A 57671-nucleotide genomic window follows, 5' to 3' on the forward strand; every position below is an offset into this window, starting at 1 on the left:
CCTTGTATATTTTATAAATAAACATAATGAATTGGGTAACTATCAACAAGTAGATTAACCAGGACGATTTTGATTTTCCAAAATAAAAAGCCAAAGCTGCCAAACAAAATATTTTGAACCAAATAAATAAATAGGTTATTCTACCTAATATGTCATAGCGCCAAAAGAAATTAAACAAAATTGAACCTATAAAAAAAAGGTTGTAATGAATTTTCATTCGAGGTATCTTTTTTAAAATATCTCTCGAAAATAAAATTATTATAAAACCTACTATAAAAATATAAATATTCCCAAGTCCACCGGATACGGGATTCTGAAAATCTTCTAAAAATCTATCAGTGTAATGTTCGTACTTAGGAAAAAGTCCTACACCAAAGACGACAATTTCCTTTATATCCAAATTATTACCCAAGGCAAATGATAACACATAAAATATTAAATATCTATAGTGAGTAAAAGATACTTTATTAATGAAGAAATAAAATGGGTATAATAAGATGATACTTGTATGAAATGACAAAGCTAGAACACATAATAATGTATATCTTAAAATTGATTTTTCTTCTATATATTTTATAGCATACATATATATAACTAAGGCCATAGTCTGACGCATTCCATTCATAGATGCAAAGAAAAAGCCAGTGGTAAAGGCGAAAAAAAAACCCCATTTTAAAAGAAAAGGAAATACCTTAAAACTCTGTATAAAAAAATACCATATGATTATCGCTGTAAGAGTAAATAAAGCCCATACACGAAAATTAAAATATCTCAACGTCCTTATTATGAATTCAAAGCCGAATTCATATCTAGCCATTTTGGCTTCCCAGTGATGCGCATATCCTATGTTATAGTAATCATTATAATAACCGATATAATCTACTCCAACATTATACCTAAACCCCACAACCAAAACAAGAATTAAAAAGCCCAAAAACAAAGGCCATTTCCAAAGTAAACTACTTTCCTCTATAGACCCAAAATTATGATTCGTGCGCATGAGTAACTTATTATTATGAGCTGTTGCTACATATAATATTACCAATAAAAAGAGGTATATACTATAAGCTAAAAACATAATAATTCAAGTTATTTGATTGTTAGTAATTTGATTTTGACTCTAAAAAAATATTGTTGATAATACGCAGTAATTTCTCCTTTTCAACATCCCAACTGAAGATATTCTTCGCTTTTAGTGAGTTCTCTACGCATTCTTCATAAAATAACTGATCGTTTATAAGCTTATGTATAGCTTTTGATATCCCAGTTATATTTTCTGGATCAACCAAAACTCCTGATTTAGAAATGGTATGGACATGATTGATTTCGGGAAAATCACTTGCTATATATGGCACTCCCACCATGATACTTTCGTAAAGTTTATTTGGAGCAGCTAAATAATAACTTATAGAAACATTTTCGATAAGTACAATACTAACATCAGCACTTTTAGTCCAGTACAGTAATTCTCTCCAAGGTACAGCTGGTAAAATATATAATCTATTAAAATTATACTGGCTTGCTAAATCTAGTAACTTCTCTTTGTATGTATTAGAAATAAAACCCAGGAGAACTAAACAAAAGTCTTCTGATTCAATTTCAGAACATGCTTTTATGGTTACTTCTAAGCCTCTTCCAGGAGACAACATACCCTGATATAACAATATTTTTTGGTTTTGAGGGAGATCAAGTTTCTTTCTTATCAAATCACTACTGGAAATATTTTCCGGTATGGGCACATTGCGGACTACTTCTACCGTATCAAGCTTGTACCACCGTTGCATCAATTTTGCTCTTTCTATATCTGCAGCAATTACTGACTCAGCACCTATGAGCATTTTTCTTTCTAAACTTATTATAAAATTATTTAGGCTTCTATTAAGTTTTTTGTTAGCTACTCTTTTTCTATCCCCTTCTAATTCGTTTGCTGAATATATAAATTTGGCTGCTGTTAATTTTGAGATTAAATACACTATTATCAGGTCCTCTATTCCTATTGCTATATATAGATCTGCTTTTTGTTTAAGAGCTTTGAAAAACAATTTTGTCAAGCCCTCACATATACGTAATATCGAAAATATAGAGCTTTTAAAAACCCTTGATTTAATATCTACGTAGCTCATTTTATAAATATAGTCCCTCCTTTTTACATTATCTCTTGGCGTTATACTTAGAGTGGTTACATCATATTTATTACTTTCTTGAAGAGCCAAAGCTGTTCTGTGAATTCTAGAGATAAAAGTGATATCTCCTGATCTTAAAATACATACTTTCTTTTTCATAAACCAATTAGTTTTACAGTCAAAAAAATTGTCAATCAATTTACTTTTGACCTCTTAAGCTAACTTCAAGAAAACCTATAGATTTTTTTCTTTCTTTCTCAATTATTTTATCAATCTCCACATAATCAAAATCATCTCTTAGTACCTTTTCATCTATACTTTCCAAATTATAAAACAATCTGTCTTTTCTATTAATAAGTGCTAACAAATTTTCAATTCTGGTAAGCCCTCTATTAGGGTTTGAAAGTACAATAAACTTCTTGTTAAATATTATTGAAAAAACGGTGCAATGAAACGAATCAGTAACAACAAACTCACTATTTTTTATTAGATATAGCCACTTTGCAACGCTGTTAAATAGCCAAAAATCGTATTTATTGGAAATTTTTCTTCCCTTCAGCTTTCTAAATTTTAAATTATGTCTTTTAGCAAATGATTTAAAAAAAGTTTGGTTTTTGTTAGTATCGTCAAGTAGCATATAGGACAGCAAATTATTTTTACACTCTCTATTTTTGTATTTACTACCGATAATATTCTCATAACTATCTTTGTCTAGTAGCAGGGTGGAATCCAAAACTAGTTCACTTTCAACTTCAAAAATATCCTTACATATCTTTACTCCAGAAGCTTCTCTAATAGATATATTATCGAAGCGTTTAACCAATTCTTTTATTTTTCCAGTAATTTCATCCCTACCGTGCCATTTGTCCAGTCCGAAACTTGCTGCATATGATATTTTCTTATTCTCGTCATTCACAAAATCAAAAAAATATCTACATAAATTGTTATGCTCATCTCTATAGCGCCATACTTGATCACTCCCTACTATAAATGTGTCGAATCTATTATTTAAATCGTGTATATTACCCTCAATCATTTGAATATCTATAAATTCCCTTCTAAACCTTGTAAAATTATATCCTAATGCAAACCTTATAAAATCGAATAGTCGCTGTTTTACACTATTAATTGGCGTTGGTTTAAAATCAATAATCTTAACATTAAAACCAATATTTTTTATTGTATTTAAAATAGCAAAAGTTTGTAGTAATGCTCCAAAATTATTGTTAGAGTAATGAAATGTCAAAACGCCAACCTCTTTACTTTTTTTCATCTCTTAAATGTTAATAGTTTTTCCTTAATTTTTATTAGTTGTTCCCTTTCAAAAGGATCCATGCCCAGATAATAGAACATTAGCGAATAAGATAAAATTGATAATATCCCTGTGACTACTAACCTAACAAAACTATGGGGTAATATAAAAGCAGGAATTGCACATATAATAAAGGTTATCGCAAAAGGAGGAATAATTTTTAATAGTACATCTCTGTAATATTGCCTTATTGAAAGCCCTAAAATTTTTCTTGAAATAAATAACCTAAAAAAACAAGCCAAAAGTTCAATTAAAATAAATGAAATTAATCCATAATAAGCAGGATATCCGAGGTAATAAATAAAAAATGCCACTGGTAAATTTAAAAGTAATATACTACCTACTATAGATTGATACAATTTGATATTTCCCCCTGATTGAATTGCAGTTTGCAACCCTATTGTTAATTGATTTGTTAACGTTCCTCCTAAATAAAGTAAGGCAAATATAATTGTATGTTCCGGGATATCTTTTAACCAAATTTTGAAAATGAACACAATGTTCAAAGCAAAAGGAATTAGTAAAAAAGATAAAAGAAAAAAACTAAATTTTGTTGCTCTCAGAGATAGAGTTATCATTGATTTTCGTTCACCCATTCCTTCATTTTTCATTATTTGAGGATTGACAGCTTTAAGCATATTCGACGAAAAACTAAATATTTGACTTCCCACTTGTGCCGCTATACCAAAGGCTGCATTTACTATAGTGCCAAAAAATAAATTCATAATAACTGCTAAACCTTGATTTTTAGCCACCCCACATAAAGCTCCGAAAGAGTTCCATCCTGCGAAAGACGACATTTCTTTAAAAATATTTAAATCAAAAAGTCCTTTTAAAAATAATTGACATTCATTAAAATTCTTAAAACAATAAAAAGCCTTAATTACTCTAGTGATCAAAGTAATCCCCACAATACATAATGCATATGTCTCCAACTTGTTATCTAAAATTAAAGAAATACAAAAGGCCGATAACAATTTTAGAAGCACCTCAATAATACTAACAATAGATTCAAAAACTAACTTTTCATGAGAAATAATAGATGCTTCAAAGGGTACAAAACTTATTGTGATAAACGATGTTGCTACTAAACACTGGTATATAAATTTTGCTGCTGAAGTCCTATCCTCGGGAATAGTCAAGAATCCATCAAATAAGAAAAGGCCTGCAAGCTCTAAAACAAATAAAACTATAATGGCAAGACCCAAATGAAGACAAATACTTGAATAAAAAACTTTCTTTAACTTATAATGCTGTTTTGCACCAATATAAAAAGACAAATATCTTTGAGTTGAAACAGCCATTGCCGAATTTAAGAATGCCAAAAGACCAACCACTCCCATAATAAGATTATAAATACCATAATCTATAACACCTAATTCAATTAAAAGAATTCTTGTTATCAACAATGATAAAATCATTGTAATGATCATCTTTATATATAAAAATGAAGTGTTTTTTAAAATTAATTTGGAAGAATTCATATGTTAAGTTAAGATGTAGAGGAGTTTTATAATACTAAATACTGAAATATATTACATAAACGCTTTAAGTTAACAAAGAGCTAAAACTATAGTTGTTAAAAGAAGAACAAGCAAAATAATATTTAACCTTTTCGCTCGTATTACTTTTTTCATATTTAAATATTAAAATAAACCTTAAATCGAGAAATCATCTTTCTTATCGAATTTATTCCATTTAATTTATCATTAATCTTTATGTTGGATAAAAGCTCCTTCTTTAATAATTTAATATTATCAAAATTTTCAGAATAAAATGAAATTTCCCTTAATTTCATTCTGTTTTCATATATTTTTGCTCTTCTCTCATTATCTAGCTTAGCGGCAGATACCCTTTTAGTTGGTCTCCATTCCCTTTTTTCATCTGTCAAATGCAATCTATGGCTAAGACCTTCTCTTCTATGTCTAAAGCCTCCTGCTTGACTCTGGTATAATTCAGCTTCAGTTATTATTTCAAGGTGTAATTTCCCATCATCTTGGCCTTTTTTAATTAATGATGAAAGTTCTTCACTTCTAACAACTATAACGTTTGTGCCCTTAAAATCATCCAAATACTTTGGTAACCAAGCGTCGCCAAAAGAAATATCAGCCGTTTCACCAATTACGTCATCACAAAAATCGCAAGCTTTTAGTTTAAATAAATTTAACCCCCAGTTTGTGCCAAAAATTTTTTTATTTCGTTTAATTTTTTTTGAATTGGATTTTAGTTTGATCAATGTACCATAATCCGCTGCAGATCTACCTTCAAGTTTATGTCTAAAATCAAAACTTTTTACTTCCTTGGTGTTATGTCCAAACTGGTTAATTATTGATTCCTGATAATGCGTAGTTTTTAAATGTCCACAAACTATTGCAATCGTATATTTTATCCTTTCAAAAAAAATTGGATCTTGAATTTTCAATAAGTTTAACCCTTTTAAAAAACATGGTATCCCAACAACAACATATTTCCCTTCATTATCTTTTATAAAAGACAATACTTTTTCCATAGTTATGGGATAATATCTTGATTTTGCTCCTCTCTCGACCTCAGAAAAATTCGTGCTAATAGAGTACTCATAAAACTTACCTTCTTCAGATTGAATAGCTTCTTTAACGTGTACTACATAATCTACTTTATTCGTTCTTAATAATTCATTACAAACCCAAGAAACCCCTCCTCCGGAACTTCCATTATTTCTATACTCTCCTTCCTTAACATGACCCGCATAAATATCCCGAAAATAACCAAATTCACTATTTTTATTAACTTGGTTTTCTTTACCTTTAGAATATAGGTCTTCAGCTATATCATCTTCATCTATTTGATGAGACGCAAAAGGGCACACTATTGGAGCACTTTCGCTTTCTGAGTTTTTTAGAACTGGTTCATAATTGCCATGTTTGGTTAGTTCCATTTTAAAAGGACTTTTATTCGATACAGTACAGACTCCACAACCTGAACAATATCCTCCATCTATGACGGTTTGTTTTAACTCTTTAACCGTAACTTTTTTCATTTTAACAAGGTAATTTTAGGTAGGATTTCTTGATTATCAAAGAATCCATAAAATCCTAATTACTAAATAATTTATATTGTCCAGCGTTTCATTTTATAATAATCCAAAATGCTCTTTTTATATTACGATATACAAAATATTCGTACTATTATAAAAATCAATTAATCCTCAAATAACGATTCCCCCAAACTTCCTTTCCATAATCAGATTATATTTAAAGCTAATAATTTGTTTCTTTAATTAACCAAAACTTTATTCCCTTAAGGATATTTTGAGGATTTATTCATTAGTAACACCGCAAAAATCTAAAATCATTTTACTCTCTAGGATTTTGACATTATGAAACTCTTTATGTGCTACTAAAAAAACTATAATATCTGCATTATTCACTGCGTCTTGATAGTTTGTAAGTTTAAACACCTTATGTGAATCTATGTTCGGTTCAACAATATAATATTCTTCATTATTAGCGTTTTGTAATACTTTTTGAACGATATATTTAGCAGGAGATTCTCTTAAGTCGTCAATGTTTGGTTTAAAAGCCAGTCCCATCAACGCTATTGTAGGTTTTCTACCATGTTGCAACTGAAATTCTAACTTAGCGTTCTGCACTTTTTCTGCACACCAAAATGATTTATAATTATTTATCTCTCTTGCCTTACCAATAATTTGAGATTCCATTGGATAATCTGCCACTATAAAATAAGGGTCTACTGCAATACAATGTCCACCCACACCGCAACCAGGCTGAAGAATATTTACTCTAGGATGTTTATTTGCTAATTCTATTAATTCCCAAACATTAATTCCCGCCTTGTCACAAATCAACGAAAGTTCATTTGCAAATGCGATTTGTACATCTCGAGAGGAGTTTTCTACTAATTTACACATCTCGGCGGTCCGAGCATTCGTTTTATGTAATGCTCCTTTAATAAATTGACTGTAAAAAGCTGCCGCTTTTTCGGTAGACTTTTGATCTATTCCCCCAATAACTCTATCGTTATGTACCAATTCATGCATCACATTACCAGGCAAAACTCTTTCCGGGCAATAGGCTATGTTTAATTTATTTTTTAATTCAGGTCTCTCCTCGTAAATTAACTTCATCATCTTTTCGGTTGTACCCACAGGAGAAGTGGATTCTATAATATACAAATCTCCTTTTTTTAATAATGGAATTATGGCCCTTGTAGCTGACTCAACAAAGGATATGTCAGGCTCATTCTTATCCTTAAAGGGCGTAGGAACAACAATAAGGTATGTGTCAGCTGCCACAGGTTTTGTATCTGCTTTTAAATACCCTTGAGATACCGCTTCTGAAACTGCTTCATCTAGTTCTGGTTCAACAATATGAATCTTTCCTGCATTAATAGTCTCAACTACTAGTGGGTTCACGTCAACACCATGAACATAGGTTTTATTTTGAGCAATTAATGCTGCGGTTGGTAGTCCTATATACCCCAGTCCAATCATTATAACTTCTGGTTGATTCATCTTTTTACTTTTTTTCTAGTTTTATGCCTTTTTTATACTGAAAAGGACCTATGTCTATTTTTCTTTTATTTCTTAAGTTTCCATCAAAATCCATCCTGGGGGCCTTTGAAGAAGTACCCAAACCAATACAAGGAGATTCTGATTCTAAACGATAGTTTCCATTATTTACATCAACAAATAAAGGATCAAAAGAATAAATCTTTAAACCCTTTGGGTTTTCAAAACCGTTATTCCAAAAATTAGAGTATTCAAAATTAAAATTTACGGCTAAAGGATTTCTTGAAAAAAATGTACTTCTTGAATAATTCTGAACATTAGTAACTATACAGTTTACCATTTTGTTGTCTATATTCTCTCTATCGGCGTTAATCAAGTATTCTCCTCCATCAAAAACACAATTCATGAAAGTATTATTATCAATTATAGATAATGTAGCCGGATTATAGTGAAAAAACTTTATCACATTCTCCTTGGTGTTTCGAAAAATACAATTTTCAAATACATTGTATCTACCAGCATATTGTGCTCCTTCATCCTCAGTAGTGTCAAAAAAAAGAATAGCAGAGTCAGCACCATCAGCAACACAGTTCCTGATAGTATTATTACTAGCACCATCCCTAACAGTATAGCCACAATTAATAGCTTTACAATTTATAATTAGATTATTCCTAACTCCACGATGTCGTAACTCGTATCCGTTAATTTTCATGTTTTTTGCCACACAGTTACGTATAATATTATTCTCACAATCTCGCTTTAAATCTATACCGTGTCCATTATGTTTTAAATCTCCTATACGCTCTACATAACAATTCTCAATAATATTATTATTACCCCCAACATGTATGTAATAATCCATTGCACTTTTATGACCAGTTGAATTGTCATCACTATAAATCCTACAATTATTTATTCTATTATTATTTCCATATGCGGATAAGCCCTCTGCACAGGCATTAAATACAATACAGTTTTCTATGGTATTATGGCTACCCACAAACTGATTATATTTCCAACCAAAAGCAATGCCTTTTCCATGATAATCTTCATTAACGTCTCCAAAGTACATAGCAACTATATTATTTACGTTAACCTTATATGTTTTTAAAGCATATAAACCAATTTCATAATTACTAATTTGGATATTCTTTAAATTAATATACTTTCTATTATTTAAAGTAATTCCTATCCCACAAGTTCTATCTCCTCCATCCAAAAGAGGCATAACATTTGGATTTAGATTATCACCATAATTCCAATTAAGTTTTGGGCTATCTCCTGGAGATGATAAATATCCTTCAAAGGTTATTTGATTCCTCGCCGTACCATCTGTTTCAAAAACAACATTTTCGTTGCCATAATTTCCCGCCTTTATGTAAACTACATCTCCCGGTAGAACGGGGCTCTCTAGAGAGGCAGCGTACGTGATAGTTCTCCAAGAATCTTTTTGAGATAAACCACTATTACTATCATCTCCTGTTAAAGAAACATAATATGTTTTTTGAGCAGTTCCTATAAATACAGTTAATAAACTTAAATAAGTTAACGCAAAATGCCTAATCTTCGTGTATTTATACCTGACATCAGTTAATTGCATAATAATCACATGGTTGTTTTGTCAATAAACTCAACTATTCTCTGACAAGCATTTCCATCACCATAGGGATTATGAAGCTTACTCATATTGTCGTAAAATTCGTTATCGTTCAATAACTTTTCAGCTTTTGAGACTATTTTTTCCGTATCCGTACCCACCAATATAACGGTACCTGCATCGACAGCTTCCGGTCTTTCTGTTGTATTACGCATTACTAACACAGGTTTACCTAGGCTCGGAGCTTCTTCCTGAACCCCTCCGCTGTCGGTAATAATTATAAACGCTTGATTCATTAGCCATACAAACGCAGGGTACGAAAGTGGCGAAATTAAACAGACATTATCTATATCACTCAATAGTTCGTAGACGGGCTCTTGAACATTTGGGTTCAGGTGTACTGGATAGATAATCTGGACATCAGGGTTATTAATAGCAATTTGTTTTAATGCTTTACATATATTAATAAAACCTTGTCCATGATTTTCTCTTCGATGACCAGTAACAAGAATTAGCTTTTTATTTTTTTCAATATCCTTTCTTAAATCCTCAATTTCCTTATCTTCAAAATTCTCAGTATTTACCTTGTCTACACTGAACTGTAATGCGTCAATAACCGTATTTCCAGTTATTAAAATTGATTCAGGAGATTTATTTTCATTGATTAAATTTTGCCTTGAAGTTTTAGTCGGTGAAAAATGAATATTAGAAACAACACCTGTAACACATCGGTTCATTTCCTCAGGAAATGGTGACTGCATATTAAAAGTTCTCAAACCCGCTTCTACATGACACACTTTAGCACCAGAGTAAAAAGCAGCGATACTTGATGCCATCGTTGTTGTGGTATCTCCGTGTACATATACAAAATCAGGTTTAAATTCTTCTAGAATAGGTTTTAAACTCTGAATAATTTCTGCCGTAAGACTATATAAATTTTGATTGGGTTTCATTAGATCCAAATCATAATCAGGTATGATCTCAAAAAAAGATAAAACCTGATCTAACATCTCCCGATGTTGCGCGGTAATACAGACTTTAGTCTCAAATTTATCCTGATGTTTCTGAAACTCCTTTACCAAAGGAGCCATTTTTATGGCCTCTGGTCTGGTTCCAAAAACAATTAAATTGCGTTTCATGATGCTATTTTTTGTATTTTTAATAAGGATTCTTTCCAGTTTGGTGGGGTATGCTTAGTGTATGTAATTATTTTTTTCTTATTTAAAACACTATAACTCGGACGCTTTGCAAAACTAGGATAATAATTTGTCTTATCAAGCTTTATAAAATCAAGTTTTCCAGAAAATCTTAAAATTTCGTGTGCAAAATCATACCAGGTTGCTTGCCCTTCATTACTGTAATGATAAATTCCATAATTATTAAAATTCATCGTAATCAAATCTAGAATAAACCTAGCCAAATCATTTGCATTGGTAGGGGTTCCTATCTCAGAATCTACAATGGTCAGTTTCTCTTGGCTTTTAGACTTTTCTAAAATCGTTTTATAAAAATTTTTTCCAAATTGTGAATACAACCAGGATGTTCTGATAATAAAATAATGCTCCAATATTTCTTGGATATATTTTTCACCAACCAATTTTGATTTACCGTATTCATTAATAGGATTGGGTACGTCTTCTTCGGTGTAAGCCGTATTTTTAGACCCATCAAAGACATAATCTGTAGATATATGTATTAAGATTGCATTATGTTCCTTACACGCTTCTGCTAATAATCGCACACCTTCAGCATTAACCAAATAGGCTTTTTCAGGTTCTTTTTCTGCTTGTTCGACATTAGTATAGGCTGCACAATTGACCACATACTGAATTGTTTTACTATTAAATAGCTCAGCTATCTGATTTTTAGACGTAATGTCAAACTCTGAAGAATTTAAAAATTGAAAATTACAATCCTTATCGTTTTTTGCGATTAACTGTAAACATCTACCTAGTTGTCCGTTGGATCCAGTAACCACAATGTTTGTTGACATATCGTTAAACTTATATGTTCTTACGCTTTAGTATTAGAATACGTTTTTAAAAAACTATTTAATGACAATAAGCTTAAGGTTATTAATACAAGACCAATTAATAGTATGGGAAGTAATACTTTTTTCTTTCTAAAAAACTCATTGACCCTTACGCCTTTTTGCGGAAATTCAGAAATGATGTTTATTGTATTTTGGGTCTTTGCTCTTTCTTTATTTAAGGCAACAATTTCAGCCTTAAACCTAGATGCTTGATTTAACAACTGTATCTCCAAGTTCTCATCAGATTTGCCTTCGCCCATAGATATACTCGTACTGCTTTCTGCTTTATTAGCCTCCAACAATTTCAATTTTTTTACAAAACCTTGTAAAGAATCCACTTCCTTAATTTGACTTGTTAATACAGAATCCTGAACGGAAAGGTTTAGTTCATTTATTTTCTTTTGTAATTGAAAGTATTCGTTAGTTTCAATGGATCTAATAATGCTTCTTTGACTTTTCTTAGCAACCGTAGGGTTGGTAGCTTCTACGGTTATTTTATGAAATCGAGAATTGATGTCATTAAAATTCTTTAAATAATCTTCATAATCCACTTTTTGCTGAGAAATGGTATCCAACTGACTAATAAAATCACTAAATTGCTTTATTCGTTGGGTTTGATCCGAAAATGATTCTATTTTAAACTTTTTTATTGTACTCGCAAGTTCTTGTTCTACTCCCAAAGCTTCAGCTAAAGATTGAAATTCTTTCTCTTTGGCCAAATCATTGTAAAATTCAATGTTATTGTACAATTGTTGAACACTATTAAAATTAGGTTCTACCACCATATTCGATCGATAAATTGGGTCAGACACTGAATCCCAATACCAACCGATTCCGACCCCGACTAGACCAGCAATTGCAAATTTGATAAAATGAGCTCTTATATACTGCAGGAATAACACTAAAGCGTGAAAAATGCCCTTAAAAATATTACCAATTAAATTAAACAGTTTTTTAAAACCATCTCCGATCATTTTAAATAGTTGACCTAGATCGATCTCTTCAGAAGTGTTTTCTTTATTGCTCATAATGTACTAAAATTGATCTTTAAAAGTGCCGCAAAGGTAGTATGTTTTATAGATTTACAAAGTACTTTACATTAAATATTTAAGTCTTTAAAGTGTGGTAAGATCATATCTTTATCGGAAAGTTCAATTTGCGATTCATCCATTTTCCAATCAATGTTTAGTTGAGCATCATTGAATAATATGCCAGTTTCTGATGCTTTATCATAATAGTTATCGCATTTGTAGGCAAATATGGCTTCCTCGCTCAATGTAATGAAACCATGTGCAAATCCTCTCGGTACAAAAAGTTGATAATTGTTTACCTCATTTAACTTTACTGAAACATGTTTTCCAAAGGTCTTAGAATCTTTACGCAAATCGACAGCTACGTCCAATACTTCGCCCTGAATCACGCGAACTAGTTTTGCTTGCGCAAATTCTCCTTTTTGAAAATGCAAGCCTCTTATAACTCCCTTTTTAGACACCGATTGATTATCCTGAACAAAATTGATGTTTAAGCCCGTAATTTCTTCAAAAGTTTTTTGATTAAAGCTTTCAAAAAATAGTCCTCTATCATCTTTAAAAACCGAAGGTTTTAAGATAAAGCAACCTTCAATATATGTTTGTTCTATTTGCATCTTGTTGAAATAAATCTATGATTAGCAGATTGAGTCTGGAATAACAAGTAATTAGTGAATTAGTTGCATCAAATATTCCCCGTAGCCACTTTTAAGCAATGGTTTTGCCAGTTCTTGTAGTTGTCTTCTATCAATGAATCCTTTTCTAAAAGCAACTTCTTCTATTGCGCCAATCTTAAGCCCTTGCCGTTCTTCAATAACTTGAACAAATTGCGAGGCTTGCATTAAAGAATTAAACGTTCCTGTATCCAACCAAGCAGTTCCTCTATCTAATATACTTACACTAAGTTTACCACTTTCAAGATATACTTTATTAACATCTGTGATTTCTAGCTCACCTCTTTTACTGGGTTTTATATGCTTTGCAATTTTTACTACTTCATTATCATAAAAGTAAATTCCAGGAACGGCATAGTTTGACTTTGGATTATTTGGTTTCTCCTCAATAGAAATTGCTATTCCGTTTTCATCAAAATCTACAACTCCATATCGTTCAGGGTCATGCACGTGATACGCATAAATAATACCTCCTTCAGGATCATTGTTTTCTTCTAACAGTAGTTCTAAACCTGACCCATAAAAAATATTATCACCTAATATTAGGGCAACTTTATCCTTTCCTATAAAATGCTGGCCAATAATAAAGGCCTCAGCTAATCCATTAGGCTCATCTTGTACAGCAAATTCAAAACGACAACCGTACTTTTTTCCATTGCCCAATAATTTTTGGAATAAAGGTAAATCTTGGGGAGTAGAAATTATCAGTATTTCTCTAATACCAGCGGACATCAATGTGGACAAGGGATAATAGATCATAGGTTTATCATAAACCGGCATTAATTGCTTACTGATAGCCAGTGTTAATGGATGTAACCTAGTCCCTGAGCCTCCTGCTAAGATTATTCCTTTCATGTGAGTTTGTTTAATTTTTAGCTAAGTCCACTATGATATTTTTCCAAATACCAATCTACCGTCTTTTCAATACCAGACTCAAAATTTTCTTCAGCTTGCCAACCTAGTTCCTGTTCTATCTTAGTAGCATCAATTGCATATCTGTAGTCGTGTCCGGGCCTGTCCTTAACATAAGTTATTAAGTCTTTATAAGGCAAATTATTTGGTCTGGGTTGCTTACGGTCCAAAAGCTCGCAAATAGTTTCAGCAATATAAATATTTTCTCTTTCATTCTTTCCACCGATATTATAGGTTTCTCCCAATTTTCCGTTGCTTAGTACTTGATCTATACCTTTGCAATGATCCAAGACGTACAGCCAATCTCTAATATTTTTACCATCGCCATAAATAGGTATGGGCTCATCACTCAAAGCTTTTCGTATTATTGTAGGGATCAATTTTTCATTATGCTGTCTAGGTCCGTAATTGTTTGAACAGTTGGTGGTTATCACAGGGAGTCCATAGGTATGAAAATAACTTCTGACCAACATATCTGAAGCTGCCTTGGAAGCACTATAAGGACTATTCGGAGCATAAGGGGTGTCCTCGGTAAATAAACCTGTCTTGCCTAGTGTACCATACACCTCATCCGTTGAAATATGGATAAAACGAGCTTGACCATACCCTTTTTTGAACTCATTTGGATTATGCATCCAATAATTATAGGCTGTTTGTAACAGATTAAATGTTCCTACTACATTGGTGTCCACGAAGATCTTGGGACCGGCAATAGAGTTATCCACATGGGATTCAGCGGCAAAATGAATAACGGTATTGATATCATACTTTTTAAAAAGATCCTCCAGCAACTCCTGATCGCAAATGTCGCCTTCAACAAAGTGATAAGCTACCTCTTGTGGTATTTGTATATTATTTAAATCTGCAGCATAGGTCAATTTATCAAGATTAACCAGTGAACAATTCTCTTGCTTACTTTTGTAGTTAATGAAGTTTGACCCTATAAATCCAGCCCCTCCGGTAATTAAAATATTTTGTTTCACTTTGCTAATTGTTTAATCTATGCTCCATTTTTTTGTAAGAAAAGAAAAATAAATAACATAGGGAAACCACAATACATAAACCAACTGGTACAAGTACAACCCATTTTTTATAAACCTTTTTGTCCAGGGTTACAACTCCTGTATTGTCAACGACATTGAACGGTTTATTTGTTAGTCTAATTTTTTGTTGGTTTTTTGCTATCGCATTGAGCAGAGCCGTTTTCTGCTTCAATAAACCCGCAATGGTTGGGGTGTCAGAATCATCAGTAATCACTACCGTCTTTTCCTTATTTTGCGAAGATTCACTATTAATTTTGTTAAGGTAGTTGTCGATAAAGTTTAGAGATGCTTTATTACTTACCAATTCCTCTTCTGCCTGCTGTACTTCTAACTGCGTCTCTTTACTAAAGTGATTATTGTTCAATAAATGATCCAAAATCTTTTTTGTAATCAGACCGTTATATTCTTTAACCTCATTAAAGGTAATTTGTATTTGATGGTATTTGTAAAAAGGAATAAACTTATCGTCGGCCAATTCATTTACGGAATAATCCTGAATGGTATACAAAAAACCGTTATCCTGATAGTTATTATGCAATTTGTCAAATACATCTTCAATAGCTACGATTGGAGTTATTTCAACTTTTTTTATGTTTTCACTCCAGGTTGGCTGTATCCCTAACTGACGCGCATACTGTTCATCCCCTAATCTACTGGAAAGATTTTCAAAAAAATTATAAACATACAGCGCTGTTTCGTTTTGTGGTTGTATGACTACTTTTTGGGTAATCTCCACATCACCAAATTGTTTATCCAGAAAAAATCCTACTATCGCTCCTAAAATGATGAGACTACCAAATAGTATAACCCGCTTAATAAAAAACTGGATAATAGCCACTAAGGCGGATAAAACCGCATTAAATAAAGATTTTATTGGACTGAAAAGCTGTTTTAGATAGATTTCGTCATCCTTTTGTGGTGTTTGACTCATATTTAGCTAAATATTTGTTCTATAATTTTTTCGGTGATTAAGTACGTTGGTTTAACCCCTGTAGTCCCTAAACCACCTGATGCCAAGGTGCTTCCTGTTTCCAATGGGTTGTCCGATGCGTAATAGGCATATCGTACCTTAACTTTAGCACTGATACTACCTCTTAGTTTTGAAGCCGCCTGAATGGCCTTTTGATAATGTGCTCCTTCCATCTCCAAACCTATGACATTCCAGGTAGAATCGTGAAAAAATTTCAAAATATCTCTATTTTGAAGTGAAGTTCCTAAAACAGTAATCATTGACCCGTCATATACTTTGATGCCATTACCCTCAAGGTCCTTTTTCTTTAATTCGTTTTTAAACGGATAATTATCTGCTGTACCCTCAAAAACGTGTGCCGATGGAATCATAATATCGCCCTTTCCGCCTTCTAATATACCTGCTTTACCCATAACAGAAACAGATTTGACATTGATATATTTTTTATTATCAGTGGAATCTGTAAAGGGTTTTAATAGTTCATCCATAGTTTCATATGCTTGCTCCCCAAAGGCGTAATCCATAACCATTAAAACAGGTTTTTCTTCGATCGAAGTATTTTGACTTAATTCCGCCCAAGGTCCCTCATATTGAGCAGTGTCAAATATCTGAACATTGATGTTAGCTCCACTTTGATCTTCGATAAAGTACATACCTTTGCTCATAGCTACTTTTTCTACTTTACTTCGTAATTTAGTATTCCCGGAATTACTAAGTTGTTCGTAGATTTCGAAGCGATTTTTATTTTTTAATTCTGTTCTTAGTGCTATAGGAGTATATAGTGTGTTCATTACACTATGCATGTTGGCACTGATAATATGTAATGGTCGTTCCAGAAGATTAAGGTCTATTAACTTTTTCTTTATGGTATTTGCCCATTGTTCTCCGTGAATATGGTGACCCAATCGTTCTCTAAGTACTGGACTAAACGTTACAATTCTCTTATTGTCTTTTATAGACTCTTCTATGGCTAACTTGCCGAGCCAATAAATAATATGCAAAAAACGTTCTTTATTTTCTGGACAAGAAAAGTTGCTGTATACCGCTGAAACCTCTTTGAATGTTCTTCCTAAAATATTGGCTGTATGCGTAAGCGCTATTTCGCGCTCCGCTTGGTTTAAATCTTTTTGTACGGTTACTGCTTTTTCCAACTTTTCCCAATCACGGGTGACATTACCTTGTTCATTGATAATTACCCTTCTCATTATTTTATGAGACTCTATAAAAAGAAAAGTTAGGTGCGTTAAAATATCATAGATCTCGGATCGCCCTCTTGTTATTTCAATATTCATTTGTTCCTCATCGATGCGATAACAGTTTCGTCTTCGTTTTGGAGGTACAATAGCTTTGAAATGAGAGTCCTTATATCCCTCATCACTGGTTAAATTAATAAATCTGCATTCTTCAATACCGTATGGTAAGCGATCTATGACATATAGCAATCCACTTAGCTCCACTTTTTCTTCTGCGATCGAACCATAAATTTCTGGTCGGAGGGTAAGTAAGCCTTCGCGTAAGGTTTCGCCAGAAACACCCATAGGCTTATAAAATCCACGATTGAATAAATGACGCATGGTAATGTACATTCGTTCTATAGCACTAGAACTTTCCTGAGCGCGGGTTCTCCCTTGTAGTATTAAATTTGCCATTTGTTTTTCTCCACAAAGATATAGAAAAGAATTTAGACCCAGTATTTGCTTACTGTAAGCTAATTTTTAATTTATTATAAAAACATCTTCGTTAATTGGTCTGCAATTTTTCTGTCATTAGACAAACGCGGTAGTTTATTTTGCCCTCCCAATTTTCCAATAGATTTCATATACTGCTGAAAACCTTCTTTTGGTATGTTAGCTATTTTAAGAGGTTGCAGTACCTTTCCTTCTAATAAGTCTTTGTAGTAACTATTTTGTTCACTAAGAAATTGATCAATATACCTTGCAAAAGTATCTAAGTCCTTTGGCTGTTCCTTAAACTCAATAAACCACTCGTGATAGGGTAATTCTCCATCAGTCGGATTTATTTGAGGTGCCACAGTAAACTCATTAATCGCAGCTCCACATGCTTCTGCTGCTTCTTTTATAGCCTGTTCTACTTCTTTGCCGATAACATGCTCTCCAAAAGCAGAAATAAAATGCTTTATTCTTCCTGAAACGATCAATCTAAATGGCTTTGTACAGGTAAACATTACCGTATCACCAATATTATATGCCCACAAACCAGCATTAGTGGAAATTAACATTACATAATTAACACCAACTTTGACATCTTTGATCGTTATTCGTTTTGGATTATCTTCAAAAAACTCATCTGCTTTTACAAATTCATAAAACATGCCAGAGTTTAGCTGCAATAACATCCCTTTTTCGTCCTGACTATCCTGAAAAGCAAAAAAACCTTCAGAAGCCGGGTATAATTCAATACTAGCTACTTTTCTACCAATTAGTTTTTCAAAAGTTGCACGATAAGGAGCATAGTTAACTCCTCCATAAATAAACAGCTCAAAATTTTTGAACAATTCGCCAATAGGTTTGCCTGTTCTTTCCTTAAGCTTTTCAAAGTACATTTGTACCCAGGGTGGAATACCACTGATGACCGTCATATTCTCATCCACAGTTTCTTCTACAATAGCATCTACCTTCTTTTCCCAGTCTTCAATACAATTAGTTTCCCAACTTGGCATTCTATTGCGCTGTAAGTACTGGGGAACATAATGGGCAACAATACCTGAAAGTCTTCCTAACTGAATTCCATTTTTTTCTTGCATCAATGGACTACCTTGCAGAAATATCATTTTGCCATCTACAAAACCAGTTTTTCCAGTCTCTGCAATATAACATAGTATAGCATTTCGTGCAGCGGCGATATGATAGGGTATGGAATCTTTAGTTAAAGGTATATACTTAGCGCCACTTGTAGTTCCTGAGGTCTTAGCAAAATATAAGGGTTTACCTGGCCATAAAACATCTGCTTTCCCTTCTACTACTTGATTTACATATGGTTTAAGCGCCTCATAATCACGTATTGGAACATTCGTTACAAATGAATTATGATCTGTAATTTCACTGAAATTATGGTCCTTGCCAAAGGTGGTGTGTTTTGCTTTTGCGATTAAATCTTGAAATACCTTTTGTTGTGTTGCTATAGGATCTGAAGACCATTTTGAGATCTTCCGTTGTACATAATTAGCAAAAATCTTAGCAGCAAAACTTTTTAGCGACATTGGTGATCAAGAGTTTAATTTGAAAAGCTATTCAAAATCAATAAAATTTGTAGGGTCTGTAGGGTAACCATTACGCCACAACTCAAAGTGAAGGTGGGGTCCGGTAGAAAGTTCTCCTGTTGATCCTGCAGTAGCTATTACTTCTCCGGCTTTAACTTTCTCTCCCTGACGTTTGGTCAATGATGAGTTATGTTTATATACTGTGATAATATCATTACCGTGTTCCACTATTATGACGTGACCTGTATCTGCGGTCCATTCAGCCAATAGTACAGTTCCTGAGGCTGCGGATTTTATCGGTGCATCCTTAGGTACTGCTACATCAATTCCAAAATGTTTTTCATTAACATCAAAACCAGAGGTTATGGTTCCCTCCACTGGTGGAAACCAACTAAAATCGGCTACGGTTTTATCTCCGCTAAACAAACTGTATTTATCTTCTCTTGCCACCTCTTCTCTTAACTGAATATCTGCTTCAGATGGACTTAAGTCTACCTCTTCAGGGTTTAGTTTTTGCGATTGAATGGCAGAATCGATATCAAACTCTACCGTTTTCACATCTCCGGTCAATACTTTAAGAATTGAATTGTAATAGGTTTGATTGACACGCATCACTTGATTTAGGGAATCCGTAGTAGATTCGAGCTTAGCCGCTTTCAGATTTAATGAAGTGGATGAATATCCGGGAATATATTCTCTCAATGGGGTAAACGCAATCAATATCGTTGTAAATGCAATAAGAAATATCCCAGTAATACTAACGATTACAAAAACATTGAGCCTGTTTAATTTAAAAGAAACACGCTCCTCAAAAGTATCTTCATTAAGAATAACCAATCGGTACTTATTCAGTAACTTTTTAGCAATTCTCTTTTGTTCTTTTTTCTTCTTACCCATAATAAAACGTTACGCAAATATACAGATAATCCTTTTTACTGTTTATAACGAAATAAATAATAGTTTATGGCAACTAAATCCAATAAAAAAGCATACTACGCTTTATTTTTAACAGTAAAAAAAACGTATTAATGATATTCTTAGTAACTTTGTATTTTAAATTAAAGATTATGATGTCACTTAACATAATACTAGGAATGTTTGGACCTTGGCAAATCGCGCTTATCGTAGTGGTGGTTTTGTTATTATTTGGAGGTAAAAAGATACCTGAATTAATGAGAGGATTAGGAAGCGGTATTAAAGAATTTAAAGATGCTTCTAAGGATGAAGAGGAGGATAATGCCAAGATTGACGACAAGAAATAAATAAATTATACTTCTTATTTAAAAACCCGTTTGTATACAAACGGGTTTTTTATTTTATCTAATTAGATAGCTAACTAATCAATTAAGGATAGCTGAATTCTTTTCCTACTTAAATCTACCCCCACCACTGTAACCATTACTTGCTGATTTAGCTTTACTACCGAATTAACATCACTTATAAATTCATTGGCTAATTTAGAGATATGAATCAAGCCACTTTCTTTGATCCCTATATCCACAAAACACCCAAAATTGGTAATATTATTCACCAGTCCCGGTAATTTCATTCCTGCTTTTAAATCTTCAATGGTTTTTATGTTTGGATCAAACTCAAAAACGCTTGCTGTTGTTCTTGGGTCAACCCCTGGTTTGTTAAGCTCCTTCAAAATATCCTTTAGAGTTGGTAGACCAACCTCTTCATTGATGTATGTATCAATTTTAATTTCGTTTATTGCTTTTTTGTTACCAATAAGCGCTTGCAAACTTACCCCTGCATCCTTTGCCATCTTAGCTACCAATTTATAACGCTCCGGATGAACAGCTGAATTATCTAAGGGATTATCTGGCGCTGTTATTCGTAGAAAGGCTGCGGCTTGCTCAAATGCTTTACCCCCTAAGCGCGGTACTTTCTTTAGTTCTTCTCTTGATTGTAATGGGCCATTCTCCGAGCGATATGCAACAATATTTTCTGCGAGCTTTTCACCTATACCTGATACGTAGCTCAATAACGGTACACTTGCGGTGTTTACATTAATCCCTACGCTATTTACACAACTCATTACCACAGTATCCAACTCTTGCTTTAATTTAGTCTGATCGACATCGTGTTGATACTGACCTACGCCAATAGATTTTGGATCTATTTTGACCAATTCGGCCAAGGGATCTGCTAAACGCCTACCTATGGATACAGCGCCTCTAACGGTAACATCATAATTTGGGAATTCTGCTCTGGCGATTTTTGAAGCCGAATATACAGATGCACCACTTTCATTAACCATAAATACCTGCAAATCTCTATCAAAAGGAATTTTTTTCACAAAAAACTCCGTTTCCCTGGCAGCTGTGCCGTTACCTATAGCAATCGCCTCAATATTATAAGCATTTACTAAGGATTTTACCTTTTTAATCGCATTGGTAACCTCACGCTGTGGCGGGTGAGGATATATATTTTCATTATGCAGCAAATCTCCTTGCTCTGATAAGCAAACCAGCTTACAACCTGATTTAAATCCAGGATCCAGTGCTAAGATTCTTTTTTCACCTAAAGGAGAAGCCAACAATAATTGTTTCAAATTATCCGCAAATACCTTGATCGCGGCTTCATCAGCTCTTTCTTTGGCTTCATTGAGCACTTCATTAGATATTGCCGGATCCAGTAATCGTTTATAAGCATCGGCTATGGCCATAAACATTTGATCTGTACAAGGCTCCACATTAGTTTTTATCATAACCTCATCGATAATATCCAATGCGTCATCCTGAGGTACTTCTATTTTAAACCGAATACATTTCTCTTTTTCAGCTCTTAAAATAGCCAACAGCCGGTGTGATGGTATTTTTTGCAAAGGTTCCGACCAATCAAAATACTGTTGGTATTTCTGGGCTTCTTCAGTATCTTTTTTTGTTTTAACCACCACTGTATTAATAGCGGCCTTTCGCTGATATAACCGTCTTAATCTATTTCTTACTTTTTGATCTTCATTGATCCATTCTGCAATAATATCTCGTGCTCCTTGTAAAGCTTGCTCTTCGTTAGTCACCTCATCGGTGATATATTGAGACGCTATGTATCCTATTTCCTCTTCGCGTTGCTCCCATATAACCTTTGCTAAGGGTTCTAATCCTAACTCTTTGGCCACCGTAGCCTTGGTTTTCTTTTTCTTTTTATAAGGCAAGTATAAATCTTCAACCTCAGTTAGCGTAATTGCTTTAAGAATCTTTTGTTCTAATTCTGGTGTTAAGGCTTCTTGTTCTTTTATGCTTTCTAAAACAGACTGTTTTCTTTTTTCTAAAGCTTCAAACGCGGATTTATGCTTTACGATTTCTCCAATTGCTACTTCATCCAAGTCTCCTGTCATTTCCTTCCGATATCTGGAAATAAAAGGTACTGTAGCTCCTTCGTCTAAGAGATTAACTGTATTATGGATTTGTTTCTCCGTTACTGGTAGTTGATTGGCGATGTAGGAAATTAAATTCATTACAATAGCATTTTTTGGGCGTTAAATATACTGGATTATAGCTAAACAAATAGCTTTGTAGCAAGCGAAAAGCTCCCAACCTTAGGTTAGGAGCTTTTGTATATTTATTTGGTTTTTTATTTAAAAGAAAGCGTTTCTATGATAGCTTCGAGCTCAAACATATTATCGCGCTTATACGTTGATGGGGCAAATACAAAGCCTTCTACCACCACGTATCTATTATTCTTTTTATCTTCTATAGCATAATTGACGAAAGGACCCGCCATAAATCGATCTTTGATCTCCCAGGTCCCTTTAGTTTCATAGGTAAACCTGTCATCTATTGTAATTTGGTATAAATAAGGAGCATATGCCTCTTCGGTAATGAAGTTACCCGAGTCAGTCGGTATTTTTTTACTACCTACAGAATCTCTCATTTTGATGATACTACCAATGGTATTCGAATCCTTTTGTATGGTTTGTAACGGCACTTCATAGATCATAATATTCATGCTACCGTGTTCGATATCTTTTCGGACCCAAAAAAAGTCTTCCTCCTCAATTGCTATTCTATAGGCAGAGGGTATATCCATGGTGATACCCATTTTTTCTTCTAATTGTGGGATTTTCTCCAAAGATTTTTTAATTCTACTTTGCTTTTCAGCCAGTTCAATATTTTTAAACCTGGTAATAATTTTAGCCGCATTTTTGCGTAATACCGAAGCTATTTCTTCATCCGTTTCTCCTGTAACAACAAATCCAATTTGTGGATTGGCGTACTTGTTCTCTAGTACTTGAAAACCTTTAGTACTTCCTTTATGTACCTTTAAAAAGGTTCGGTTTTTAGTAGCAAAACCCGTGAATGTTTTTTCTGGCATTTGTCGTAATGAAAACAAGGGTTCCTCTTGGGGTAGCCCTGGAACCTCTGCTGCAAGATATTTTCGAATAGTATCTCCAATATTTCCTTTCCATAGCCGTGGATCAATGACTACAGAAACTTCGTTAATTTTACCTACGGATTTGGCCATAGCCATCACAGGTCGGCTTGTTTTATCTTTTTTTTCGTTTTTACAACCGATTAATAAGGCTGCACAACAGACTACTAGAATTATTTTTTTCATATGCTTTGCTTAGTGATTAGGACTTAGATATTCTAAGTTTCATTCCTGGTTTTATTCCACTACCACTAATATCGTTCCAAATTTTAAGTTTTTCTACCGTAACGCCCTTAAATTTTTGTGAAATGCTCCAAAGGGTGTCTCCTACCTTCACAGTGTATGTTTCAAAATTCTTAGGGTCAATTGGAGTAGTTGGCTTGTTTGTAGGTTTAGTAGGCTTCTGAACATCGACTACTGGTCTTCTTGGATAAATGGTAAGGCGTTGGCCGATTCTTAAATTATCATTACGCATTCCATTCCATCGTCTTATTTGACTTACCCGAACGCCAAACTTCCGCGCAATTCTACCAAGATAATCTCCGCTACGCACACGATAACGGATTCTGTCGTTCGCTTCAAAATACTGTGGTAGTGGCTTTTCCCTTTTATCAAATTCCGCTTTAGCCAATTCATATACCTTTTCTTCATTGGCTACAAAAGCTCCTACTTTTTCTCTTGGTAAGCGCAATACATAATTTTCGTCCTCAATGTAGGGTATGATATCTAATTTATAGGATGGATTGAGAAATTGTAATTCTTCAATATCAATCTCCATATATTCTGACACCTGATCTAAAGTAATCATTTGCTTCACCTTTATGGTGTCAGTTTCAAAATAGGTAAATTCTGGCCTTCTAGGTTTTAAACCGTGTTCTTCTGCATATTCAAAAATATACATGGTAGCTAAAAAAGCCGGTAAGTACCCCGCGGTTTCTCTTGGTAGATTATGTCTTATGTTCCAATAATTGGTATAACCACCACTTCGTCTAATGGCTTTAGTTACATTACCCGGTCCAGAATTGTATGAAGCTAATGCCAAATCCCAATCGCCAAACATCTGATACAGCTTCGCTAAATACCTGCAAGCCGCTTTGGTTGCCATTATAGGATCCATACGCTCATCCACATAAGAACTAACCTCAAGCCCATACATTTTACCAGTACCAAACATAAATTGCCACAGTCCCGTGGCACCAACTCTGGATTTAGCTCTTGGCTTTAACGCAGATTCTACAATCGCTAAATATTTAATTTCTAAAGGAATATCTTGATTGTCTAATTCTTGTTCAAACAAAGGAAAATAAAAATCGCTCAATCCTATTAATCGTTCTAAGTGCTCGTGCCTGTTTTTAAGGTAGTTTTTGATCACACTTTCTAAAGAAGGATTATATGCTACATTAAACGGTGTTCTAGCATTCAATTTTTCTAATCTAGCCTTCAAGGTGTCTGTGGGTAAATCCTTATATTCCACAGGCTCGTAATCCAATTCTGTAACAGATTTATAGATGGTATCAAATAGATGCGTGCTGTATAGCTCTTCTTTCCATAAGGAATCCAGAGCTGCCATTTGAGGATGATCTCGCTTTAAAAACGCTAAACTATCTTTAGGATTTTGAGCTAATTTCGTTATATTTTGTAACTCCTTATTTGCAATCGATGCTGTTTTATCCTTACTAGACTGTTCCTTTATTGTTAAGCTATCTTTACTAGTAATAGCATTGTTAAGTTCAGATATCGTATCCTGTGCAAACACCATAGCCCCCCAACTTAAAAAAGCGAAAATTAATAACCCTCTTTTATTCATAACCTATTGTAATAAATTAATGCTTAACAATTTAATTTCTATGGTTGCTGTCAATTGAAGGTGTGCACAATGCATCCCTTCACACCTACCATAAACAGTTCTTGCGAAAATCGCACTTTTTTTCTAAATCACAAAGATGATTATTAGAAAAAGTGATTAAAAAAACCAGCATAAATAGCTGGTTTTTAATTATTTAAATAAGAATATATTCTTAATTCTGAATTGCAGCAATACCTGGCAAGGTTTTGCCCTCTAAACTTTCTAACATTGCGCCTCCTCCTGTTGAGACATAACTTACCTTATCTTCAAAACCAAACTGTTTCACAGCGGCTACTGAATCTCCACCACCTACTAACGAAAACGCACCATTTTCAGTGGCTTCAGCAATAAATTCACCTAAAGCAATAGTTCCTTTGGCAAAACTTTCCATTTCAAAAACACCCAGGGGACCATTCCATAAAATAGTTTTGGATTCCAATACCACCTTTTTGAAATTTTCTAAGGTTTTTGGTCCCACATCAAGCCCTTGCCAACCATTAGGAATCAGATTTACATCCATAATTTCGGTATTCGCTTTGTCATTGAATGCATCCGCCCCAATAACATCGACTGGAAGATGGACCGTTACTCCTTTCGCCTCAGCTTGTTTTAAGATATTTAAAGCCAGTTCCTGCTTGTCATCTTCGCAAATAGAATCGCCTATCTGACCGCCCTGAGCTTTTATAAAGGTATAGGTCATTCCCCCACCGATAATTAAGTGATCTACTTTATCTAAGATGTTTTCAATTATTGTAATTTTTGAAGAAACCTTTGATCCACCTAAAATCGCGGTTACTGGTTTTTCTCCGCTTTTTAAAACCTTATTAATGCTTTCTATTTCCTTGGCTAAAAGCGCTCCAAAGCACTTTTTCCCTTCAAAAAACTGAGCAACTATAGTCGTGGAAGCGTGTGCACGGTGTGCTGTACCAAAAGCATCATTGACGTAGATGTCACCAAGGAGCGCTAATTGCTTCGCAAAACCTTCATCTCCATTCGTTTCCTCTTTATAAAATCGCAAGTTTTCAATTAACATAACTTCTCCTGGTTCCAACGCAGCAGCAGCTTCTTCCACTTCATTACCGACACAATCTTCGACAAATTTTACCTGTACTCCCAAAATGGTAGACACCTCCTCAACAATATGACGTAACGAAAACTCATCTTGTTTCCCATTTGGTCTCCCTAAATGAGACATTAACACGGCACTTCCGCCGTCCTCAAGTACTTTAATGATCGTAGGCTTTGCCGCTTGGATTCTGGTGTCATCCGTAACGTCAAAATTCTCGTTTAACGGAACATTAAAATCTACACGTATTAGCGCCTTCTTATCTTCAAAATTAAAATCGTTGATCGTTTTCATGATTGTTATATCCTTTTATGCATAACGAAAATAATTGTATTTAAAGAGAAAATCACATATCTAACCCATAAAATTACTTATCAAAGTAAGATTTATATCTTTTTTAGGAAATGACCGGATGTATCAAAATATCCATAACACCATTCCATATCCTCTTGATTTTTTCCGAATATTGGATACTACTCCTTTTCTTTGAATCGTAACAATTATATTTGCTTATGCTTTTTCAACAGATTTTAGGTTTACCCCATATCAAAAGTTATCTTACCACTAGCGCAGACCGTGGCAGAATACCGCACGCTCAACTATTTGTAGGTACAAGCGGAAGCGGTACCTTACCCATGGCTATTGCGTATGCACAGTATATATTATGTGCTAATGAAGCCGGGGAAAATACCGGTGGCAAACAAGCCTGTAATACAAAATTTGAACATTTATCTCATCCTGACTTACATTTTGCTTATCCTGTAGCTACCAATGATAAAGTTAAAAAGCATCCCACTTCAGACGCCTTCGCAGAGGAATGGCGCGCTTTCGTGAAAAAAAATCCATATGGAAATATCTTTGATTGGTACGTGTCGCTAGGGATTGAAAATAAACAAGGTCAGATCGGTGTAGATGAAGCCCAAGATATTGTAAAAAAGCTTTCTTTAAAAAGTTATGAAGGGGGGTATAAAATTATGCTGATATGGATGGCTCACAAAATGAATACCTCAGCCTCTAATAAACTGTTGAAATTGATCGAAGAGCCACCAGAAAAGACCATTTTTATTCTTATTACTGAAGAAGAAGAGCAAATTATACAGACCATTCGTTCTCGTTGTCAAGTGCTACATTTTCCACCTTTAGGGGAAGAAGTCATTCAACAAGAGCTTATGGTTACCCACGGCATACCCGAAAATGAAGCCTTAAAAATTGCGCATCAAGCGAATGGTAACTACAATAAGGCGCTGCATCTATTACATCATGATGGTGGAGACGAACAATTTGAAGACTGGTTTATTCAGTGGGTACGCACTGCTTTTAAAGCTAAAGGAAACAAAAGCGCCATCAATGATCTTATTGTATGGAGCGAATCCATAGCCGCTACCGGACGAGAAACCCAAAAACAATTTTTATCCTATTGTATCGATTTTTTTAGACAAGCCATGCTATTAAACTATAAAGCGGATGCTCTTGTGTTTTTAGAACCTAAAACAGCAGGGTTTCAATTGGAAAAATTTGCACCATTTGTTCACGACACCAATATCATAGCGATTATCACTGAGCTGCAAGACGCTATGTATCATATTGAAAGAAATGGAAACGCAAAAATTATTCTAACTGATTTGTCGATAAAATTAACCCGCTTATTGCATAAAAAAAGCAATGCAACTTAAACTCCCTTATAAAACTCACATACACAACATCATGATTGAAAACTTTACAGATAACATCGTTGCAATTACAATTCTACTTTTTGTACTTATTACCTTTTTACAATCGGGTATTGATAAAATCAGTGATTGGAAAGGAAATATAAGCTGGTTGACCGACCATTTTGCGTCTACTTTTCTTGCAGCAATGGTACCCCTGGCCTTATTCATCATTTTGATAACGGAGCTCATTGCAGGTTTACTGGCAATTATCGGCATTTACTATCTCTTATCTGATAATAGTACTGGAGTAGCTATCAGCGCTATGTTTATCTCTTGTGTTACTTTATTATTGCTATTATTCGGTCAACGAATTGCAAAAGATTATCAAGGAGCGCTCACCATTACTTGTTACTTTATCGTTACTATCTTTGGTTTATACGTACTTACGGCATAAAAAAAGGAGCGAAAATCGCTCCTTTTAGTTTAATCTTATATGTCTCTACGTATAACTTAGTACGTACATCCACATTTACTTTGTCTACACGCAAAATCAAACCCTAAGGTTATCATGTGAGAACCAGCCGCTGTAGTTGGTTGAAAAACTTCGTTCACATTAACCTGATAGCCATAGGCCACATAAAAATTCTCCTTTTTAATACCAATCATAGGCGATACCGAAAGTGGTTTAAAATCTTGATCTACTATAGAACGCATAGATACCCCTCCCCATATATAATCTCCACGTTTTAATAGTTTACGAACTTTAAGGTTCATATCCGTTGTAGAACGTCCATCACCGGCGAAGTTTTGGTATAAAATAGAGGGTTCAATTTCCATATCACTAAACCTATGGTAGAACGTATAACCCGTATATACATAGTAATTCTGTATTACGTTAGGCTCAGTAGGGTTAAAGTCATCTAACTGCTTTTTTAACAAGTTAATCGCATTAGCACTGATAAAAAATCTTCCTAATCGATATAAAAATCCGATATCAAAGTTAGAGTTGTTTACCGATACATTTGATAACCCTGGATTAATTGGGTTATCTGGATTACCATCATTAAAACTTTGAGCATCAATTCCAAACTGCGTAAACTTATAACTGATACCAAAGGATAAATATTGATTACTCCATTCATCCAATGTTAAATGGTGCGCAAATGACAATTGAAACCCCTTTTGCGAGGTAAAACCATTCTCATCATTATATAAGATAGCACCTACCCCAGAGCGATCGGATATCCTACCGTCTATCGATAAGGATTGTGTACCTGGAGAATCTTCGATGTTTACCCACTGTTCAAAGCCTACACCTCGGATTTGCCAGCAATCACCGATCCCTGCATAAGCAGAAGAAATCAGGTATGGATTATCTGCTATGTATTGGTTTTGCACAGGATTCAAAAACTCCTGCGCTACACTGCTATAGCTCCCTACCAAAAGACTGATTATAATTATATACCTTTTCATCAATTTTTTAATTTCAGACTGCTTACGCATCTATTCGCATTTCGGTTAAATTCATTCATTTCTATCTAAACGTTTGAGACGCTATTTTATTTATCTGTATAGCGTAAAGTTACCTGTGAACTTTCTATTATCAATATCGTTTAAGATCACAGTATACCAATAGTCACCTGAAGGCAATTCCTTACCTTGATACACACCATCCCATCCTTTACTGTATCCTCTAAATTCTTTAAGAAGTCGTCCGTATCTATCAAATACTTTTACTTCCATATTTTCAAAGAAAAATTGCGAAGGATTGTTAGGATCCTGATCTGAGGTAATTTGTCTAGGGTACCACGTACTTTCATCATCAGGTGTTGATGGATCATCTTCTCCTGGTGTAAAGTAATTAGGAATTCTAATATTGATATACGTCAATTCTTGTGTACCTGTTACACTACATATACTTCCACTACTATCCTCTACTCTAATAATATAGTTACCTGTATCTCTTACGGTGAAGATATTACCATCCAATTCTCGTTCTACACCTTCGTCTTCGAAAGTAACATAGAACGTATACGGTGGTATACCTCCTGTAACTGAGATTTCATACTCATTTGGATCTTGTGGATTATTGGTCATCGTAGCTACCGGTACCGATAACGGTTGGTATGCTTCGATAAGAATTGTTCCTACCACTTCAACACAGCCGTCGATATGCTCCATAGTTCCTTCGTATTCACCTGGTACTACTTCAAACTCACCATCAAAATTAATAGATGGGTTTGGATCTGGAGTACCGTTAATTCCTTGTAACATATACGTAATATCTGTAGTAACCGAACCATCAATCAGTTCAAAGTTTACAAAATATCTTGGCCCTTGAGTCATCACTGGATTTTCAGGATCTGTATAATCAAATACCGGACACTCTAATCTTGGCGCTAAATCTGCACCTAGCACCACTCCGGGTGGTACATTGACAGCGATCTCAGTTCTACAACCATTAGCATCACGTACATAAATGATGGTTTGACCACCTGGTAACATATCATAGGTGAACAAGTCCTGTACAAAATCAGGATCATTATTCGTAATGTTTGTAGAATATGGTGGAGTACCTCCTGTTACGGTTATCGTAACAGATCCGTCCATATCACCGGCACACGTCTCTGGAGAAACCTGACCATCAATAGCTACTTGTAATTCATCAGGCTCACCAATTACGATGTCATAAACCTGACCACATCCATTAGCATCTTGAGAGAACACCTGGTACGTACCTGGAGTTAACTCCGTAAATGTATGCTGATTAGGAACGTTATCCGATGCATCGTTAAAGAATCTTCCTGGATCTGTACTAATCGCAAATGAATATGGTGGTGTTCCTCCTTGTGCAAACACAATGATAGAACCATTATCCTCACCAAAACAAATTACGTCATTAACTTGTGGGTCAATTCGTTCAAATAATGGCGGATTAACGATGGTAAAGTTTCTGGTAGCAGAACATCCTCTATCCGACTCCACAAGATAAGTATAGTCACCTGGTGGAAGATCCGTAAACTGACTCTCTGACTGGAATAAACCAGCACCTGGGAATACCTGACCTGTTGTATTGTTCGTTAATTGGAATCTGTAATCTCCAATACCTCCTGTAATGTCCGCAATATCAACAATACCTGAAGCTTCATCAGTACAGTTTACATTAGCTGCTGATAGATCCAATTCGAACGTTATGTCATCAATTGGTATTACTGGTACTACCGTACTTAATTGCGATCTACATCCATTAACATCTACCACATAGAACTGATATTGACCAGCTGGTAGATTGATAAAGGTGTAGGTCGAAGCATTAGTAGTTACCACAGTTTCTACTGGATTATTATTATCTGTTACATTAACCAATACGTGATCTCTGATTGGGAAATCACCATTACCTGAAACTGTAACATCAATGGTATTGATGGCACAAGTTACCAAGGTAACATTGTCTATGTTCACTGTAACCTCATTTGGTTCGTTGATTGTGGCCACTGCAGTTGTGGTACATCCAAAGGTGTCATAAACAGTAATGGTATAATCATTAGCCGTTAAGAAATTAAACACATTAGAGGTCTGCTCACCACTTTCTGTTCCGCCTAGTGGCGTAATGGTATACACAAACGGACCGTCAGTACCTGTTGCATTTACCGTAATACTTCCATCTGCCGCTCCAAAACAACTGATGTCTGTCGTGGTTAATGTTGCTGCAACGTCATCCGCAGGAGGATTGATGGTAAAGGTTTCGGTATCTGTACACGTAAAGGTACCTAAGTCATCGATTACTGTTACCTCATAAGTATCTGCTGTCAACCCTTCAAACAATCCAGTTGTGTTGGTTGCTATAATTGTTGCCGGAGCACTTGCTCTTGCTAACTGGTATGTTACCGTACCTCTAGCACCCGTAACACTTGCCTGGAATGCACCATTAGCTGCAGGATTACAGAACTCTGTATCGTTAATAGGCGTAATCGTAAGATCTACTGGAATCGCAGGACCATCTATAGTTACTACGTTTGACGTAGTAATACAGAATGGCGTATTCGTCTCCTCAATCTGTACGATATAGTTTCCTGTTGTTGCCGTAAATGGTAGTACAATCGTATATGGATCACTAGTTGCGGTATCCGAACCAGTGGCCGTAGCAATTGGATTACCATTGATATCCGTAGCCTCTAGGCCAGTCGCTGTATCGATTACCGTATAATCAAAGTCACCTGTATATCCCGTAATGGTAATACGTATCGTACCATCACCATCCTGATAACAAGACTCTGGTGTTTCCTGTACTGCAACCACATCAATAAGGTTAAACTCAGCAATTTCATGTGTTACTCTAATCGAACAACCCGTAGTAAGGTCTGTAATCTCAAAAATGTACACCCCAACACCTGGTAAGGTAAACTGAGCTCCTGTTTCTGTCTGTGCGGTGGCTCCATCATCATTAGTTCCAAATGGTACACCTGAAACGATAAGACCGGTTCCTGTAATTTCTTCGAAATCATAGTTACCACCGGCACCACCTTCAATACGTACGGTTACATCTTCTCCTGCAGGACAGGTAATAGGCGTATCTACCGTTACCGTAGGATTGGTCATCACTGGGAATGGACTAACTGTTTCTATTAAAGAAACAGGACTTGTTGTACATCCATTAAAATCGGTAACATTAATTGTATAGTTACCCGCCTGGTCCGCTAAGATTTCATATTGAACACCTGGTGTACCTCCATCTGCATCTACCACATCAATTGCAGTTACGGTATCGCCTGAAGGTGTAGTATAGGTAACCGTATAAGGCGCTCTTCCATCTTGTATAGTCACCGTAATTATCGGGAATATCTCACTGTTATCCGCAGCACAACCGTAGGCACTTTGGGTAGCGGTAGCAACCACCTGTGTTGCATTTGGCACATTAATTAAAGTTGTTCCATCACATAAACGATCCGAAGTAACTAAGACCACATAATCACCTGTTGGTAATCCTGTAAATACAGGGTTATCAATTTGTGATCCGCCTACTTGAGCTCCTGGTACACCACCACCGGTGTCCACAAAGATCTCATAGGTATAGGGTCCATCATCATCCGTTGTAGGATCGATAGCCACAGTTACTGTTCCATCCGTAGCACCAATACAAGATACTGCCGTTGAAGTAGCCGTAATAATCGGATCTACTGGTACTGGTAATTGTGGAACATCAACCGTTACACTACAAGGTGTACTGGTTGAAACTCCAGGAATATTTGTATCCGTTACGGTTACTGTATACGTCCCTGCCGATATACCTGTAAAGATATTACCACCTGCACCTGATTGAGTGATATTCACTGCTGCACCTCCACTATCCGTACCATTTAATACAAAGGTAAAGTTACCCGGATTGGTACTAAAGTCAGATCCACCAGTAACAGTAACCGTTACTGTACCATCAAAATCTCTACACGTAGGATCAGCAGAATAATCTGCAGTGGCAATCAACTCAGGTAATATGGTAATGGATTCCATATTCGTCGGACAACCATTTTCATCATAAGCCGTTACAGTGTACGTACCAGGCGTTGACACTGTAAATATGTGAGATATCAATCCGTTATTCGCATCAACAATACTTCCTGTACCTAATTGGAAACGTAAGGCACCTGTACCCGGAGGCGAAGCTACATTACTGGTTCCTGTTGCTGTAATAGCATAACTACCATTATGGGTACATACATCGTCTACCGTTAATGGGTCTAAAGTAGGATCTTCAGTTAAGAATACCGTTTCAGTTAATGATGCTGGAGTTGAAGAACAACCATTCGCATCAGTTACAGTTATTTCATATTGAGTACCTGCAATCGTACCTGGTAAATCAAATTCACCTGTAGAATTAGTTACCGTTAAGGTACCACCAAATGGTACATCTGTAGCCGTATAAGTATACGGTGAAGTTCCTCCATCGGCATCTACTACCACCACACCATCAGCTGTACAATAGCCATTATCGTTAGATACTAATGCTAAGGTTAATTGCTCTGGTTGGGCAATAAACACCGTATTCGTTACATCATTACAGGTAGATACAGGGTCAGTAACTGTCACCTGTATATTTCCACTTTCTAATCCAGTAATCGTTAATGGTCCCGAGGCTGTATTTCCTGATCCAGTAACGGTATTACCGGTTGTAGTATTCGTTGCTACATAATCGTAAGCTCCTGTATGCCCTGTAACCGTAAGTTCAATAGAACCGGTTGCATCACCAAAACACGCAATCGGAGGCGCTACTACTGCAATAGTACCATCAATAGTATCGTATGGTAATACCTCGTATGGTGAAGTCAATATAGAACAACCCGTAGCTTGATCCGTAACTCTAAACTGATACGTACCTACTCCTGGTAATAAGAACGATCCACTAGTAGTAGTTGCTCCACCTGAAGCTACACCAATTTGAGAAAGACCAGATCCGTTGATTTCTACAAAGTCATAAGGCCCTGATCCGCCAGTTACGGTTACCGTAACTTCTTCTGTATTGGTAGCACAGTCGATTGGCGTTACCTGATTAACCACAGCATCCGTCATAATCGGGAATGCCGGAATATTTATAATTCCAATATTGTTACTACAGTTATTACTGTCATAGATTGTGAAATCATAGTTGCCTGCTTCATCTGCTAATATCTGAATCCCTGCAGTACCTGTATCGATATCCAAGCTACCTGGTGTAGCCGGACCTGAAACATTACCTGATGGGTCGGTATAAGATATTCTGTATGGTGTTCCTGAACCACCTGCAAAATTATCCACAGTAATTACCGGGAAGTTCTCCGCAGCTCCTGAACAGCTATAGGCTGTTGCAGATAGCGTGGCAATTGGATCTGTAGGATTAATCAAGGTCACTGCTTCTGAATCCACACAACCTAAACTAGATGAAACAACCACCAAATACTCTCCTGCTGTTGGATATGGCGCACCCAAAGCATCAAATGACAAGCCTGTAAATAATGGATTTCCAACTTGAGAGGTAATTAATGCTCCTTGAGTACCTCCGTTATTTTCATATAATTCATATGTATATGGACCATCTAAATCCGTACCGCTTTGAATACTTACTAAAATTGAACCATCACTTGACCCTATACAAGATATCTCTTCTACAGTAGTGCTTATGATTGGATCCACCAGTGGAGCCCTTGAAACTGCATCTGCAGCAGAACAAGTAGAAACGGCATCCGTAACTCTAACTTCATAGTTACCCGTAGGCACTGGATTAAAGGTATAGGTCCCCGGTGCGGTAAACACAGGTACTAATCCTGTATCAGCACCAGCATCTGTATCAAATAAAATGACAGTCCAGTTACCTGCGGTTGCAGAACCTCCTGAAACTGTTGCTTCCACAGTACCCGAATTACTATTTGTACAGGTAGGATCTACCGTAAAGTTAGCGTCTACGATTAATTCTGGATAAATCACAACTGCATCAACATCTGTACATCCATTAGCATCTCTAACGGTAATAGTATATTGATCTACACTTGGTCCTGAAACCGTATATGTATACTCATATTGGTTTGGTCCAACAAGCGTACCATTAACAAATACAGGAGCATCTGCTGTACCCGTATCTCCGTCATCGATACCAAATTGTAATTGGCTCTGACCTGTTGCCGTAACGGTAAATTCAAAGGCACCATCAAATACACACGGATCTACTACCGCTGATATGTTATCAATAGTAGGATCTGGTGTTACCTGCGCCACTAAATCAATTGGGCCTAATACACATCCATTAGCATCAGTAACATATAAGTCCCAGTTTAAATTCACATTTTGGTCTAAAGTAACCACATTACTTGAACCATAAGTGCCTGGATTTGGTAAGCCATCTTCCACCACTAAATAACCATATGGTGTTGTACCACCTGATAAGGTAACTACGCCTTGTGATAAGGCATTACAATTACCTGGTGTAATCGCTGTGTCAACATATGTTAATGGTGTTGGTGACTCTACAATCGTAAATTCTACCGCCGCATTACACGGATCTGCTACACCTCCATCAGTTTCTTCAACCCTGAATAAGTATGTTCCTGGTCCAAAATCTGAAACATTTCCTGTAGCTGTACCACCTGAAGCAACCGTATCAGGGTTCCCAGGAGTAAACGTGTAACTACCTGTAATAGGTGTATTCAAATCATCGGTTCTATATATGCTATAGGTTAATTCCGTTCCTTGGTATCCAGTAATGGTATAATCAATGGATCCATCAGCATTACCTACACATGTTACCGGATTTTCCACCAGTGCAATATTTATTGTTGAAGGACTTGAAGGTGGCGTGAGTGTTTGAATGTCTGTACAATTAGTAGACAAATCAATTACCTCAAAAGTAAACTCTGTGTCAAACGGTAAATTAGGAAATTGATGATTTCTTTCATTCGGTGTCCCTGAAGAAACTGGTAATCCGTTCAACGGTACAAAAACTCCCGAAGGATACTCTCTAATTTCAAATGGTCCAGCACCACCCGTTACTTGAATATTCGCTTCTACCCCGTCTGCACAAACTCCAGCTGTGGCAACAGATGCGTTAATAGTAAATATTGGTTCTGTTGAAATAGAATAAGGGAAGTCATATGTACATCCATTGCTATCGATAACTCTAAAGATATAATCACCAAATATTAAATCGCCAAAAGTAACATCAGAACCTGATGGCACACCTAATACAGGATTAGATGGCGTTGCTGTGGCTACTAAACTTAAATCTGCAGCATTTAATAAACTAACATCATACGGTGGTACTCCACCTGTTATATTTTCTAATTCGATAGAACCTGGTGTTGTTCCTGCACCACTACAGGTTATATCTGTTACTATTGAGTTTCCAATAACTACTGCTGGAGCTGATAAGGTTACCGTAAAGGTATCCGTACACCCTTTAGCATCTCTAACGGTGTAATTGTAAGTACCTTCTGGTAATCCGCCATAGGTTGTTTGATTGCTAAATCCTAAACCGTTGAAATCAATTTCATAAGGTGCAGTACCTACTGTAGTATCTACCGTAATGGTTACTGAACCATCGGAATCTCCATTACACGTTGGATTGATAAAGGTTTCTGTAGCCACGGGGTTCGGTGCAGGCGTAACTGTAATCACAGAAGAGGTTGCCTGACAACCTTCGCTATCCGTAACTCTAAACTGATACGTACCTGCAGTAGTTGTAGTATATGGGAATCCACCGCCATAAGCTACAAATCCACCACCGTTTACATTGACTTCAAAAGTATTTCCTCCATTACCACCTGTTGTGGTTACTTGGATCTGAGCACCTGGTGATGCAGAACAATCCAAATCTTTCAACAAGCTGGCTGCAATAGTAATTTGAGGTTGTATGGTTTCATTAATTGTCACCTCACAACCATTAGCATCTGTAATGACAATTGCATAATTACCCGGTGTTAATCCACCCACGGTAAAGGTTGTTCCTGCCACCGCAACATCCGAGCCTCCATTTACCGAATAGGTATATGGTGCTGTACCTGTGTTAATTGTAATATCTAAACTAGCCTGATTGGTTGGGTCATAACAACGATCAGAAGTAGCTTCTACTGTTGCGGTTACTGGAGTTGGTACGGTTACTGTTACTGGAGCCGTTGTAACTGTACAACCCTCGGCATCAGTAACAACAACCTCATAGGTATCTGCAGTTCCTACGCTAAATACATTACTTGCTTGTGGTCCAGCAACTGATGCCGGCACACTATTGAATAATTCGTACTGATAACCTCCGTTACCCCCTGATACGGTAACCGTAATGGTCGCATTCTGCACACAGGTCAATGGAGCAGTAATAGCTGCAGTAGCGGTAAGCACCGCTGGATCGGTTAAGGTAATCGTGGTTGTGTCTGTACATAAGGTCGTTTCATCAGTAACCTCCACGGTATATACACCCGCTGGTAAACCACCGGTGTTAATCGTTGCTGTTGTTTGACCTGTAGCTGTAAATGGCCCTACTGCACCTCCGCCTTCTGTAATCTGGTAGGCATAGGTTGTAGCGGTTAAATCAATACCGGATACGGTAAATGAAATTTCACCATCAGCCGCTCCGTTACACGAAGGGTCTGAGACTACACTTCCGTTGACGGCAATAAAGTCAATCTCTGGTACGGTAAACGTTTCAGTATACGTACAACCATCGGTATCCGTTCTTGCTAAGAAGGTATACGTAGTTCCTGAAGTAAGACCAGTAAACACATTTGATGTTTGAGGACCTACTGTTATTGGTGCAATAATTTCATATTGTACATTACTTGTTCCGTCTAAGGTTGGTGTCAAGGTAACATCAGCGGTTAAGCCAGGACACTGTACTTGTGTAGCTGCAAACGCTAAGTCGGTCACCTGTACTAATGGATCTATAGTCAATTGTCCTAAGTTCACTGGACACGAAATGGTGTTGGCGTCTCTTATATAAAGCGTATAGGTACCATCTGTCAAACCAGGGAATATAGGTGTTGCTTGCCAGTTTACTCCATCAATACTATACTCGTAAGTTGATGGGTCTCCATTTGCTTCACCAGATACCGTAATTTCACCTAATTGTGGTGTGGTACTGGATCCTGCCGCATCACATCGATAATCTTGTGTAATGGCAATGTTTGCCGTAATCGGCGTTGGTGCAATTACATCTACTGCAACGTCTTCAGTACATGCTGGTGTACCACCAACACCATCGGTGATGGTAACGGTATGCGTACCCACTGCAACGTTATTAAACGTTACTGTAGTTGATCCTGTTGGTCCAATTTGCGTAGCTGCATTACCATCTAACACATACGTAAATGGTCCTTCGCCAGCAGTTACGGTAACTGTAACAGATCCATCCTCTGCAGGACAATCTGGATTAGTTGCTGTAGCTGTTGCAGCAATTGGTGTATAAGCAGTTACGGTTACAGGATTTGAGAATGCAGTACATCCTAAATCATCTGTTACCAGTATCACATACTCCCCTGGAGTTGTGGTTGTATAAACGGAAGTAATTCCTGTGGTAATAAGTGTTGGAGAACCACCATTATAATCGTATAGATCATACTGCGTATAAGTTCCACTACCACCAGCAGCGGTAAATGAAATCTCGGCACCTCCGTTACAGTCAATATCTTTATCTAGATTGGCTGTTATGGTCAATTCTGGATTTATGGTAAAGCTGATCGGCGCCGTACTACAGTTAGTATTTGTATTTCGAACCACCACGGAATAAGTTCCTGGTGCTAAGTTGTCTATCTCAAAAGTATTCGCCGGTGCTGGTGCTCCTAAGAATACTACTGGCTGGAACGTTCCTCCATCTACACTATACTCAAACGGTCCAACTGGTGTGGCTACCCCTGGAGTTATCGTGATCCACTGACTAGCCTGATTAGTTCCATCATAACATTGGTCACCACCAGCTGCTAATGCAATGGTTGGTGAAGCAAAAACAACAATGGTTTCAGTTGCAGTAACCTCACAAGCCGTTGTAGGATCATTACCGTCTCTTACAAAAATAGTGTACGTGCCTGCTGCCAAGCCTGTAAATACGTTATTTGTATTTGGATAATTTACTAAGGTCGTTCCTCCACTATCGTCTAATCTATACTGATAATTTCCTCTTCCGCCTGTTGCCGTAACTGTGATCGTACCTGTACTTGACGTACAGCTAGACTCTGTTGCTGTTGTTGTAAACGATAAAGGTGTTACTGGCTCCGTAATCGTCACTGTTGCTGTGTCTGTACACGCAGATGTAGTAGTTAATGCCGTGTCGGTCACCGCAATATCATAATCACCCGCAGGTAGATTAGTTACGGTAACTGTCGTTGGATCTGAACCTGTTTCTGTTCCTGATCCTACAGTTGCACCACCTGAATCTGTTACTACCCAATCAAAATCAGTAGTATTCGCTACAGTAAACGAAAGCGAACCATCACTATCACCGGTACAAATGACCGGGCTAGCTTCAGCAGCATTGGTGATATCAATTTCTGGTAATACATCTCTTGTAAAGGATTCACTAAACTCACACTGGTTATCAGTTCTAACCGCAGTAAATGTATATACGGTTCCTCTATCCAATGTAAATACTCCAGTTGTAGCATCTCCTGCTACTGGAGCTGGCGTAACACTATACGTATAGGTTGGCCCTACTGGTACGGCGCTCACGGTTACTTCTACCGTTTGTGCGGTACAGTTAGTACTGTTTTCTGTAAAAGTCAAATCATCAACCGTAGCTAAAGGATCAACGGTTACGCTTCTTGATATCGGACACGTATTGCCCGCATTCTGATTGGCGATATAAATCGTATAAGTACCCGCAGTATTGACCGGTATATTTACCGGGAAACTCGTAATATTCGTATAGGATCCTGACGGATTGAAACTCCACGCATAACTACCTGTACCACCAGTAGCCGAAACAATTTGTATCACGGCATCTTCGTTTCCTGGTATACAAGAAAGTCCTCTATCTAAAACTACACTAGCATCGATAGGTGTAGGTGACTGTATCGCAACCGGATCACTTATCACCGGACATATAGTCGGTGGCGTTGTTCCCGGAGGCGTTGTATTCTCGTGAGACACTCGTACCCGGTAACAGTCAAAATCTGCTACGTTCGTAAAGGTTACATCTCGTAATGGACTATTGATCTGATCCACTACGGTGTAAGTTGTATCATTAACAGCACAAGTTGCTGTAGTCAATAATTCGTATAAATAATTTCTTCCGGTTACCTGTGGAGAAACCTCTACTCTTATTTGCCCTGCATCAGTAGGACAAATTGGATTTGTTGGAGTTACCGCATCTATTACAATAGGGTTATAAGGATTGATGTTATCAATGCTTGCTTCAATAATACAAGCAGCTTCTCCAGCTGGTACATTTAAGTCACTTACCTGGAACGTATATACAGTATTAGGATCTGCCGGTATTGGTAATTCAAAAATATTACAATCTGGATCTGTGCTACAATTTCTAAAGACTCCGCTGCTATCCGCATAGGAATAATTTCCTGAACCTTGAGTCACATTAACTTGCACTAAGGCACCTGTAGTACAGGTTTCTGGTGCTAACAATACTACCTCAGCCTCAAATGGAGTTGCTGGATTAATGGTAACGTTTGTAGTAAACAAACACTCTGGAGCTGGTCTATTTGAAATAACCTCCACGGTATAGTTACCTGGTGGTAAATTATTCTGAGTGTAATTTCCATTGTTTGCACTACTGTTAGGAACAATAATCGGATCTGCTGCACCCAGTGCTGGACTAGAAATGGTATATTGATATTCTGGGATACCACCCGTTACTGAAATATTTATTCTACCGAAACCTGTTCCGTTGTTATCATTAATACAACTTGGATCGACTGCAGTAACACTAAAAGAAGGATCAATAGTTGGAACGTTAATCGTTGCCGTATACTCACAACCTGGGAAAGTAGTATCAATGGCATATACTGTAATATCACCACCTGTTGAAATAGGGAATACTCCTGTAGTGTTATTATATGGTCCACCTGGTGTTAAGCTAAACGCAAAATTATCTGGTACATTAGTAACCGTTACACTACCATCATTACCACACTCTATTGGATTCATAGTTAATTGTGGTTGGTAGTCATTTCTAAATACACTGAAATAGAACGGTATAAAACATCCACCATCAAACTCTGCTAAAATTCTGTAGTCACCCGCTTGTGTTACGGTAAATACTGGCGTATTTCCTCCTGGTTCTTCTACCCAGTTGGCGTCTGTACAATCCCCTGATAATAAAGAACAAGGGTCATTTGGATCCGAAATACAAGCTCCACTTGGTGATAAACGTTGCCAAGAAATACTATCTAGGTTACTTGGGTCAAAATTAGTATTTAATTCTAACGACTGGTTACCACATAATAAGATTTGAGGTATCGGTAAACCACTACAATCTTCAGTAACTACCGTAGTACCATTAACATAATCCAAAATTGGATTGGATATGGTGTTAAAATCGGTTACCGTAAACTCTTCTGTTAATGTCATACAGGTTCCATCCGATGGATCCGTATCTTCTTTTACCACCGTATATACCCCTGATTGTGGATTAGGTACCGCATAAAAATTCACTGTAGTTTGGACCGGTGGGCTAATACCCGGACCAGACCAAGTATACAGATCGTATCCAGTACCTGCTACCAAAGTAAGGTCGTCATTACAAAACGTAACATCCTGCTCACAGGCTGGAACATTTACTAAAACATTAGAAGCAACAGGATTAGAATCCCCACAAGCTCCAATGGCAGCTGTACTTAAGGTAGATCTGGTATTACCAGTTATTAAACCCGTATATGTAGCAGAGGCGGAGTTTTCGATAATGTCCGAACAAGCATCTCTTAAATCTTCACAAGAGGCTACTAATCGTGCTCTAAATCGAATAAAAATAGGACCATCTCCTTCTCCTACAGGGTCATCAAATCGAGTTTCGACTATTTCTGATGGTATATAAAATTCTATTACCCCTGGACTTACCTCCGCATAGGTTACACCAGGAGGCAAAGTAGCATCCTGTATACTCACTAAATCGGTATTAGGGGGTAATATATCGGTAATTACAACTGATCCATCAACAAAATCTTCATTACCTATATTTTCAATTTCTAAATCATAAAAAAGCTCATCACCTAATTCAACGTTAGCACCAGTTATTTCTGTAACGCCATCAGTATCATAAACCCTTTTTACGATTCTTAATTCAGGCTCAATAATGGTTACCGAAAAGGCATTAAAAAATACACTGTACCTATCTTGATTTGTGGCTATCTGAAATCTTGCCGACGACTGACCATTTCCTATCAACCCGTTACCATCATTATCAAGATTAAAAATATCCATGTCAAAACCTTGCGTATTTTCAGATGCGGGTACCCGAGCGGTAATATAGGCATCATCTTCTGAAATAGAACCGTTAAAAAAGTTTCCGTTAGGATTCACGGAAGCTCCCCCGCCTCCAAGGGCTACTAAATTACCATTAGTATTTTCTACACGCAATTGATCACCTCCTAAACTGGTATCTCCTTCTAAAGAGGCCACACCATAGCGCACATCAATAGGTTCATTACCTCCTAATGTGGTAAATCCAGAATATAGAAAATCTACTGGAGCTCCTCCACTAAAAATTTGCACAAACCCGTTACTTGTACTGATATATTTTGCCGTTTCCAAAGGATCTTCATATATGGCCACAATGAACCAACCCCCACAAGCTCCATCCGCTCCACTGGTAAACCCATGGGTTGCATTCATATCTGCTACCGTATACGTACCAAAATAATTGTTTGGGTCTAACAACTGTGTTATATCCGCATAACATACATAGGGTACTTCATCATTAGCAACATCACCTAATGGATTGGTCCCACTGTTTCGATAGCCATCAAAAACAATATCCGTAGCGGATATATCAATATAATTGGTACCGTTTGGTAAACGTAATTTTACATCTCTAAAATCAGCTGGCCCTAATTTTCTTGGATCAGCTGTTGGTAACCCATTTAAAATCGGATTCCCTTCAGTAGACAAGGTTGCTAAAAATACCTGAGGTTGTCTAGCTAGTAACAAATCGATAAGGTCTCCGTTATTAATCAGGTGATTGTCAATATCATCATTACCAATGGATACTGCGGGAATATTAATTGCCGGACCATTACCTGTTAGTCTGGGCATATTACCATTGTTGTCATTCACAATAACGACCCCTAATGCTCCCGCATTCTGTGCATTGACCACTTTTTCTCTTATAGAACAGCTACCTCCATCCCTGATTACTGCAATATTGCCCACTAATGAGTCTGCATTGGTAATAGAACAGCCTCTTTCACTTACGGGCTGTGCCACTACCAAGTAAGACGTAACTGGACGTAATCGAATGTCTGAATTGTCATTATCAAACTCTGAATAGCGTGCATTATACTCTTCTGCTATGTCCCCATTATTAATCGTTAGATTCACATTGGTATCATTATTACTCCCTAATTCGTTATCAGAATAATTCCTTGGACTCTGATCCCGCTGCATATAGTAATTCGCTGACCAATATAACCCCGCATATACTAATCGGCTACACTCGTTTCTTGGTGCATTAAGATCTGCTGAACTGGAACTAAAGGTCGATGGATCTCCATCAATATCAATAAATGCTGTAGTATAATTACCATTGTTTAAGGTACCATTGTAGGCTGCATTAGGATCATAGGACGTGCCATTGCGATCTATCATACCAACGATGTCGTTACCGGTCATGATTAAATCACCTCGAATATCATTTATCGTTCCTTCAGGTACAGTATCAAAAGCTTGTGTTACCTGAGCATTCATAGTATTACTGATAGATATCATCAGGAACCCAATACATAGTATTGCTACCTTATTATACAATATGGTTTTCATCAGCCTGTTAGTTAGTGTTATTTGGGTACTCATAGTCATTATTTTGGGGTGGCTATTCTACTTTTAAAATATATAATTCACCACTATATGTTCCGCCTACGTTAGAGAATAAACTCTGTTTTGCCTGGTCTATTGTGTCAAAACGTTTTAGGTACACATATATGTAATTATCTTTTGGATTTCTAAAGAATTGTGGCTCCAGACCTAAAGATCTTAATCGCTCCATTCCTCTTTCGAAATAATTTTCTCTCTTAAATACATCTGTAATCAGATAATATCCGTTTTCTACACTGTGTCCTCCGATGAAGGATAGGTTTTCGGTCAATACGGTGTCATCTTTTACAGATTCTTCAATCACTCTTGTTTCTTGCAATAATCGCTTATACGATTCTACTCTACTCTTCGCAATATGTAAGATCCACATATCACCATAGTACGCATTATCAATGTTGCTTAGGTATTTTCTTGCAGCTTCATCTTTATCCGTGTAGCTCGCTATAGATACATACTGTAAATCATTCTCAGGGTTTAGAATTACCTGTGCTCCATTGAAACCAAGATCTTTTAAAGTCTGCTCAAACTTCTCAGCGTAATCGCCACCTTTAAACACATTACCAATTAGGTAGTAACCTTCAGGATAGCCTGGAATAAACTTAGTCGCATATTGAGCTTCAGGTCTAGACACCTCAGCAAATTTGATAAATCTATTCTTTTCACTTAAACGCTTAGAGCTTGTTGGATCAGAATCAGATTTCGCATCTGCTGCATCGTTATCCATCGCTACTAAGGACTCTAATAATTGCGTAAAGTCTCTCTTATCTAGATTCAAGGTAGAATTTAATAGTGAATCCCGCTTCTGTGTAATTCTACTACTAATTCTTGTACGATCTTCAAGTTCCTTTTGTAGTCTTTCAATCTCTTGCTGCTCTTCGGCTGTAGTTTCAGGAACATCAGCAGTTGCTTGATTTTCCGCTTCCGCTGCTGCCTGTGCTTCTTCTGCCTCTAATCTTGCAATAGCTGCATCAATATCAGACAATAAGCTTTGCTTATCTGCTTGTGGTAACAACTCGCTAGCCCTCACAATATCCGCCTGGTCTCTTAATTGACTTACTGTCCCTGAAGTAATTAAACTTCGGGTAGCGTCAATTAATTCCTGACGCTGTCTTGCTTCTTCAGCCTCGCGCTGCTGTTGTTCCTCTAATCGAGCTGCTTCCGCTTCTTTAGCTGCAATAGCCGCATCGATCTCAGATAATAAATTTTGCTTATCTACTTCAGGTAGGTTACTTGCTCTAATAATATCCGCCTGATTTCTTAACTCACTAACTCCTCCGGAGCTTAGTAAGGTTCTTGTGGCTTCCATTAATTGCTGTCTCTGTAACTCTACTTCTTTGGTAGCAATACTTTGCTCAATCTCCGTTAATAATGCCTGCTTTTCTTCATCAGAAATGAATGTATTGGACTGCACTAGCTGAGAACGTCTTCTTAGTTGCTCTGGAGTTTCATTAGCTATGGCATCTCTGGTCTCCGTAATAAACTGTTGTGTCTCTCGCTCTAGTTGTAATCTTCTACGTTGCTCTTCTTCTGCAGCTTGTTCCTCGGCTAACTTTGTGGTAATCGCCAATTCTAGCTCAGAAATTAAACTTTGCTTTTGAACTTCAGGTAAGCTACTTGCTCTGATAATATCTGCCTGACTTCGCAACTCATTAACCGTTGCTGTCGTCAATAGCGCTCTTGTTTCTTCAACTAACTGCTCTTGTTCAGCGGCTTGCTGTGCTTCAGCCTCTTTTGCAGCAATTGCTACATCGAGCTCAGACAATAAATTCTGCTTTTCTACCGCTGGTAAATTACTAGCTCTGATAATATCCGCCTGACTTCTTAATTCGTTGACACTAGCACTAGTTATTAGAGCTCTTGTCGCCGCTTTCAATTCTTCTAACTCAGCTTCTTGATTTGCCGTTTCTTTAGCAGCAATCGCAACATCTATTTCTGATAATAAATTCTGCTTATCTACTGCAGGCAAGCTACTTGCTCTAATAATATCTGCCTGGCTTCGTAATTCATTGACGCTACCACTAGTAATCAATGTGCGTGTGGCTTGCTTCAATTCTTCATTCGCTGCTTCTTTTTGGTTGATATTATCCTGAATTTGTGCTAATAGCTCCTCTTTTTGCTCGTTAGGAATAAAGGTATTGGACTGTACCAATTGGGATCTTCTTCTTAATTCTTCAACAGAAGCATCCTCATTACCCATTACCTCTTCGGTTTCTGTAATTAGTTGTTGTGTTTCTTGCTCTAATCGTAAGCTACGTCTTCTTTGCTCTTCAGCTTCTTCGTTTTCGGATTGTTTAGCAGCTATCGCCACATCAATCTCAGATAGTAAATTCTGCTTATCAACTGCTGGTAAACTACTTGCTCTAATGATGTCTGCCTGGTTTCTAAGTTCATTGACTCCACCACTAGCAATAAGCGTTCTGGTCTCTTCTAACAATAATTGTCTTTGCTGATCCGCCTCTCTAGTAGCTATCGCTACGTCGATGTCAGATAATAAACTTTGCTTTTGTACTTGAGGAAGGCTGCTGGCTCTGATAATATCCGCTTGACTTCTCAATTCATTAACGCTACCACTTGCAATCAAGGTTCTGGTTTGCTCTAGCAATGATTGTCTTTGCAACTCTGCTTCTCTTGTAGCAATGGCAATATCAATCTCAGATAATAAGTTTTGCTTATCAACTGCCGGTAAACTACTTGCTCTGATAATATCCGCTTGACTTCTTAATTCATTAACACTAGCCGTAGTCAACAACTCACGCGTATCGCTTATTAAATTTTGTGATGTAGTTGTTTGTTCAATTTGCTTTTGAGAAGTTAATCGATCTTCTTGTTCTTGTTGTTTGCGCGCCTCTTCTTCTCTTGCGGCTTCCTCGGCAGCAATTCTTGCTTCCTCTGCTGGGTCAATACCTTCTTGCTCAATCGTATTTACTTGTTGCTCCAACTGACGTTGAGAAGCTAATCGTTCTTCTTCTTCTGATTTTCTATTGAGTAGTTCTACTTCTTCTTCACGTTGTAATGCTAACTGTCTTGCCTGTCTTGCCTCTTCCTCTTTTGCTTCTTGAATTTGTTGTTCCAATCTGCTCATGGCTCTTTGCGCCTGAGATAGGGAATCTCCTCCACGTTCTTGTAATTCTCGGATCAAACGATTTTGCTCCAAAATTTCTTTTTTCAATCTTCTGATTTCAGAATCACGCTCTTCGTAGGCTTTCTGAGATGTTGTCTTTCTACCTCTTGATCTTCTGTTATCTAAGGCAAAATTATAAGCTAGTACTACCTCGTGGGTGGAACCAAATGCGGAAGTATCTCCCATACCTGTTTCAAAAGTATATCCCACAGATACGTTAGGGGTGATATGGCCACCAACTCCTAAAGATACACCGTAAAAGCTGTCATATCCAGCCTGGCCCCAACCTAATTCTGGTAAATCTACCAATACATTGGCACCATATCTTAATTCGGTTTCATTATCATTGAGCATGTTCAACATATTAGCGTAAGCCATACCTCTCAAGGACTTATCAGATCTACGCTCTAAAGCCCTAGTATACATTACATGTCCTCTAAAGGCCATATTATCTGTGATCAATTCACTGCCGCTTATATTATATGCAACTAGATTACTTACAGTAACCCCAGCGTCAAATTCGTTATAATTAAAATTGAAACCTGGAGATAATAAAAATACCGAGCTGTTTTCGTAATTAAGAATTACTGGATCGGTAATTTCAACACCGTTATTAAACGTGGTACTGTCAGCAGAATCGATATTCGATTTTAACCCACTTTGTGAAAAACCAAGGTTCATACCAAAAGTCAAATTCACATCGCGATCAAATTCTAAGTTATAGGCATAGTTCAACGTTCCCCCGAAATACCTGTAAATACCTTCATTTTGCTGAAAAAGACCTATAGATACACCTGTTTTTTCATCAAAATTAGAAGTATAGGATAATAAAAAAGTTTGAGGATTATCATTAAAGCCAACCCACTGCTGCTTGTTATAAACGTTAATGGATTTTTTGTTTTCTCGTACTAATGAAAAAGTAGGGTTAAAATAAAACCTATTGTACCTTACCAAAGTATGAGTAGGAATATCTGTAGGTAACACACCATAATTCACGGTGTCTTCATCCTGAGCCTTTACTGTTTGTAGGGCTAACAAAATAAATATGGTGTGTAAAAGTAATTTTTTCATCATAAAATTATCTCATAACCGTAATAGATCCCTTTCTAAGCACGGTACTGTTCTTTGTTATTATATAATAATATACGGCGTCCTTACCTCCTGTTCGAGAGTTCTCCGTTGGCCAATTATTTTGGTAATTTGTTGTTCTTAAATCTTCTCTTCCTCTGGAATCATATATGATCACTTCTACCGTACCATCACTCAGCATACTTTGTGGCAAAGTCCAGTTTCTAAAAGCCTGCCCGTTAAAACTGATCACATTGGGTATTATTTCAGAGGGGCCTGAAGGTATTCCTACAGTAACTGGCAATGAGTCTGCTGTACAAATAAGAGAACTAATTCTAACAAAATAAGTACCCTCTTGATTGGTTTGTAGCGTGTTTTCATTTTCTCCTGCTATGAGTTGTTCTTCACCATCTACAATAATATACCATTCATAGGTATAATTACTATCGAAAGGTGCAGTAATGGTAACTGGGCTTCCATCTTCTGGTAGAGATTCTGGTGTTACTGTTAATTCGATATCGTCAGCTACAAAGCTTATCGGTAAATTATTGGATATAGTCTCACCGAATTCAGGACCCCTAAAATTAGCTCTCAACTGATAATTTCCACCGCTATCACTACGATCTACTGTTAACGACAAAGAAGTCTCACCTAAGGGGACTCCATCTCTATACCATTCAAAATCAAAAAAGTTGAGCTGTTCGGGGGTCAAGGGGACCAGAAAGCCAGTATTCGTTCGCCCTTGCATCTCCAACAATTCGAGCTGTACCGTATCCTCACTACAGAGATTTTCTCCCGTAGTGCCAATGGTTATATCAAAATTCACGGGTGCAAAAATCTCAGTTTCCGAGAAAAGTCTTGAATCACAGGGGTCATTGGCATCGATTTCTACTCTATACTCACCAACTATTCCATCATCAATTACATAGGTTAGTGAAGGTCCACTGACTATACCCTGTTCTTGTACATTTGTATTAACACGCCATCGAAATGGACTGCCATCTGGCGCATCGGTGAGTACTTCTAAGGTAATAATCTCATTTGGTAAAATGATTAAATTTTCTGGTAACTCCTGTGTGATACTTGATCCTTCATTAGTTACGATCGTTGGGGGGGTTGATTGTAGTGTACATCCTTCATTACCAAACTGCACTTCAACATAATATTCTCCTTGAAAATTATTAAGTGGTAAGGTAATAGTAGGTGCAATAGCGCCTGCAATTGGCTCACCGTCCTTATACCATTGGTAGCTAAAATCACTATCCTGTTCACTAGATATCAATACTTTGGTTTCCTCCGGACAATAAGAAAAGTCAGGAGAAGGTGTACTAACAGTTACCGCATCCTGATCTAATAAAATGACATCTACGTTATTTGAGTTACCCGCAGATCCATTTGCTGTATAAAACGGTTGACACAACCCAAATGGAATACTTGCTCTATAGGTACCCTCCGTAGTTACTTGGAGTGAAGGTCCTGATGCACCAGTGATCAAGGCACCATCTCTAAACCAAATCCAATCAAATTGATTAGGATCCACTGCATTACCCATATCATCTCGCATAGTTACCGTAATAGTTTCATTGATAGTGGTACTATTACATACAAAAACATCATTTCGGTTATTCAAAATAACACGTAAGCGAGTATCAAAATAGTGCATCGCAATATCATCAGAAGGCTGACTTTGTATACCGGCTTCAGTGGTTCTTACCCGAACGCGATAAAAATCACTATTTACATCAGTGGGTAGGGCAATGCCCTCGATTCGAATTTCTTGCGTAGTAGTCGTACCATTATTAGGTCTATCGATTCTACCAAGTTCACGATTTTGACCCGTATCAAAACTCCCATCGGGATCAGATAGTTCGAAAATAAACTCATTACCAGAAGGAAGAGCATCACCGGGTGATAAAGAAGCAATAAAAATAAAGCTGTTCTGAGCTTGCGTAGCACAGGCCGCATTTCTTTCATTGTCTCTTTCATCAATGAGTAGAGGACGTCCAATAGTCCGTTGTGCAATTACCTCCTGGAAAGATATAAGGAGTAAAAGCACTATAACACACGATGACAGGTTAAGTTTATTATTCATAATATCACACTGTTTAAGTGGTGGATATTTATACTATTAATCAGCGATTTGGGGCGCTTGTTAATAATGTTGTTAATATATTTTTTTGTAAGTGATAAAAATATAAATATTTAATTTATAACTAGTACAAATTTTAATTTTTTTTGTAATAATATTCTTACTAAAAAATTAGAGCGTAGAACTACATCCTTTTACTCCTATTAACTACCTCGTATATATCTTATAAAATATTGTTTATCAGTTATTTAAATATATAATTAACTAAATTTATATCAGAGCATTTTGAAGCTTGTTGTCTAAAAAATCATCAAATATTGCTCTCTTTTTCTAATCAATTACGGTTTTAATATAACTATATAACGGCTTTAGTATTGTGTATAAACATCGAAAACATCAATTTATACGACCAAAGACCGTTAAAATATGTTAAAACAACCTTATAATCTTAGCGAGACAAGCTGCCATAAATTTAAAAAAACACAGTAATATACTAAAAAACCCCGACATAGTTCATACATCGGGGTCTTTCGAAAGAATTATTCTTATTTATCTGTTTTTTCCTTTTTTGGTGCTTCTCCATTTAAAGCTTCCAGAATTTCGTCTGTAAGGTCTAACTCTTCTTTGGCATACAATAAATTACTTACCTCGGTTTCTCCAAAAATGTAGGTATATCCATTCTTTTTACCATAATCTTTTATAAAATCCTCTACCTTATCAATAATAGAATCAATTTCCTCCTGACTCCCTTGTTGAATCTCCTGTAGTCGAACTTGTTGTTCTCTTTGGATTTCTTGTTGTTTTTGCATTAACTCTTGCTCTCTCTTCTGACGATTATTTGCATTCATAGAATTACGGATATTCTTATACCCTTCTAACTCTATTTGAAATTGTTGTGCCTTCTGCTCCAACGCTGCACGAACTTCTTTGTTCTTTTTGGTCCATTTATCCTGAGCCGCCTTCATATCTTTAAAATCCGAAACCACCTTGGTGTTATTAACATAAGCTGTTTTTATGGTTTCCTGTTTACAAGAAATGATTCCTACAAGTAACAATCCAATTGCTATAAATTTTTTCATTTTTTGAAATTTTAATAAGTCCCACAAAAATATTAAAGTTCATTAGACAAAAATGAAAAATAGCTATTAAATAGTATTAATAACAAAAATTGATTTTAGTACAGCAAACTATAGTTAAATCTGATTAAAAACAACGCAAAATAAGACGTTTTAAGCAAGTATTAATTTTAGACCAACCATTTCATTATTCAGTTTACCAAAAACGTATCTAGAGAAATGCTATAGCTTTTTATGGTTTACGGAGCACATAAATGTGAGAAGAGTATTGTTTAGAGAATAAACCCTTCAAATTGGAATAGAATCCAATGATAAATGACAGAAAATAATTTATTTTTCCTTTTTTGAGCTTTTCTGACATTAGCGAAATATAAAAAGCATCAAACCACAAAGGTTTTACCTTTATCAATTCAAAACCCTTTTCCTTAAAAATATCTCTAATAGCAGTTTTTGAAAAATGCCATAGGTGTCTAGGAACATCGTACGCTGCCCAATACTCTTTATAGTACTTAGCATCATAAGATTTGAAATTGGGAACCGCTATAATCAAAGTTCCATTTGGCTTAAGCAGGTCATTTAATCTTTCAATATACTCCTGCAATGCTGACACATGCTCCAACACATGCCACAACGTAATCACATCAAAAGAGTTTGATGTAAAAGAGGCTAAATCGGACTGAAGCGAAATATTTTTGGTTGCTGCAAGTTGTCTTGCTTTTGCATTAGGTTCTGTGCCTTGAATATTCCATCCATCATTTTTTGCGGTTACTAAAAAATCTCCAGTCCCAGCACCTACATCCAGTAAAGTTCCTTTTTGTGGATGGGTTTTATCAATTAGCTTAATTTTATTCTTAAGGTTAATCTTCTTAACAGATTGGTATAATCTATTTAAAAAACCTTCATTAGCATCCGTATGAGAAATATAGGCATCACTTTCATAATACCTATCCAACTCTTCTGGTTTTGGTTGTGGTGTAGTAAATAACATATCATAGGTATGATCCTTGACTAATTGAAATTTTTCTCCAGAAACCAAAAAGTCCTTACACTCTAAAAAAATCTTACCCTTGGGATTATTAATCATACCATTAACTTTAAACGATTACAGCTATTCTAACTACAACCTGTTTTGATCTAACTTTTATTAAAAACCGAATTTGATATAAAAAACAGCGATGTTCCACGTGGAACTAGTTTTTAGTGGCATCATATATTTCTACATGTAATAGCTCAGACAAACGTGATGCCTTTTCCGTAACATCCACATAAGACTCCGACATAAATATTCTATTGTTCTTATTTCCGGTAAAAAAACGCAACGCATAATTTTGGTGTACTTCCTTAGTCCCTAATGCAGCAACTGAACTATAGGTGTTATCCGAAGAAAAAGAACCTGATGATATCGAAATATAATCAGGAAAAGGTATTTTTAATTTTAACTTCACCAGTGGCACATTAAAAACCGAGTAGACTTTCTTGTTTTGAAAATTAGCACTAATCCTATAACTGGTTGACAAACCAAGAACTAATAATCCAATTAGAAACATAAATATTCGTAAAGTGAGCTCTTCTTGAGACTGAAATGCAAAGACTAGCGTTACCAAAAAGAACACATAAGAAATAATTTTTCCTTTTAACGGTTTTCTTTGCTTACAATAGATAAAATTGTTTTTCATTACCTACCCATATAAACTAACAACACAGAAATATCACTTGGAGAAACACCACTAATTCTGGAAGCCTGAGAAACCGTTGCTGGTTTGATTTTTGACATTTTTTCTTTTGCCTCGAAAGACAAAGACTTCAATTTAGAATAATCGAAATCTTTTGGAATTTTTACATCTTCTAATCGATTTAATTTATCAGCATTATTTTTTTCTTTTTCAATATATCCAGCATATTTTACCTGAATCTCGGTTTGTTCCAAAATCTCATTATCCAATGCGTGTGTATCAATATAATCTGAAACCTGATCAATTTCCTTAAGATCGTCTAAACTAATTTGAGGTCGAGCAAATATTTTAAACATTTTACCACTCTGAGAAACCGGAGCAGAATTCTTTGCTTCTAAAATAGGGTTGATGTCTTCGGGCTGTACACTTGTCTCTTTAAAAAACTGATAGAAGGCATCTGATTTCGATTTTTTCTCCTCCATTCGTTTCATACGATCCGATGACGCTAATCCTATTTCATAAGATTTAGGCGTCAATCTAAAATCTGCATTATCCTGTCGTAACAATGTTCTATACTCTGCACGCGAAGTAAACATTCGATATGGCTCTTCCGTTCCTTTTGTTATAAGATCATCAATTAAGACACCAATGTATGCCTCATTACGTTGTAATATAAAAGGATCTTTTTCTTTAACTTTTAATGCAGCATTTATACCTGCAATCATACCTTGAGACGCAGCTTCCTCATATCCTGTCGTTCCGTTAATCTGACCTGCGAAATACAAACCGTCCACAATTTTAGTTTCTAAAGTATGTGCTAACTGTGTTGGTGGAAAATAATCATATTCGATTGCATAACCCGGTCTAAAGAATTTTACGTTTTCAAAACCCGCAACCGAACGCAATGCTTTGAATTGAACATCCTCTGGCAAAGAAGTTGAAAATCCATTTACATAATACTCTACCGTATCCCATCCTTCTGGTTCAACAAAAATTTGATGTCGATCCTTATCCGCAAAACGATTTATTTTATCCTCTATCGACGGACAATATCTAGGACCGATACTTTGAATTCTTCCGTTAAACATAGGAGAACGATCAAAACCTTCGCGCAACAATTCGTGTACTATAGGCGATGTATATGTCATATGACACGATCGTTGTTTTCCCAAAGGTTGAGTTAAGTTAGTGTAACTAAATTTATCTGGAGTTTCATCACCGGGTTGTTCCACCATTTTTGAAAAGTCCAATGATCTTCCATCTACCCTTGGTGGTGTTCCGGTTTTCATTCGGCCAGCTTCAAAACCTAAATCAATTAATTCTTCTGTTATTCCTGTAGCTGCTCTTTCTCCTGCACGTCCTCCTCCAAATTGTTTTTCACCAATATGAATTAAACCATTTAAAAAAGTACCATTAGTCAGTACGACTGATTTACTTTTTACTTCTATACCCAAAGAAGTTCTTACACCAGCAATTTTATTTTTCTCAATTAACAGTCCACTAACCATTTCTTGATAAAAATCTAGGTTTGCAGTTTGCTCTAATAACAATCTCCATTCTTCTGCAAAACGCATGCGATCACTTTGCACCCTGGGACTCCACATCGCAGGACCCTTTGATTTATTCAACATCTTAAATTGAATAGCTGTGCGGTCACTAACAATTCCGCTATAACCTCCTAAAGCATCAATTTCTCGAACAATTTGTCCTTTTGCTATGCCACCCATAGCAGGGTTACAACTCATTTGTGCAATGTTTTGCAAATTCATTGTAATCAATAAAGTTTTACAACCCAAATTAGCAGCAGCTGCAGCAGCCTCGCTACCCGCGTGGCCTCCTCCTACTACTATAACATCATATTCCTTTTCAAACATAACTTTATACTATTGTTCCACGTGGAACAGTTTATAATTTCTAACTCATTGTTCCACGTGGAACATATTAATTTTTTCGTCTTCTTTACTTCTCATAACTTGTGCCTCATCATTACTCTTATCTTTATAACCGCAAAGATGTAATATTCCATGCACCATTACTCTCAATAATTCATTGTTGAAATCAACATTCAAGCTCTCTGCATTCTCCCTTACTCTGTCTACTGAAATAAAAATATCAGCACCTAAAACATTACCCACACAAGTATCAAAAGTGATAATATCCGTATAATAATCATGGTTCAGATACTCTTTATTTACTTGTAGTAAATAATCATCGTCACAGAAAATATAATTGATTTCGTTTGTAGATTTTCCTTCAGAATCAACGACCTTTTGAAGCCACGCACTAAATGTGTTTTCATTATCTAGGCTAAAATCAGTCTCGTAAAAATAATTAATCATTATCCTTAAAATATTCCTTTACTTTCTCTTTGTAATTTTGCCGCAAAGGTAATACTTGTCGATTTAATATTTCAATAGTATTGAAGTATTCTTTAGCGCGCTTTAGTTGCTCGATTCTTTGTTGCTCAAATTCCTTTTTATTGCTTTCGCTTTCCCTCTTGTTATCTTCTCCTTGCTTTAAAGTAGCCTCCTGCAATTTGATTAATTGATGCTTAAGATTTGCCATTCGCTCCAATGTGTTTTCATTGATTCCATTCTCTAAAAGCTCCTGCTCTACACGCTCCATTTCCTTTAAAATTTGACTGCCTAATTTATTATCTAACCCTTCCTGTTTAATCCGTTCTTCTAGCTCGTTCCTAAGTTTTTGTTGCTCCTTGAAAATCTCAAATAAGGCTTCATTTTCCTCTTCGGTATTTAATTTCTCATTTTTAGATCCTCCTTTTTTATCACCATCATCTTTACCAGATTGTCCCTGTTTTCCATCCTTTCCTTCCTTGCCATTTTGTTCTCCTTTACCTTTTTGTTGTTTACTCCCCTCTTGCCCATTAGGTTCCTTTCCCTCCTTTTGACCACCTTCCTTAGGTTTCATTCCATCCTTCATTTGACCTTCCAATTGTTCCTGTTTCTGTATAATATCTGGTAATTGAAATTCATTCTGACCACTCTTACCTTTACCTGAAGAAGACATACTGTTTTGCATTTGATCCAATACATTACTCAATAAAAAGGCTAATTCATTGGCACCAGTCACCACATATTGTTGGTTTGCGGTTCCTTGAATAACACGATTCTCTGCTAACCGTTCTAATGTTTTATCGATATTAAATTCCACATCTGTTAATGTCTCTGTAACCTTATCCGTGATCTGTGGAGTACGCATTGCTAAAGCGTATAAACTATCATCTATGTGTATAAAATTTTCGCGTAATACACTTTGCTTTTTTAACTTTTGAGAGTATTGCGGATTATCAATTCCAATCGATTTGACCTCTTTCATTAGACCTTCTTGCTCTAAAGAAAAATCCACTAAATTATCTAATATTTGTCGGAGCATTTGCATGTCTTCCATTTGTTGCGCCTGACCAGCCATTTGCATTTGTTGTCCCATAGCCTGGCTCATTTGTTTCATCTTTTGACCCGCTGCTTTTTGACTTTGCCGTTTAGAATCGCTATCATTATTTTCTTCTGCATCTTCTATGTTTTGAAGCTCTTCATCTACTTGCTTTTCTAAATTCTCTTCTGGCAAAACATCCATAGGCTTACGGAGGTCTTCGTTTTGTTGGCGCAACTCATCTAATTCTTTTTTTAATTCATCAAATGCTTTGTTTATATCTTCTTGCTCCTTACTATCCTTACTTTGTTTTTCAGATAGTTCCTCTTGTTTATTTCCTAATTTCTCCAATTGATCTGCGATTTTTTGAGCTTTTTCAGATAGATAATACCGCTTTGTTAGTT

General features: G+C 36.3%; 34 protein-coding genes (2 of these 34 cut by a window edge). 3 read left to right on the top strand and 31 right to left on the bottom strand.

Going from position 1 to position 57671, the window contains the following annotated elements:
* The 17 genes from EV197_RS02425 to EV197_RS02505 all read right to left on the bottom strand — a co-directional run.
* On the bottom strand, window positions 1–1000 hold the 5' portion of the coding sequence (locus EV197_RS02425; protein WP_207224188.1) for an EpsG family protein. 32 nt of this gene lie to the left of the window's left edge; only the first 1000 of its 1032 coding nucleotides appear in the window; the start codon lies at window positions 998–1000; the stop codon falls past the left edge of the window.
* 100 nt (window positions 1001–1100) lie between these two features.
* Complete coding sequence (locus EV197_RS02430) at window positions 1101–2282, bottom strand: glycosyltransferase (protein ID WP_130285147.1); 1182 nt, start codon at window positions 2280–2282, stop codon at window positions 1101–1103.
* A 40-nt stretch (window positions 2283–2322) separates the two neighbouring features.
* Window positions 2323–3396, bottom strand: coding sequence for a polysaccharide pyruvyl transferase family protein (locus EV197_RS02435; RefSeq protein ID WP_130285148.1), 1074 nt, complete (start codon window positions 3394–3396; stop codon window positions 2323–2325).
* Entirely contained in the window at window positions 3393–4919 is a 1527-nt protein-coding gene (locus tag EV197_RS02440) for an MATE family efflux transporter (RefSeq protein ID WP_130285149.1), read from the bottom strand. Before EV197_RS02440 ends, EV197_RS02435 begins: the two co-directional genes overlap by 4 nt.
* A gap of 155 nt (window positions 4920–5074) precedes the next feature.
* Window positions 5075–6454 (bottom strand): Coenzyme F420 hydrogenase/dehydrogenase, beta subunit C-terminal domain, encoded by a 1380-nt coding sequence (locus tag EV197_RS02445; protein ID WP_130285150.1) that lies wholly within the window; start codon window positions 6452–6454, stop codon window positions 5075–5077.
* Window positions 6455–6733: 279 nt separating this feature from the next.
* Entirely contained in the window at window positions 6734–7948 is a 1215-nt protein-coding gene (gene wecC, locus EV197_RS02450) for a UDP-N-acetyl-D-mannosamine dehydrogenase (protein ID WP_130285151.1), read from the bottom strand.
* Window positions 7949–7952: 4 nt separating this feature from the next.
* Entirely contained in the window at window positions 7953–9545 is a 1593-nt protein-coding gene (locus EV197_RS02455; protein ID WP_130285152.1) for a right-handed parallel beta-helix repeat-containing protein, read from the bottom strand.
* A 5-nt stretch (window positions 9546–9550) separates the two neighbouring features.
* Complete coding sequence (wecB, locus tag EV197_RS02460) at window positions 9551–10681, bottom strand: non-hydrolyzing UDP-N-acetylglucosamine 2-epimerase (RefSeq protein WP_130285153.1); 1131 nt, start codon at window positions 10679–10681, stop codon at window positions 9551–9553.
* Window positions 10678–11535, bottom strand: coding sequence for a dTDP-4-dehydrorhamnose reductase (gene rfbD / locus EV197_RS02465; protein WP_130285154.1), 858 nt, complete (start codon window positions 11533–11535; stop codon window positions 10678–10680). Before rfbD ends, wecB begins: the two co-directional genes overlap by 4 nt.
* A gap of 20 nt (window positions 11536–11555) precedes the next feature.
* Window positions 11556–12602 (bottom strand): hypothetical protein, encoded by a 1047-nt coding sequence (locus EV197_RS02470; protein WP_130285155.1) that lies wholly within the window; start codon window positions 12600–12602, stop codon window positions 11556–11558.
* A gap of 71 nt (window positions 12603–12673) precedes the next feature.
* Window positions 12674–13219, bottom strand: coding sequence for a dTDP-4-dehydrorhamnose 3,5-epimerase (gene rfbC / locus EV197_RS02475; RefSeq protein WP_130285156.1), 546 nt, complete (start codon window positions 13217–13219; stop codon window positions 12674–12676).
* A 51-nt stretch (window positions 13220–13270) separates the two neighbouring features.
* On the bottom strand, window positions 13271–14131 hold the full coding sequence (rfbA, locus tag EV197_RS02480) for a glucose-1-phosphate thymidylyltransferase RfbA (RefSeq protein WP_130285157.1): 861 nt from the start codon (window positions 14129–14131) through the stop codon (window positions 13271–13273).
* Between the two features lie 17 nt (window positions 14132–14148).
* A complete protein-coding gene (gene rfbB, locus EV197_RS02485) occupies window positions 14149–15171 on the bottom strand; it encodes a dTDP-glucose 4,6-dehydratase (RefSeq protein ID WP_130285158.1) in 1023 nt (340 codons plus the stop codon).
* A 4-nt stretch (window positions 15172–15175) separates the two neighbouring features.
* The gene (locus EV197_RS02490) at window positions 15176–16162 is read right to left on the bottom strand and encodes a hypothetical protein (RefSeq protein ID WP_130285159.1); all 987 of its coding nucleotides are present in this window, start codon (window positions 16160–16162) and stop codon (window positions 15176–15178) included.
* 2 nt (window positions 16163–16164) lie between these two features.
* Window positions 16165–17850 carry a DUF6909 family protein gene (locus EV197_RS02495; protein ID WP_130285160.1) on the bottom strand — a complete coding sequence of 562 codons (1686 nt, stop codon included), beginning with the start codon at window positions 17848–17850 and terminating at the stop codon, window positions 16165–16167.
* Window positions 17851–17924: 74 nt separating this feature from the next.
* Window positions 17925–19421, bottom strand: a complete 1497-nt coding sequence (locus EV197_RS02500; protein WP_130285161.1) for a GH3 family acyl-acid amido synthetase — start codon at window positions 19419–19421, stop codon at window positions 17925–17927.
* Window positions 19422–19448: 27 nt separating this feature from the next.
* Window positions 19449–20318 (bottom strand): M23 family metallopeptidase, encoded by an 870-nt coding sequence (locus EV197_RS02505; protein WP_130285162.1) that lies wholly within the window; start codon window positions 20316–20318, stop codon window positions 19449–19451.
* A gap of 170 nt (window positions 20319–20488) precedes the next feature.
* Between EV197_RS02505 and tatA the strand changes: the two genes are divergently transcribed.
* Complete coding sequence (gene tatA / locus EV197_RS02510; RefSeq protein ID WP_130285163.1) at window positions 20489–20683, top strand: twin-arginine translocase TatA/TatE family subunit; 195 nt, start codon at window positions 20489–20491, stop codon at window positions 20681–20683.
* Between the two features lie 74 nt (window positions 20684–20757).
* On the opposite strand, the gene EV197_RS02515 is transcribed toward tatA, so the two are convergent.
* From EV197_RS02515 to EV197_RS02530, 4 genes are all read right to left on the bottom strand, one after another.
* The gene (locus EV197_RS02515) at window positions 20758–22884 is read right to left on the bottom strand and encodes a Tex family protein (protein WP_130285164.1); all 2127 of its coding nucleotides are present in this window, start codon (window positions 22882–22884) and stop codon (window positions 20758–20760) included.
* Between the two features lie 116 nt (window positions 22885–23000).
* Window positions 23001–23984 carry a DUF4837 family protein gene (locus tag EV197_RS02520; RefSeq protein ID WP_130285165.1) on the bottom strand — a complete coding sequence of 328 codons (984 nt, stop codon included), beginning with the start codon at window positions 23982–23984 and terminating at the stop codon, window positions 23001–23003.
* Between the two features lie 16 nt (window positions 23985–24000).
* The gene (locus EV197_RS02525; protein ID WP_130285166.1) at window positions 24001–25605 is read right to left on the bottom strand and encodes a lytic transglycosylase domain-containing protein; all 1605 of its coding nucleotides are present in this window, start codon (window positions 25603–25605) and stop codon (window positions 24001–24003) included.
* A gap of 211 nt (window positions 25606–25816) precedes the next feature.
* Entirely contained in the window at window positions 25817–27004 is a 1188-nt protein-coding gene (locus EV197_RS02530; protein ID WP_130285167.1) for a phosphoglycerate kinase, read from the bottom strand.
* A gap of 218 nt (window positions 27005–27222) precedes the next feature.
* Between EV197_RS02530 and EV197_RS02535 the strand changes: the two genes are divergently transcribed.
* Both EV197_RS02535 and EV197_RS02540 read left to right on the top strand, forming a co-directional pair.
* A complete protein-coding gene (locus EV197_RS02535; protein ID WP_130285168.1) occupies window positions 27223–28383 on the top strand; it encodes a DNA polymerase III subunit in 1161 nt (386 codons plus the stop codon).
* Complete coding sequence (locus tag EV197_RS02540) at window positions 28373–28816, top strand: DoxX family protein (protein WP_242610679.1); 444 nt, start codon at window positions 28373–28375, stop codon at window positions 28814–28816. Before EV197_RS02535 ends, EV197_RS02540 begins: the two co-directional genes overlap by 11 nt.
* Window positions 28817–28872: 56 nt before the next feature.
* Here EV197_RS02540 and EV197_RS02545 read toward each other — a convergent pair whose 3' ends face one another.
* From EV197_RS02545 to EV197_RS02590, 10 genes are all read right to left on the bottom strand, one after another.
* A complete protein-coding gene (locus EV197_RS02545) occupies window positions 28873–29835 on the bottom strand; it encodes a PorP/SprF family type IX secretion system membrane protein (RefSeq protein ID WP_130285169.1) in 963 nt (320 codons plus the stop codon).
* Window positions 29836–29925: 90 nt separating this feature from the next.
* Window positions 29926–44829, bottom strand: coding sequence for a T9SS type B sorting domain-containing protein (locus EV197_RS02550; protein ID WP_165388982.1), 14904 nt, complete (start codon window positions 44827–44829; stop codon window positions 29926–29928).
* Between the two features lie 19 nt (window positions 44830–44848).
* A complete protein-coding gene (locus EV197_RS02555) occupies window positions 44849–49045 on the bottom strand; it encodes a PorP/SprF family type IX secretion system membrane protein (protein WP_130285171.1) in 4197 nt (1398 codons plus the stop codon).
* A 4-nt stretch (window positions 49046–49049) separates the two neighbouring features.
* On the bottom strand, window positions 49050–51131 hold the full coding sequence (locus tag EV197_RS02560; protein ID WP_130285172.1) for a T9SS type B sorting domain-containing protein: 2082 nt from the start codon (window positions 51129–51131) through the stop codon (window positions 49050–49052).
* Window positions 51132–51673: 542 nt separating this feature from the next.
* Window positions 51674–52207: an OmpH/Skp family outer membrane protein gene (locus tag EV197_RS02565; protein WP_130285173.1), complete on the bottom strand. Its 534-nt coding sequence runs from the start codon at window positions 52205–52207 to the stop codon at window positions 51674–51676.
* Between the two features lie 229 nt (window positions 52208–52436).
* Window positions 52437–53288, bottom strand: a complete 852-nt coding sequence (locus EV197_RS02570) for a class I SAM-dependent methyltransferase (protein ID WP_130285174.1) — start codon at window positions 53286–53288, stop codon at window positions 52437–52439.
* 106 nt (window positions 53289–53394) lie between these two features.
* Window positions 53395–53880, bottom strand: coding sequence for a hypothetical protein (locus tag EV197_RS02575; RefSeq protein WP_130285175.1), 486 nt, complete (start codon window positions 53878–53880; stop codon window positions 53395–53397).
* A complete protein-coding gene (gene mnmG / locus EV197_RS02580) occupies window positions 53880–55751 on the bottom strand; it encodes a tRNA uridine-5-carboxymethylaminomethyl(34) synthesis enzyme MnmG (protein WP_130285176.1) in 1872 nt (623 codons plus the stop codon). The genes EV197_RS02575 and mnmG overlap by 1 nt, the downstream gene beginning before the upstream one ends.
* Before the next feature lie 45 nt (window positions 55752–55796).
* Window positions 55797–56216 carry an rRNA maturation RNase YbeY gene (gene ybeY, locus EV197_RS02585; protein ID WP_130285177.1) on the bottom strand — a complete coding sequence of 140 codons (420 nt, stop codon included), beginning with the start codon at window positions 56214–56216 and terminating at the stop codon, window positions 55797–55799.
* On the bottom strand, window positions 56209–57671 hold the final stretch of the coding sequence (locus tag EV197_RS02590; RefSeq protein ID WP_130285178.1) for a DUF4175 family protein. It continues 1906 nt past the right edge of the window; 1463 of the gene's 3369 nt are visible here — the last part of the coding sequence; its start codon lies beyond the right edge, outside the window; its stop codon occupies window positions 56209–56211. Before EV197_RS02590 ends, ybeY begins: the two co-directional genes overlap by 8 nt.

The organism is Aquimarina brevivitae, assembly GCF_004216895.1.
GTDB classification, from domain to species: domain Bacteria; phylum Bacteroidota; class Bacteroidia; order Flavobacteriales; family Flavobacteriaceae; genus Aquimarina; species Aquimarina brevivitae.

Bases quoted from the DNA above. Each gene is read 5' to 3' on its own strand.
- EV197_RS02430 (WP_130285147.1), bottom strand. From the start codon at position 2,282: ATGAAAAAGAAAGTATGTATTTTAAGATCAGGAGATATCACTTTTATC.
- EV197_RS02435 (WP_130285148.1), bottom strand. From the start codon at position 3,396: ATGAAAAAAAGTAAAGAGGTTGGCGTTTTGACATTTCATTACTCTAAC.
- EV197_RS02440 (WP_130285149.1), bottom strand. From the start codon at position 4,919: ATGAATTCTTCCAAATTAATTTTAAAAAACACTTCATTTTTATATATA.
- EV197_RS02445 (WP_130285150.1), bottom strand. From the start codon at position 6,454: ATGAAAAAAGTTACGGTTAAAGAGTTAAAACAAACCGTCATAGATGGA.
- wecC (WP_130285151.1), bottom strand. From the start codon at position 7,948: ATGAATCAACCAGAAGTTATAATGATTGGACTGGGGTATATAGGACTA.
- EV197_RS02455 (WP_130285152.1), bottom strand. From the start codon at position 9,545: ATGCAATTAACTGATGTCAGGTATAAATACACGAAGATTAGGCATTTT.
- wecB (WP_130285153.1), bottom strand. From the start codon at position 10,681: ATGAAACGCAATTTAATTGTTTTTGGAACCAGACCAGAGGCCATAAAA.
- rfbD (WP_130285154.1), bottom strand. From the start codon at position 11,535: ATGTCAACAAACATTGTGGTTACTGGATCCAACGGACAACTAGGTAGA.
- EV197_RS02470 (WP_130285155.1), bottom strand. From the start codon at position 12,602: ATGAGCAATAAAGAAAACACTTCTGAAGAGATCGATCTAGGTCAACTA.
- rfbC (WP_130285156.1), bottom strand. From the start codon at position 13,219: ATGCAAATAGAACAAACATATATTGAAGGTTGCTTTATCTTAAAACCT.
- rfbA (WP_130285157.1), bottom strand. From the start codon at position 14,131: ATGAAAGGAATAATCTTAGCAGGAGGCTCAGGGACTAGGTTACATCCA.
- EV197_RS02490 (WP_130285159.1), bottom strand. From the start codon at position 16,162: ATGAGTCAAACACCACAAAAGGATGACGAAATCTATCTAAAACAGCTT.
- EV197_RS02495 (WP_130285160.1), bottom strand. From the start codon at position 17,850: ATGGCAAATTTAATACTACAAGGGAGAACCCGCGCTCAGGAAAGTTCT.
- EV197_RS02500 (WP_130285161.1), bottom strand. From the start codon at position 19,421: ATGTCGCTAAAAAGTTTTGCTGCTAAGATTTTTGCTAATTATGTACAA.
- EV197_RS02505 (WP_130285162.1), bottom strand. From the start codon at position 20,318: ATGGGTAAGAAGAAAAAAGAACAAAAGAGAATTGCTAAAAAGTTACTG.
- tatA (WP_130285163.1), top strand. From the start codon at position 20,489: ATGATGTCACTTAACATAATACTAGGAATGTTTGGACCTTGGCAAATC.
- EV197_RS02515 (WP_130285164.1), bottom strand. From the start codon at position 22,884: ATGAATTTAATTTCCTACATCGCCAATCAACTACCAGTAACGGAGAAA.
- EV197_RS02520 (WP_130285165.1), bottom strand. From the start codon at position 23,984: ATGAAAAAAATAATTCTAGTAGTCTGTTGTGCAGCCTTATTAATCGGT.
- EV197_RS02525 (WP_130285166.1), bottom strand. From the start codon at position 25,605: ATGAATAAAAGAGGGTTATTAATTTTCGCTTTTTTAAGTTGGGGGGCT.
- EV197_RS02530 (WP_130285167.1), bottom strand. From the start codon at position 27,004: ATGAAAACGATCAACGATTTTAATTTTGAAGATAAGAAGGCGCTAATA.
- EV197_RS02535 (WP_130285168.1), top strand. From the start codon at position 27,223: ATGCTTTTTCAACAGATTTTAGGTTTACCCCATATCAAAAGTTATCTT.
- EV197_RS02540 (WP_242610679.1), top strand. From the start codon at position 28,373: ATGCAACTTAAACTCCCTTATAAAACTCACATACACAACATCATGATT.
- EV197_RS02545 (WP_130285169.1), bottom strand. From the start codon at position 29,835: ATGAAAAGGTATATAATTATAATCAGTCTTTTGGTAGGGAGCTATAGC.
- EV197_RS02550 (WP_165388982.1), bottom strand. From the start codon at position 44,829: ATGAGTACCCAAATAACACTAACTAACAGGCTGATGAAAACCATATTG.
- EV197_RS02555 (WP_130285171.1), bottom strand. From the start codon at position 49,045: ATGATGAAAAAATTACTTTTACACACCATATTTATTTTGTTAGCCCTA.
- EV197_RS02560 (WP_130285172.1), bottom strand. From the start codon at position 51,131: ATGAATAATAAACTTAACCTGTCATCGTGTGTTATAGTGCTTTTACTC.
- EV197_RS02565 (WP_130285173.1), bottom strand. From the start codon at position 52,207: ATGAAAAAATTTATAGCAATTGGATTGTTACTTGTAGGAATCATTTCT.
- EV197_RS02570 (WP_130285174.1), bottom strand. From the start codon at position 53,288: ATGATTAATAATCCCAAGGGTAAGATTTTTTTAGAGTGTAAGGACTTT.
- EV197_RS02575 (WP_130285175.1), bottom strand. From the start codon at position 53,880: ATGAAAAACAATTTTATCTATTGTAAGCAAAGAAAACCGTTAAAAGGA.
- mnmG (WP_130285176.1), bottom strand. From the start codon at position 55,751: ATGTTTGAAAAGGAATATGATGTTATAGTAGTAGGAGGAGGCCACGCG.
- ybeY (WP_130285177.1), bottom strand. From the start codon at position 56,216: ATGATTAATTATTTTTACGAGACTGATTTTAGCCTAGATAATGAAAAC.